Genomic DNA, 55,294 nt, shown 5'->3' on the forward strand with positions numbered 1-55,294 from the left:
CTGCCCGATCTACATCCAGCACGCGACCACGCCGGAGACGTACAGAGAGATCCTCGACCTGCGCGGCCGCGGCGCGACCGTGTGGGCGCAGACGGGGCCGCACTGGCTGCACTTCGGCAAGGAGGAGCACAACGCCTGGCGCATCAACGTGCCGCTGCGCTCGCGCGCGAACAACCCGAACATCTGGAGAGCGCTGCGCGAGGGCGTCGTCAACGTCGTCGGCTCCGACCACGTCGTGATCTGGGGCGACCCCTCCTACGAGAACTCCTACAGCGACAACATCTGGGAGCTGCGGACCGGCTTCACATCGCGCGTCGAGATGCTGCTGCCGGTGCTGCTGGAGGGCGTCCACCAGGGCGAGCTGACGCTCGACCGGCTCGTGCGCGTCGCGTGCGAGAACCCGGCGAAGATCTTCGGCCTGTGGGGGCAGAAGGGCGCGCTCGACGTCGGCTTCGACGCCGACGTCGTGCTGGTCGACCTCGACAAGACGGTCGCGGTGAGCAACGACATGGTCCAGACGCGCTCCGGCTGGACCGTGCTCGACGGCAGAACGATCCACGGCTGGAACGTCGCCACCTACCTGCGCGGCAAGCAGATGTCGCGCTGGCAGGACGGCGCGCCGAGACCCGAGTTCGTCGGCGACGCCGACGGCAGATACCTGCGCCGCGTCGCGGCCGGCGCCCCGCAATCCGGTGCGAAGCCGATCCTCGAGGAGGTCTGATCGCGATGGGCAACGTCTGGGACGACGTGCTCCCCGAAGAGGACCGGCTCGTGTTCGAGCGCGCCGGCTGGGGCAAGGAGGTCGGCTTCGGCACGCGCCCCGCGCTGCTCGTCGTCGACGTGATCTACAACTTCGTCGGCGACAGACCGCAGCCGATCCTGGAGTCGATCGAGCGCTGGCGCTACTCCTGCGGCGAGCGCGGCTGGGAGGGGATCGCTCACCTGCAGCGGATGATCGCGGCGGCGCGCGCAAAGCAGGTGCCGATCTTCTACACCGGCATGGACCGCCGTCCCGACGGCTTCGACCAGGGCGCCTGGAACTGGAAGAGCCACCGCGCAGGGGAGGAGACCGACGTGCGCGGTTCGCTCGGCAACGAGATCGTCGCGGAGATCGCGCCGGAGCCGCAGGACGTCGTGTTCGTGAAGGACAAGCCGAGCGCGTTCCACGGCACGCACCTGCTCGACTACCTGATCTACCTCGGCGTCGACACGGTCATCACGACCGGCACGACGACGAGCGGCTGCGTGCGCGCCAGCGCGGTTGACGCGGCGCAGTACAACTACCGCTCGATCGTCCCGCACGAGTGCGTCTGGGACCGCTCGACGATCAGCCACAAGGTCAACCTGCTCGACATCCAGATGAAGTACGGCGACGTGAAGGCGACCGACGACGTGATCGCCTGGATCGACTCGCTGCCGCAGCGGCCGTGCGGGGAGCGGACGCCGAGCGGGGCGTCGGTCGGGGCCGCCGGGGCGGCCGGTGCGGCGGCGGTGGCGAGATGAGCGCGCCCGCGTTGGAGATCCGCAAGATCGTCGTGCTCTCCGAGGACGTGCTGCGCGACGGCGGGCGCGGCGACGACGGCGGGCTGCTGCGCAAGGTCGCGTGCGCGGTCGTCTTCCGCAATCCGTACGCGGGCCGCGCGTTCTCCGAGGAACTGTCGCTGCTGGTCGAGCCGAGCGCGCAGCTCGGCACGCTGATCGGTACGCGCTGCTCCGAGGCGGCGGGCGCGACGGTCGAGAGCCACGGCAAGGCCGTGATGGTCGGCACGGCCGGGGAGCAGGAGCACGGCAACGCGGTCAAGACGACGACGTTCGGCAACCCCTTCCGCGAGGCGTTCGGCGGCGGCCAAGCGTGGCTGCCGTCGACGACGAAGCGGGCCGCGCCGGGGGCCTCGATCGACGTGCCGCTGTGCTTCACGAACGAGATCTTGGTGCGCTCGCACTACGACACGATCACCGTCACGATCCCTGACGCGCCCGGCCCCGACGAGATCGTGCTGGTCGGCGCGGTCGCGACGCGCGGACGGCTGAACGCGCGGCTGGGCGGGGTTGCGAAGGAGGATGCGGGCGCGGTCGATGGTGGCGCGGCGGGCGCTGGCGCGGGCGCGGATGCGGGCGCGGTCGATGGTGGCGCGGCGGGCGCTGGCGCGGGCGGTGCGGCGCGATGATGGTCGGGCCGGCGGCGCGCTCCTACGACGTGCTCCTGCAGGAGGTCGTGGTGCCGGCGCGTGAGGCGCGGGCGGTCGAGGTGCACGCCGGTCAGGTGCTGCAGCTGGTCGACCTGGAGGGCCAGCAGGTCGGCGACCTGATCGCCTACCGGCTCGCCGACCCGAGCGAGGTCTTCAGCGCCGGCCACACCGTCTCGGCGCTGACGAGACTGGTGCCGCAGGTCGGCGACGAGCTGTTCTCCAACCACCGCCTTCCGCTGTTGCGGATCCTCCAGGACGACGTCGGCTCGCACGACCTGATCGTCCCGTGCTGCGACCCCGAGCGCTACTCGCGCGACTACGGCGTGCACGGCCACGGCTCCTGCCTGGCGTCGCTGGAGGCGGCCGTCGCCGCCGCCGGGCACGACTGGCCCGTGCGCGGCGAGACGGCCTGGAACGTCTTCATGAACAACAGACACGAGGACGGCCGGATCGTCACGCACGAGCCACCGCATCGGGCCGGCTCCGCGATCGACCTGGAGGTGCTCGACGACCTGCTCGTCGTGCTGTCCGCCTGCCCGCAGGACCTCAGCCCCTGCAACGCCTATGCACCGACCTCGATGGCGCTGCGCGTGTGGGAGCCGGAGGGATGACGCCGACCGGCGCCGCACCCGCCGCCGCGGTCGCGCGCGTCGCGCGGGTGCTGGCTGGGGCCGGCCTCGTCGGAGCGTTCGGTCATGTCTCGGCGCGCGCGGTCGGCGGTGACGGCTTCCTGCTGACCTCGACCGATCCGCTCGCGTCGCACGCGGAGGCATCGGTGCACCTGCTCGACGTCGCCGGCGCGCCTGTGAGCGCGGGCGACAACGGCGGCGTTCCGCTCGAAGCGCCGCTGCACGCCGCGATCTACGCTGCCCGCGCGGACGTCGGCGCGATCTGCCGCACGCATTCACCGGCGGCGGTCGTGTGGGGGGTGCGCGCAACCGTGCCGCCGCTGCTGCACGGGCTCGGAGGCCTTGCGGGGAACGTCGTCAGCTGGACCGCCGATGACGATCTCGTCACGACGACCGCGGCCGCGCAGGAGGCCGCAGCCGCGCTCGGCACCGCCGACTGCCTGCTGATCCGCGCGAACGGAAGCGTCGTGACGGGCGCGACGCTGGAGCAGGCGACGGTGCGCGCATGGTTCCTCGAAGAACGGGCGCGGGTGGCGCTCGAGGCCGGCCCGGACGCCGTGGTGCCGACCGGCGTCGATGCGCGCTCGCGCCACCACGCGGCCGAGGAGGCGCGCGCGTGGCGATGGCTGGAGGAGACCTGGGCATGACCGACGTGATCGTGATCGGGGGCGGGCACAACGGGCTCGTCTGCGGCTGCTACCTCGCGCGCGCCGGACTCGGCGTGACCGTGCTGGAGCAGTCCGACACCGTCGGCGGCTGCATCGACACGCGCGACCTGCCGGACGGGCGCGGGCGGCTGGAGCTGGGCGCCTACGAGCACGGCGGGATCCGCGGCAGCGGCGTCGCGGCGGAGCTGGAGCTGGAGAGCCGCCACGGCCTGCGCTTCCACCTGCGCGACGAGGTCACGCTCGGCCCCGCCGACGACGGCACCCGGATCGCCTTCCACAACAGCCTCGAGCGGACGGTCGAGGGGCTCGGCCCGGTCGTCGGCCGCGCCGACGCCGACGCGTACCGCCGCTTCGCCGCCTGGGCGACCGCCGGGATGCGCCTGATCGGCTCGCTCGACGCGGGTCCGCCGCCGTCGACCGGCCAGCTCGCCGCGCTCGCGCAGGCGTCGCTCGGCGTCGACGCGGCGCCGTTCATCCAGACCCTGCTCGGCTCCGCCTCCAACGTGCTGCGCTCGACCTTCGCGGACGAGCGGCTGATGGCGCCGATGGCGCACTGGGCCGCGCACTCGCAGCAGTCGCCGCTGGACCCCGGCACCGGCGCCGGCGGCCTCGCGCTCGCGGCCTTCCACGGCGCCCCCGCCGCCCGCCCGGCCGGCGGCTCGCGCGCGACCGTCGAGGCGCTCGTGCGCTGCCTGCAGGCGGCCGGCGGCCGCGTCGTCGCGAACGCGCCGGCGTCGTCGGTCGAAGTCGCCGGCGGACGCGCGGTCGCGGTGGTGGCGGGCGGCGAGCGGTACCCGGCTTCGCGCGGCGTGGTGTCGGCGATCGATGCGCTGCGGTTGTTCGGGGACGGGTGGGCGAGCGGTGCGGCCGGCGCGAGCGGTGTGGCCGGCGCGAGCGGTGCGGCCGGCGCGAGCGGCGCGGTGGGCGGGCGCGGCGCGCGCGGTCTGGTCGCGCCCGAGCATGTGCCCGCGCGACTCGCGTCGCAGCTGAGACGCGTCCACTCCGGGCGGCGCAACGTCTCGGAGCTGAAGGTCGACGCGGTGATCGAGGCGCTGCCGGTGGTCGAGCCGGCCGGGTTCGAGCGGGCGTTCATGCTGTCGGCGAACACGATCAGCGACATCGAGCGGTCGTTCGCGCGCGTGCAGCTCGGCGAGCTGGCCGAGCGGCCGCCGGTGATGATCGCGTTCCCGTCCGCGCTGGAGTCCGGCTGGGCGCCGGACGGGAAGGCCGTCGCGTGGGTCTCGACGTTCGTGCCGTGGCGGAGGGCGGGCGGCGGCTGGGACGAGCCGGCGCTGGAGCACGCCGCCGACCGGGTCTGGGAGATCGCCGAGCGGGCGCTCGGTGAGAGCATGGCCGTCGTCGAGCGGCGCCTCACCGGCCCGGCCGCCTGGGTCGCTCGCCACACCAACGCCAACGCCAACCCCAACCACATCGAGATGTCGATCGACCAGCTGCTCGGGTTCCGCCCGACCCCGTCCCTCTCGGGCTACAAGACGCCGATCGAGGGCCTCTTCCTGACCGGCGCCGGCACCCATCCCGGCGGCGGCATCACCGGCGTCCCCGGTCGCAACGCCGCGCGCGTCGCCCTGAGCGCGCTCGGCGTCGAGCCGCGCGGCACCCGCCTCGCCCGCCGCGCCCGCGAACGCGGCGCCCTCGTGCGCGATGCCTGGAAGGCGACACGGGCGTTGCGGAGGGCGTCGTGAGCGGCGCGGCTCCTGCCGACCCGCTCGCGCTGCTGACCGCCTACCAGCAGTCGGCCGTCGTCGCCGCGGCCGTGACGAGCGGCGTCGCGGATGCGCTGGCGAGCGTGGAGTGGCGCGACGGCGGTGCGGCGGATGGAAGAGCCGGCGCGCCAGCGCGTCAGGTCGCATCGGCGAGCGTCGCGGGCGCCATCGGCGGCTCCGATGCCGCGGGCGCCGCCGGGCTGAGCGTCGAGCAGGTCGCGCGTGAGGCCGGGACTGATCCGCGGGCGACGCGAATCCTGTTGTCGGCGCTCGTCGCGCTCGGGCTGGCACGGCGCGCGGACGGGCTCGTCGCCGGTGCGCCGGTCGACGCGGGCACGCTGTTCGCGCTCACGGACGCCGGCGCGGTGCTCGCCAGCGACCATCCGCAGACGCTCGCCTGGATCGTGCGCAAGGAGTGGTTCTTCTACGGCGTCTGGAACGAGCTGCCCGCCGCGATCGAGGACGGCCGCGGCCGGATCTCGCCTTGGCGCGAGCGCGTCGAGACCGACCGCGCGACCGCATTCGGCTTCCTCCGGGCCCTCGACGACCTCGCCGCCCGCTTCGGCGGCGAGCTGGCGGAGGCGGCGGCGGGGTTGCTGCCGGCGACGCGCGGCGACAGGGCGGACGACGTCGGCGCGGCTGGGCCGGCGGCGGCTGGCTCGGCGGCGGCGGGCCCGGCGGCGGCGGGCACGGGCGATGCCGGCGAGCACGCTCCGCTCCGCCTGCTCGACGTCGGCGGCGGGGCCGGCTCGCACGCCGCGCTGCTCGCCGGCCTGCGCTCCGACGTGCGGCCCACCGTGCTCGACCTGCCGCAGGTCGCGCCGGTGCTGGCCGAGCGACATCCGGGGATTCCGTTCGTGGCGGGCGACCTCGCGGACGAGCGCTTCGGGCGCTCCGCGGACGAGCGGTGGGACGTGGTGCTGCTCGCCAACATCCTGCACGACCACACGCCGGCCCAGAACGCCCGCTTGGTGCGCGAGGCGGCTCGCCTGCTCGCGCCCGGCGGGACGCTGCTGCTCTACGAATGGATCCCCGACGCCGGCACGACCGCGCCCGACCTGCCGCTGTTCGCGGTGATGATGATGGTCGAGAACGACGGCGGCGACGCCTACTCCGAGGCCGAACATCGCACCTGGCTGGAGGCCGCCGGGCTCGGCGAGGTCGAACTGCGACGCGGCCACGGACCGATCGCGGTCGTGGCGGCGCGCAAGCCTGCCGGGCGGACCGAGGAGCGAAGGTCTACCGCGGTAGAGCAGCAGTGAACCTTCGGTCCTCCGCGGCGCGGGCGCGACCCGGGGCGCTCGTCAGGCCGCTGCCGGCGCCGGCAGCTTGAACGTCACGCCGGTCAGCTGCTCGGAGACGCTCCACAGTCTGCGTGCGACCGCGGTGTCGTGGGCCGTCGCCTTCGCCTGCACGACGCGCGGATGGCCGCGCTGCTCGCCGATGCCGCTGGGGCCGGCGAACGTGCCGCCCGGGACGTCGGCGACGGCGGCGAAGAGCGTCGGCTCGGCGCCCATCTCGGGGCTCTGGGCGAGCACGCGGTTGGCGACGCTCGTGACGGCGCGCTCGGCGGCGCCCGCCACCGCGCTCTGCAGGTTCGTCGCCGCGTAGCCGGGGTGGGAGGCGGTCGCGCGGATCTTCGAGTCGGCCGCGCGCAGACGGCGGTCCAGTTCGAACGTGAACAGCAGGTTCGCCAGCTTCGTCTGGCCGTAGGAGCGCCAGCGGCGGTACTTGCGCTCCGACTGGAGGTCGTCGAAGTCGATCGTCCCGAATCTGTGACCGGTGCTGGAGACCGTCACGACGCGGCCGGCGGTCGGCTCGACGAGGTCGAGCAGCAGCCCGGTGAGCGCGAAGTGGCCGAGGTGGTTGGTCGCGAACTGCAGCTCGTTCGGGCCGGCCGCGAGGCGCTTCGGCGGCGCCATCACGCCCGCGTTGTTGATCAGCAGGTCGACGCGATCGTGATCGGCGCGGAAGCGTTCGGCGAACGCGCGCACGGAGTCGAAGTCCGACAGGTCCAGCGCCGACTGCTCGACGGTGACGCCCGGCGCCGCGGCCTGGATCTCGCGCACCGCCGCGGCTCCCTTCTGCGCGTTGCGCACGGCGATCACCACGTCGGCGCCGTGGAGCGCGAGCTGCTTCGCGGTGACGAGGCCGATACCGCTGTTGGCCCCCGTCACGATCGCGAGCCGTCCGTGCTGGTCGGGGATCTGGTCGGTTGTCCAATCGCTGCTCATGTCGCCGGCTCCGTGTGCTCGATGTAATGACCTCTCACAATGTATGTGACGCTCGCTTACATTGCAAGTGGACGGTATGGTTCGATCCGCGATGGCGACAAAGACGAGAGCCCGTCCCTACCACCACGGCGACCTGCGCGAGGCGCTCGTCGAGGCGACCTTCGAGCTGGTGCAGGAGAAGGGCGTGCACGCGTTCTCGGTCGCCGAGGCCGCGCGCCGCACCGGCGTCAGCGCCGGCGCGCCCTATCGTCACTTCGCCGACCGCGGCGAGCTGCTGGCGGAGGCCGCGACGCGCGCCGCAGAGGAGCTGCGCGCCCGCTTCGCCGCTGCGCTCGACACGCCTGGCAACGTCGCCGGCAGACTCGCCGCCGCCGCGGTCGCGTATGTGCGCTTCGCGGCCGAGCGCAGAGCGATGTTCGAGGTGCTGTTCGGAGCAGGGCTCGAAAAGGCGCGCTACCCGCGCCTGGAGGAGGCGACGTACGGCCTGCTGGCTGACCTCGTCGAGGCTGCGCTGCCGCTCGCGCCCGGCAGAGATCCGCAGGCCGCGGCCTCGCTCGTGCTCGCGATGGGCGGTCTCGCGCAAGGCCATGCCACGCTGCTGCTCGACCACGCCTTCGGGACCGATGCGCAGAGCGTCTCGGCGGTCGAAGAAGCGGAGCTGCGCGTCGCGGCGGCGACCCGCGCGCTCGTGCGGGGGCGCAGCGTGCTGTTCAGCGAGCTGGGCTGAGCGCTACGTCCACTCCGCCACGAGCGGCACGTGGTCGGAGGGTCTGGAGCCCTTGCGGTAGTCGCGCTCGATCCCGACGCGCGTCAGCCGCTCGGCGATCTCCGGGCTCACCAGCGTGAGGTCGATCCGCAGGCCGAAGCCGCGGTGGAAGTGACCCTGGCGGTAGTCCCACCAGGTGTAGCCGACGTCGTCAGGGTGCAGCTGCCGGTAGGCGTCGACGAGGCCCTCCGCCTGCACGGCCAGCAGCGCCGTGCGCTCGGGTTCGCTCGTGTGCGTCGAGGTGACGAACGCGGCGGGGTCGTAGACGTCGATGTCGGCCGGCGCGACGTTCATGTCGCCGGCGACGACGAGCGGGCCGCCGGCGGTGCGCAGTCTGCGCACGCGCAGCGCCATCGCGGCGAAGAAGTCGAGCTTCTGGGCGTACCAGACGCTCGCCAGCTCGCGGCCGTTGGGGACGTAGGTGCTGACGACGCGCAGGTCGCCGACGGTCGCCTCGACCCAGCGCGCCTCGTCCTGCACCGCCTCGCCGGGCAGGCCGCTGCTGACGTCCGCGACGCCCAGCTCCTCCTTCGCGAGCACCGCGACGCCGGCCCAGCGCCCGCCGCTGTGATCGGCCGCGACGTAGCCGGCCTGCGCCAGTTCCGCGTGCGGAAAGGCGGTGGGATCGGTCTTCGTCTCCTGCAGGCACAGGACGTCGGGTCTGTGCTCGGCGAGGAACTCGAGCACGCGCGGCAGGCGCACTCTGAGCGAGTTGACGTTCCAGGTGACGAGGCGCACGCGCGGGAGGCTAGCGAGCCGCTCCCCGGTCGGTGGCGCTCGCGAGCGGATTGTCGAGCGCGTAGATCCGCATCGGGCGGCCGTAGTTGCACAGGCCCTCCTTCTCGAGCCGCATCCCGAGCTTGTCCATCACGCGCATCGAGCCGGCGTTGCCCGGTCGCACGAACGCGACGAGCCGCGCCAGTCGCAGCTGTGCGAAGGCGTGGTCGCGCACGGCGCGCGCGCCCTCGGTCGCGTAGCCGCGCCCCCAGCGGTCGCGCGCGAGCCGCCAGCCGATCTCGACGTCGCCCGCCCGCACCCCGGGCTGCCCCGCGCGCATCACGCCGACGAAGCCGACGACCGTGCCGTCCCCGCCCGGCGTGCCGTCGCCGCCCCCGCGCTCCACGATCGCCCGCAACCCGTAGCCATGCTGCGTCCAGTGCTCGACGAAGCGCGTCAGTTGCGCGCTGCTCTGCTCGCGCGTCAGCGTTTCGCCCATGCCGATGTAGCGCATCACCTCGGCGTCGGCGCAGAGCGCGGCGTAGGCGTCGCGGTCGCCGGCGTCGTCGTGGAACGGGCGCAGCAGCAGGCGCTCCGTCAGCAGGGGAGCTGTCGCAGCGTCGGCCATCAGTAAGCCGTGCTGCGGGCGCGCGGGCGCGGGACCGCCTTGTAGCGCGCGCCGCCGCCTCTGGTCCACAGCGTCTGGTCGACGAGCGCGGGCGTCAGGTCCGCACGCGCGGCGGCGATCAGCTCGGCGACGTGGATCGCGCCGGCGCGCATCTCGACCTCCTCGGGGCTGTCGTGCTCGATCAGCTCGCCCGCCTCGATCCGCGCGACCAGCGCCGGCTCGAAGCGGAGGATCCCGTCGAGTCGCAGCACGTGCGGGATCAGGTTGTCGGCGAACAGCGTCAGCCGCTCGAGGTCGCCGAACGCCGCCGCGCCGACGAGCGCGAGGTCGGACGCGGCGACCTGCGCACGCTTGAAGAGCGGGATCGTGCGGCCGCCGTAGGGCGACACGTCGCGAAAGCAATTCCACGTCGCCAGCTCCTCCACGAGCGCGACGGCGCTTGCGCCGCTCGCCTCGACCGGGCCGAGGAAGCGGCCGTCGTGATCGCTCGTGATCCGCGCGCCGAGGTCGTTCAGCGAGCGGGCGAACAGCGCCATCAGCTCGTGCTGCGGATCCTGCCCCAGGACGCCGGCGATCTCGGCCGTGCTCAGCTCGCTCAGCTCCGCGGCGCTCCAGGCGCCGTGCGCGCGGAAGCGGTCGCGCAGCCCGAGCGCGACCGTGAAATAGCCCGAGCGGCCCGCGCGCTTGCGGATCGTCGGGAACCAGCCGGAGCCGAAGTTGATCGCGTCGAGCGTGAGGAAGAACGCCGCGCGCAGCTCGGCCGGGCCGTCGACGACGTGCGCGTCGGCGTCGATCCCCGGCAGCTCGCCGCGCGATGCGAACGCCGCGGCGTACGCGTCGATCGCGTCACGGTCGACGACCACATGCGTCGCCTGCGCGGCGACCCAGGCGGCGCCGTCGCGGATGTCGTCGACCAGGGGCACGGCCCGCGGGATCCTAGCGGCGAGTCGGGCAACGGTCACCGCGCCGAACGCGGCGACCGTCACCTGATCCACGGCTGGCTCGCGCAGTTGCAAACGCACTCTCACACGATCGTCACGCGATCGCCACGAGATCGCCACGGCGGTGCACCGGGATCGCTACATCGCGCGGGCCGCGGCGCAGTTGGATCTGAAGGCGTCCCGTCCCTCACGTTCAAAGGACGATCCCTCGATGGCACGACGCACCCTCGCCACGACCGCCGTGGCCGTGCTGGCGCTCGCCGCGCCCGTCGCGGCCGCGGCCCACGGCGGCGACCACGGCAACCCCGCTCCGATCGGGCAGACCTGCTCCCCCCGCGCGCGTCTGCTCGGCTTCAGTGACGCGCTCGACAAGACCAGATTCGCCGGCACCGACGTCGGCGGGCTGTCCGCGCTGACGCTCGGCGGCAGCGACAGCCGCAGCCCGTGGTCGCGCGGCGGCACGCCGGCGCGCGCGCTGGTCGACAACCAGGGCACGACGCCCGCACGCTTCTACGACCTGCGGCTCGACGGCGCCGGGCGCAACGGCACGCCGCGCCCGCGTGTCGGCGCGGTGACGACGCTGCGCCGCCCCGACGGCACGCCGTACACCGGCGCCACCCTCGACGGCGAGGGGATGCAGCAGCTGCGCGACGGCTCGTTCGTCGTCTCGTCGGAGACGGAGCCCGCGATCCGCCGCTTCGCCCCCAACGGCCGCCAGCTCAGCGAGCTGCCGGTGCCCGCGCGCTTCCGCATCGCCCCGGCCGGCGAGGCGACCACCAACCTGGCGTTCGAGGGGCTCGGCCTCGCGCCCGACGGCCGCACGCTCTACGCCGGGATGGAGGGTCCGCTCTCCGCCGACGGCACCACCGCCGCGGGCGAGTCGCTGAACCGGATCGTGCGCTACGAGCGCGACGGCCGCAACGACTGGCAGGTCGCCGGTCAGCTCGGCTACAAGACCGATCCGGGCCTCGCGATCAGCGAGCTGCAGGTCGTCGACGGCGACCAGCTGCTCGTGCTCGAGCGCGGCTTCGTCAACGGCGTCGGCAACACCGTCCGCGTCTACCAGGCGTTCCCGGCCGGCGCCGACGACGTCAGCGCGGAGCCGACGCTCAGACGCGACGGGATCCGCCTCGTCTCCAAGCGGCTGCTGGTCGACCTCGGCGCCTGCCCGCCGGCGGGCGCGACGAACCCGGGCAGACAGGCCAACCCGCTGCTCGACAACGTCGAGGCGATGGCTCTCGGCGACGCTCTCGGCGACGGCGCGCGCGAGCTGTACCTGCTGTCCGACGACAACTTCTCGACGGGCCAGGTGACGCGTCTCTACCGCCTCGCCGTGAGGCTGCCGGGCGAGCCGCAGCTGGAGTCGCGCGCGACCTACGACGCGCTGAAGATGCAGCCCGGCCCCGCCTCCGGCAGAGTCGGCGTCAACCCCGCCAACGGCGTCACGCCGCCGTTCTCCGGGCAGCCCGTTCCCGGCATCTCGGGTGCGCTGCGCGCCGACGACGGCGGCTTCTGGGGCATGCCCGACAACGGCTTCGGCGCGAAGGAGAACTCGGCCGACTTCCTGCTGCGGATGTACCACGTCAAGCCGCAGTGGAAGACGGCGCGCGGCGGCCGCGGCGAGCTGCGGTTCGACCGCTTCATCTCGCTGCGCGACCCGGACAGAAAGATCCCGTTCAGCATCGTCAACGGCGCCACGCGCGAGCGGCTGCTGACCGGTGCGGACTTCGACGTCGAAGCGGTCCAGCGCGACCGCTGGGGCAACCTCTGGTTCGGCGACGAGTTCGGTCCGTACCTGCTGAAGACGGCGCCCGACGGCCGCGTGCTGCAGGCGCCGGTCCCGCTCGCCGGCGTGAAGTCGCCGCAGAGCCCGGACCTCGCCGTCGGCGAGACGCCGACGCTGCCGGGCTCGGGCGGCTTCGAGCCGCTCGCCGCCAGCACCGACGGCCGCACGCTGTACGCGATCACCGAGCGGGCGCTGACCGCCGAGCCCGACCAGACGCTGCGCACGATCCACGAGTTCGACGTGCGCAGCAACAGCTACACCGGCAGAACGTGGAGCTTTCACGTCAGCGCGCCGACCGACCGCTACGTCGGCGACGCGCAGCTGCTGCCGGGCAACCGCCTGCTGATGATCGAGCGCGACAACAGCGGCGGCCCCGCCGCCAGGGTCAAGCGGCTGATCGAGGTCGACCTCGACGACGCGCCCGCCGCCGACGGCACGCTGCCGACGCGGACGGTCGCCGACCTGCTGCGAATCCGCGACCCGTTCGGCGTCTCGCTGCCGGCGCCGGCCGGCGGGTTCGGCTTCGGCGACCCGTTCGCGTTCCCGTTCGTGTCGGTCGAGACGGTGCTGCCGCTCGGCGGCGACCGCCTGCTGCTGGCCAACGACAACAACTTCCCGGGCGACGCCGGCCGCGTCCCCGGCAAGCCGGACGACGTCGAGGCGATCGTCATCCGCGTGCCGGGGCTGGACGGCGGGGAGGTGAACGGGCGCTAGGACGAGCGCTGCGCTGGAGCGGCGGCGGCTCGCGCGAGCCGTCGCCGCTCCGCTGCTAGGCGGCGCCCGCCCCCGCCTCGTGCGCGAGCAGCCAGCGCTTCACGTCGAGTCCGTAGAGGAAGCCGCCGAGCGCGCCGCCGGTGCGCACGACGCGGTGGCAGGGGACGAACAGCGCGGCGGTGTTGCGGCCGCAGGCGCTGCCGGCGGCGCGGATCGCGCCGGGGTTGCCGGAGCTGGCGGCCAGCTGCGAGTACGTCTGCGGTTCCCCGGCGGGGATCTCGCGCAGCCGCTCCCAGGCACGCGCGGTGAACGCGCCGCCCTCCTGCTCGACCGTGACCGCGTCGATCGCACGCAGGTCGCCGGCGACGTAGTCGCGCACGGCCTGGGTGATCGCGCCGAGCTCGTCGCGCTCGGCGATCGCACCGGGCGCGAGCGCCTCGGGCGGCGCCGGCACGCGCTCGGCGCGCACGAGCTTCAGCAGCGCCTGCGCGTCCGGCGCCCAGCCGCTCGCGAGCACGGTCAGCTCGCCGCTCTCGTCTTCGCGCGCGATCACGGTGAACGGACCGGGCGGCGTGGGGATCGTGGTGGTGACGAGCGTGGCGGTGGCGGTGGCGGGAGTCATCTCGTTCCTCCTTCGGTCGGTGTCAGGGTCGCCCACAGGTGCAGCGCGGCGTAGGCGCGCCAGGGGCGCCAGCGCTCGGCGATCGCGGCGACCGCGCGGGCGTCGTGCGGTTGGTCGAGGCGGGCGAAGGCGTGGCGGATGCCGAGGTCGCTCGCCGGGAAGGCGTCGGGGTCGCCGAGCGCGCGCATCGCGACGTACTCGGCCGTCCACGGTCCGATCCCGGGCAGGGCGACGAGCTGTGCGCGCGTCTCCTCTCGATCGGCGCCGGGATCGAGCGCCATCTCGGCGTCGGCGAGCGCCGCGCACAGCCCCACGAGCGCTCGTCCGCGTGCGCGCGGCATCGGCAGCTGCTCGGGATCGATCGCCGCGATCGCGGCGGCTGTGGGGAAGGCGTGGGTGAGCTGGGTGTCGTCCAGACACGTCGGCAGCGTCTCGGCGAGCGGCTCGCCGTAGGCGGCGGCGAGGCGACCCGCGAGCGTGCGGGCGCCGCCGACCGAGACCTGCTGGCCGAGCACGGCGCGCACGGCCAGCTCCGCGCCGTCGACCGCGCCGGGTACGCGCAGGCCGGGGTTCGCGCGCACGAGCGCGCCGATCAGCGGGTCGTCGCCGAGCGCCGCGACGACTGCGAGGGGGTCGGCGTCGAGGTCGAGCAGCCGCCGGCAGCGCTGCACCGCGGCGGCGAGATCGCGCATGTCGCGCAGCCGCAGCGTGCACTCGACATGCTCCGCGTGCGGCGTCAGCGCGACGAGACCGGGGCCATGCGGCAGCGCCAGCACCCGGCGGTACGTGCTCCCCTCCACCACCTCGACCCCCGGCACGGCCCTCATCCCGAGGAACGCGAGCAGGCCGGCGCCGTCGAACGGGGGGCGGTGCCGCAGGCGCAGGGTCAGCGCGCCGGTCGCCGGGTCGCCGTTGCGGTGGGCGCTGCGGCGGCGCAGCTCGGTCGGCGTCGTGGCGAACACGTCGCGGACGGTCTCGTTGAACTGGCGGACCGAGGGGAAGCCGGCGGCGAACGCGACCTCGGTGAAGGGCAGCTCGGTCGTCTCGATCAGCAGCCGCGCGGTGTGGGCGCGCTGAGCGCGCGCGAGCGCAAGCGGCCCGGCGCCCAGCTCGGCGACGAGCTGGCGGTGCAGGTGCCGCTCGCTGAAGCCGAGCCGTCTCGCGAGGCCGGAGACGCCGTCGCGGTCGATGCTGCCGTCGGCGATCAGCCGCACCGCGCGCCCGACCACGTCGGCGCGCACGTTCCACTCCGGCGAGCCGGGCGAGGCATCGGGGCGGCAGCGCTTGCAGGCGCGGAAGCCGGCGCGCTGCGCGGCGGCGGCGGTCGGCAGGAAGCGCACGTTCGCGCGCTTGGGCGTGACGGCCGGGCAGCTCGGCCGGCAGTAGATGCCGGTCGAGGTGACGGCGGTCACGAACCAGCCGTCGAAGCGGCCGTCCTTTGCGCTGACGGCCCGGTAGCACTGTTCGAAGTCCTTGACCACGGAGTCCATGATGGCGATCCGCAGCACCCATCACTAGTGGTTTTCGGACGTGTACGTCGGAGCCGCGAGGACTGTCCCGCAACGCACGAGGGGGCGGCCGAATCGGCCGCCCCCTCACGCTCCATCAACGACCGTGCGGCGCGCGGTGCGCGAAGGCCCCGACGCCCACGCGCGCGCCGTGGTCTCAGCGCAGCGAGAGCTTCGCGCTGCTGCTGCCCGCGACGAGCGTGTACGCGCCCTTCGCCAGCTTCTTGTTCGCCTTCAGCGTCAGCGAGCCGTTGCGGGCGATCTTGCCCTTGGCGACCGTCTTGCCGCTGCGCACGAGGCGGGCGCTTCTGGCGCCTCTGGCGAACGTGACCTTGCACTTGACCGCTCTGCTGCCGGCCATTCTGCACGACACCTTCGCGTCACGGCCGTTTCTGCCGTTTCTGCCATTTCTGCCGTTGCTGCCAGCCGGACCGACCGGACCGCCGGGACCGACCGGGCCGCCGGGGCCGCTCGCGCCAGCCGGACCGCCGGCGCCGGTGTCGCCCTTCGGGCCGACGACGCCCGCGTCGCCGGTGTCGCCCTTGTCGCCCTTCGCACCGGCGGCACCGTCAGCGCCGGCCGGGCCCACGACGATTCTCGACGGCACGAAGCCGTTGAGGACGGCGAAGATGTCCGTCTGGTCGATCGTGCCCTGGATGTTCGCGGCCTGCGGGCCGGACGCCCACACCGGGACGGTCGCGCCCGTGTGCGCCTGCGAACCGCCGGCGATCGCGCCGGTGCCCGTGTCCTGCGTGCCGTACGCGACGCGCAGCGGCGCGCCGTCGACCGTTCTGACGGTCGCGTACGCCGCGCCGGTCGCCGGCTTGGAGCCCGCGTTGATGATCTGCGACGTGTGCGAGTGGTCCGCCGTCACGATGATCAGCGTGTCCGGGTGCGTGCGCTGGAACTCCTGCGCGACGCCGACCGCCTCGTCGAGCGCCAGCAGCTCGCCGATCTGGCCGCAGAGGTCGGAGGCGTGATCGCGCTTGTCGATCGAGGCGCCCTCGGCCTGCAGCACGAAGCCGTCCGGATCGTCCTTCAGCAGGTCGATCGCCTTCTGCGTCATCTCGGCGAGCGACGGCTCCTGCGTGGTGCCGGAGCGCTGACCGGGCGTGCAGGCGATGTCCGCGCCGCCGCCGTTGATGTTCGGGTTGAGCGTCCCGGCCGTTCTCTCGGCCGCCAGGTACGCGTCGGTGCGGGCGTAGAGCGGGTCGTACTCGGTCGTCATGTTCGTCGGGTGGAAGAGGCCGAGCAGCTTTCTGCCACCGCTCAGCGACGTGACGCCGGCAAGGCCGGCCTTGTCGGTGACGTACTCGTAGCCTCTCGCTCTCGCGTAGTCGACCACGGTGCCGGTGCTTCCGTTGGCCAGCAGCGGCTGCTCGTACTTGGCGCGCGCGCCGCCGAGGTAGAGGTCGAAGCCCTGGTCGACCTGCTGCTCGGCGATCGAACCGAGGCCGCCGGCTTCCTTGGTCTCCGTCGGGCACGTCGCGCGGGTGTCGTTGGGGCCCATGCAGGAGCGCTGCGACATGTGCGAGCTGGGAGCAGCCGGCGTCGCGTCGGTGATCTCCGCGGTGGAGACGTTGCCGACGGCCTTGCCCTCGGCCTTCGCCATCTCCATGTACGTTCTGTAGTTCTCTCTGCCGGGTACGCTCGCGGCGGTCGACGGCGACTGCGACAGGCGGTTGTCCTGTGTGCGCTTGCCGGTCGACCACGCGGTCGCGGTCGGCGCGGAGTCGCCCGCGTAGTTCGGCGCGTAGTTCGGGCCGTCGCCGGGGGAGAGGACGTAGTGGATCGAGCTGCCGCGGAACGGCAGTCTGTCCATGTTGAGGCGCCCGGCGGCGCCCTTGCCGTAGTAGCGGCCGATGGTGACCTCGGAGTCGCCCATGCCGTCGCCGATCAGCAGGATCACGTTCTTGGGACGCGACGAGTCGATCTTCGCGGCAAGCGCTGCCGACTGGTCGTCGCCGTTGTTGGCGCCGATCGCGACGCCACCGGCGACGAGCGCACCGGTCGCGCCCAGAAGGGCGATGGTGGACAGGGCACGCTTGTTCATGAGGCGGGGGGCTCCTTGATGGAAGAGGAACGACGCCTCTACCGTGTCGTGCCTACTACAAGATGTAGTTGCCGACCTGTGACGCACCCGTGAAGGTCTCGTGACCGGCCCCGCTCAGCTGAAGCTGCCGCCCTCCTGGACGACGACGCCGTCAGCAGTCAGACGTCCACCGCGGCGCAGGTCGCAGATCAGGTCCCAGTGCACGGCCGACTCGTTGAGCCCGCCCGTCTCCGCGTAGGAGCGCCCGAGCGCGAGGTGGACGGTGCCGCCGATCTTCTCGTCGAACAGGATCGCGCCGATCGGGCGCGTGATGCCGAAGTTCGTGCCGATCCCGATCTCGCCGAGCCGGCGCGCGCCGGGATCGGTCGCGAGCGTGCGGTCGAGGTACTCCTGGCCGCGCGCGGCGCTCGCCGCGACGACCTCGCCGTCGCGGAACGTCAGCGTCACGTCCTCGACCTCGACGCCGCCGGGGCTCGACGGCACGGTGAAGCGGATCGTGCCGTTCGCCGACGTCTCCAGCGGACCGGTGAAGACCTCGCCGCTGGGCATGTTGCGTCTGCCGTCGGAGTTCGCCCACCTGCGGCCGCCGACCTCGAGCGTCAGGTCGGTCCCGTCGGCTTCGATCCGCAGCGTCCGCGCCGGCGTCAGCCGCTCGATCAGCTGCGCCTGGAACGCGCCCAGCTCGCGCCAGGCCGCGGCGGGGTCGTCGCGGTCCAGGAACAGCGCGCCGCGCACGAACGCGGCGAACGCGTCGAAGCCCATCCCGGCCTGCTGCGCTCCGGCCTGCGTCGGCCACAGCGTGCCGCACCAGCGCTTCGTCAGCCGCAGCTCGCTCAACGGGGCGGCGGCGCGGGTCGCGCGCGCCAGCCGCTGCGGATCGATCCCGGCGAGCGCGCGCGTGTTCTGCGGCGCCTGGATCGAGAGGAAGACGTCGGCCTGCTCGGCCTCGGCCCGCGCCAGCGGCGAGTAGCCGTCGAGTTGCGCGTCGCGCGCGTGGACGTAGAAGTCCTCGTCGAGCCCGGGCAGCGCCGGGCGCAGCAGCGGCCACGCCTCGCGCGCCAGGATCGACCGCTGCAGCGCGCGCAGCAGCGGCGCGGCGAGCGTCGTGGAGCGCACCAGCACCTGCTGCTGGGGTTGGATCTCGAGGCAGTAGCCGGCCAGCAGCTCGGCGAACGCGTCGGTGTCGGCGTCTCGCCAGCTCATGGCTCGCCTCGCGCGCGAGAAGGAGCCTCTGGCGATTTCTCGCAGTTGAACGCGAGCCCTCCGGGCGAGCTTTTCACGGCTGTCTCATGTCCGGGAACCACTCGGCGAGGTGCTCGCGCAGCGCGTCGCGGATCCAGCGGCGCTCGTCCTGGGAGGCGAAGCGGTAGCGCTGCAGGAGCTCCTTCTGCTTCTCGATCGGGACCTCGGCGATCGTCCAACGGGCCGCGAGCCGCTCGAACAGGAACTCGACCGCGCGCTGCCAGGCGTCCTCGGCCGACAGCGGTGAGCCGCCGACGACCGCGGCGTACTGCTGGCGCGTCGCGGGCGACAGCGCGCCGCGCAGCGTCAGCACGTTGCCGTCGGCGTCGGTGTAGTCGGAGGTCGGCGCGTCGAGTCTGTCGAGCTTGTCGCGCTGGCGGCTGCGGCGTCCCATCGCGACGGAAGGCTACCCGTCCGCCGCGACCTCCAGTTGCCGCGCGACGTCGTCGCGCAGCGGCTGCGCGTGGCCGGACCACGCCGTCGCCGGTCTCAGCGCCGCGAGCTTGCGCATCGACGCGCGCGCCAGTTCGGTGTCGTGGTTGAAGGCGGCGTGCGGAACGCGCACCGCGCCGGCGAACCCGGTCTGCGGATCGAGCGTGTAGAAGGTGTCGCTGACGAGCGCGAGGCGGTCGGACTCGCGCCACAGGCCGATCAGCCCCGGCGCGTGACCGGGCAGGTGCACGACGCGAAAGCCGGCGACCTCGTCGCCCTCGGCGACGGTGCCGGCGATCTGCACCGGGCCGCCGTCCCAGCTCTTCAGCAGGTGCGGCATCCCGATGCGGCCGTGCAGATCGAGCTTCGACAGGTCCATGTAGTGCACGCCGCCATCGCCCTCGGCGTCGGCGCGGTCGGCCTCGTGGCAGTACACGCCGGTCTGCCGCGACAGCGCGGCAGCGGCGCCGCGGTGGTCGGGGTGCGCGTGCCCGAGCACGACGCGTCTGATCCCGCCCATCCGCGCGCCGGTCGCAGCCAGCGCGGGCGCCATCGTCGCGACGCCGGCGTCGAAGACGGTCACGCCGCCGTCGTCCTCCAGCAGGTAGACGTTCATCAGCTTGCGCGGCAGCCCGCCGCGCACGACCCAGACGCCGTCGGCGATCTGCTCCGGCGGGGCGGCGGCGAGCCGGCGCCCGACGCGCGTGCGGACGTTGACGAGCTTCGCCATCGCCTGCTCCGGGCGTGAGTCTCTCGGCGGCAGCACGCCGAGCTGGCGCGCCACGTCGGCGCCGTCGAGGTAGGCGTCGTTGCCGACGACCAGGCCGTCCCGCACCTGCACGAGGTCGACCGCCTCGAACGTGACGCGCGCGCCGTTGGGCTCGAACTGCTGGAAGCGCCCGGGGCCGGCGAACGTCGCGCTCATCCGCCAGCGCACGGCGCAGCGGTCGCCGTCGGCGGTCGTCGAGAGGATCTCCACGCGCATGTCGGGGAAGGCGGCGAACAGGTCGGTGAAGTACGCGCGGATGTCGTCGGGCGCCACGAGCGTCGCCTGGCCGTGCAGCACGTCGACCCCGCCGGCCTTCCAGCACGCGGTCATCGCCTCGGCGTCGCGCGCTCCGACGGCCGCGAAGTAGCGCCGCGCGACCTGCTCGGTCGTCTCGGACGTGGTCTTTGCCGCCGCTGCCATCGCGCTCTCCCTCTCCCGCAAGCTGGACTGGCTGAGCGGCCAGCCTACTGCTTCGGGTCGGGGCCGGGTCGCGCCTGCATCCGGAGCGTCGGTGTGCCCGCTCGGCGCGATCGCATTCGGACCGCGCTCGGTCGTCGCGCGCCTATATGGTGGGCTGAGCATGTCCGAATCGGTGCGTAAGCGGGAGCTGGGTCGCGGCGAACGCGTGCTGAGAGGCATCTGGCGGCTGCGGCTGCCGCTGCCCTGGCCCGGCATCCCACACTGCAACGCGTGGGCCATCGCCGCCGAGGACGGGATCGTGCTGGTCGACTGCGGCATGCACGAGGACGGCTCGATGGAGCAGCTCGAGCGCGCGCTGGAGATGGTCGGGCTGAGCATCGACGACGTCAGGCTGCTCGTCTGCACGCACGCGCACGTCGACCACTACGGACAGGCCGCGACGATCGTCGACCGCACCGGCTGCGAGCTGTGGATGCACCCCAACTACGAGCACGCGACGCGCTCGGTCGAGGATCCCGAGCAGGCGTTCCAGCGGCGGTTGGAGATCGGCCGCACGTCGGGCGTGCCGGAGCTGGTGCTGCGCCGCTACGCGGAGATCGCGAAGGAGCAGAGACCGGGGATCGCGCGCGCGATCGCGCCGGACCTCGCGTTGCTGCCGGGGATCGAGATCCCGACCGACCTCGGCTTCTGGAGCGTCGTCGAGACGCCCGGCCACGCGCCGTCGCACGTCTGCCTCTACCAGCCCGAGCGCCGCATCCTGATCTCCGGCGACCACCTGCTCGGCCGCATCTCGCTCTACTACGACTACGGCTGGACGCCGGACCCGGTCGGCGAGTTCCTGCGCTCGCTCGACGCGATCGAGGCGCTGGACCCGCTGCCGCGCCTCTGCCTCGCCGGCCACGCGCGGCCGTTCACCGACGTGCAGGCGCACATCGAGGCCAACCGCGAGCTGGTCGCGCAGCGCGTCGCGGCCGCCGCGGTCGCGATCGAGGGTCAGCCGCTGACGGCCTATGAGGTCGTCCCGTACGTGCACGGCAGAGACGCGATCCACGCCGCCGCCTGGCTGCTGGCCGAGACGCTCTGCTATCTGCGCCATCTGGAGGCGATCGGCGCCGCCCGCCGCGAGCCCGGCGACCCGGAGCGCTGGGTCGCGGTCTGATGGTCTGCTCGTGATCGACGCGCTGAAGGCGACGATGCGCGAGTTCTACCGCGCGGAGGCGCCGGCCTCGGGCGGCCGCGTGATCGAGCACGACGGGTTGACGGCGTTCATGACGCCGAGCGCGCCGACCCAGTCGATCGTCAACGGCGTCCTGTTCGACGACGTCGCGGCGCTCGGGGCGCGGTTGCCGGAGCTGGCGCGGGCGTACCGCGCCGCCGACGTGACGCACTGGATGGTCTGGACGATGCCGGGCGAGCAGCCGGCCGCCGAGCTGCTGCGCGCCGCCGGCCACCTCGCCGAGTACGAGCCGATGGCGATGTCGCTGACGCTGACGCAGCTGGTCGATCCGGCCGCGCCGGACGTCCACGTCACGCTCGACCGCGATCCCCATCCGCTCGAGATCACGACGCTGAACGAGCGCGCCAACGGCGAAGCGCCGGGTGCCTTCGGAACGGCCTTCGCGGGCCTTCGCGACCGCAGCTTCCACCGCTACGTCGCGCGCGTCGAGGGGCGCCCGGCGGCCTGCCTTGTGACGTTCGACCACGACGGCGACTGCATGGTCAACTGGGTCGCGACCGAGCCGCGGCTGCAGCGCTGCGGGATCGGGCAGTGGCTCGCGCACGCCGCGCTGCTGGACGCGCGCGAGCGCGGGATGCGGACCGCGACGCTGCAGTCCAGCTACGAGGCGGAGCGGCTCTACGAGCGGCTCGGCTTCGTCGCGCACGGCCGCCTCGGGATGTGGCTGTGGGACGGTCCGGCGACTGTGCCGGGTTCCCTGGCTTAGACTGGGAAGTCATGCGCATCGACGAGATCATCGCCGCGGGCGGGGACCCCGTCTTCTCCTTCGAGTTCTTCCCGCCGAAGACCGAGGACGGCGAGCTGAGACTGTTCCAGGCGCTGGAGGCGCTGCGGCCGCTGGAGCCCGCGTTCGTCTCCGTGACCTGGGGCGCGGGCGGCTCGACCCGCTCCAAGACGATCGACATCGTCTCCAGAATCCGCGAGAACCACGACCTCGAGGCGATGGCGCACTTCACCTGCGTCGGCGCCACGACCGACGACCTGCACGCCGCGCTGCGGCAGATGCGCGCCGCCGGGATCGTCAACGTGCTGGCGCTGCGCGGCGACCCGCCGAGAGGCGAGACGAGCTTCACCGCGACCGAGGGCGGCCTCGCGCACGCGACCGACCTGACGAAGCTCGTCGCGGAGGGCTATCCGGACGTCTGCCTCGTCGGCGCCGCCTATCCGGAGGTCCACACGGAGGCGCCGGATCGCGAGACCGACCTGCTGCACCTGAAGGAGAAGGTCGACGCGGGCGCGCGCGTGCTGATCACGCAGCTGTTCTTCGACAACGCCGTCTACTACCGCTTCGTCGAGGACGCGCGCGCGATCGGGATCGACGTGCCGATCGTGCCGGGCATCATGCCGATCATCTCGACCGCCGGCATCAAGCGGATGACCGCGCTCGGCGGCTCGACGATCCCGCCGGCGCTGATGGAGGCGCTGGAGGCGCGCGGCGACGACGAGGAGGCGGTCGCGGAGCTGGGCGTCTCCTACGCGACGCTGCAGTGCGCCGAGCTGCTCGCCAGCGGCGCGCCCGGGATCCACTTCTACACGATCAACCGCTCGCCGGCGACGCGCGCGATCCTCTCCGCGCTGCGGCTGCAGCGGCCGTGGGAGAAGGGCGCGGGCGCCGAGCCGGCGCTGCGCGTCGCCGCGGGATAGAGCCACCAGCACCGGCGGCGGCACCGGCACCGGCGGCGACACCGGCACCCGCGAGTTCCCGCGGCGGCCGCGCGGCGCAGCCCGCCGCCGTGGAACTCGCAATGCGAAGCACTCAGCCTCCCACCCCCGGCAGCGTCGGCACGCACGGCGGCGTTCTCGCCGTCGCGGGGTCGAGCGCGTTCAGCACCAGCCGCAATGCGCGGCGGTCGTAGGCGATCCCGAGATGCTCGGTGAAGTTGACGATGCAGCCACTCTGCAGCGTGATGTTGGTCGCGCCGCTGAGGAAGCTGTTGGTGTACGGCGTCACGACCTCGTCGTAGATCGAGGCGATCACCGTGTAGGAGACGCCGGCTATCGTGTCGCCGCCCGCGTCGAGTCTTCTGTTGAAGGCCGAGCCGAGGCGCTGATCCTCCAACGCCGGCCCGCCGGCCTCCAGCACCGAGCTGGCGCCGGGCAGGAATCTCGCCAGCGTCGAGAGCCCCAGCAGGGTCGTGCCGTGGTTGGACGGCGTCAGCCCGACGAGCGTGTGCACCTTCGTCGCGCCGCCGAGGTACTTGACGTACCAGCGCGGCAGCATCCCGCCCTGCGAGTGGCCGACGAGGTCGACCTCTCTGGCGCCGGTCGCGCTCAGCACGCCGTCGACGTACGCCGCCAGCTCGGCGGCCGAGCCGGGGATGTCGTCGAGGCCGAGGAACGGGCCGGGCCAGTAGGCGCCGTAGTTGAGCGCGAAGACGCAGTAGCCGTTGTTCTTCAGCAGCGGTGCGAGCGCGTTCCAGTTCAGCCGCTGGTTCTCGAGCGTGCCGTGGACGAGCACGACCGGGCGCGGATGCGCGGCCGTCGGTCTGCAGGAGAAGTCGTTGGCGCCCGGCGGGTTGCTGTTGGGCGCGAGCGTGCCGGCCGCGATCCCCGTCGGGAAGTTGTAGATCACCGGCAGATCGGCGCGCGCGGCCGGCGCGAGTGCGGACGCGCACGCGAGCAGCGCGACGGTCAGGACGGCGAGGACGGCGACGAGCGCGCGACGGCGGTCGGGCGCGCGAGTGGTGTGCAGCATTGCTCTCCCCTTCGGTCAGTGGTGGTCCGAGCGGACCCTTGCCCCGGGTCCAGCAAACCTGACCGATGAACAGAAATCAAGCGTTGTCGGGCGGAAGCGCTCTGAGCGCGTGCGCGACGAGCTTGCGGCCGTCGCGCTCGTAGCGCACGTCGACCGTGTGGTTGGTCTTGTACGTGCCTATGCCCCAGGCGCCCCAGAACCAGCGCCAGAAGCCGAGTCTGCCCTCCTGCACGAGTGGTCTGGAGAACAGCAGCACGCCGTCTCTGACCTCGTAATCGTTCCCCGGCTGCTGCAGCACGCCGTTGACGAACACATCGATCGGGGGCTGCACTCCGCCCGGAAGTTCCACATGCCAACGCTCCATCCCGCTGCCAGCGTACCCTCATCGCGGTGAACCGTGCAGAAGGAGACATCGCGTACCGCATCCGGCGCTCCGATCGCGCCCGTCGCGTGCGCGTCCGAGTCGACGACTCGAGCGGCGTCGAAGTCGTGCTGCCGCGGCGCAGCGCCGAGCGCGAGGCGGCCGCCGCGATCCGCCAGCTGCGCCCCTGGATCGAGCGCCGGATCGCCGAGCTGGAGCGCACGCGCGCGCAGATAGCGGCGCGCGGGGCGACGGTGCCGTACCTCGGCGAGACGCTGCAGTTGCTGCCCGAGCCGGGCCGCACGCGCGTGCACCGGCGAGGTGACACGTTGCTGGTGCCGGGGGCAGAGGACCCCCGCGCCGCGCTGGAGCGCTGGTACCGCCGCCGCGCGCAGGAGGAGGTGGCGCCGCGGCTGGACCGCGCGACCGCGCTCGCCGGCACCCACTACTCGCGGCTGACGATCCGCGGGCAGAGAACGCGCTGGGCGAGCTGCTCGACCAACGGCGCGATGTCGTTCAACTGGCGCCTGCTGCTGGCGCCCGCCCCGGTGCTCGACTACGTCGTCTGGCACGAGGTCTGCCACCTCGAGGTGATGGACCACTCGCCGCGCTTCTGGGCGCTGCTGGCGCGCCGCTGGCCCGACTACAGACTGCACTCGGCCTGGCTGCGCAGGCACGGCGGGACGTTGGTCCTGTGAGCGGCCCGCGCGTTGCGGTCGTGGGTCACGTCGAGTGGCTCGACTTCGCCGTCGTCGACCATCTCCCGCGGGCCGGCGAGATCGTCACGGCACGTGAGCACGTCGCGGTCGCGGCCGGCGGCGGCGCGGTGGCGGCGATTCAGCTGCTGCGGCTGGCCGGCGCGGCGGACTTCTTCACCGTCGTCGGCGACGACCTGCTCGGGGAGCGCAGCGCGGCGGAGCTGCGCGAGCGCGGGCTGACGCTGCACGCAGTCACGCGGCAGGTCCCGCAGCGACGCGCCTTCACGCACGTCGACGGCAACGCCGAGCGCACGATCACCGTGCTCGGCGATCGGCTCGTCCCGCACGCCGACGACCCGCTGCCGTGGGATCTGCTCGCGCAGGTCGACGGCGTCTACTTCACCGGCGCCGACGGCGCAGCCGCCCGCGCCGCCCGCCGCGCCCGCGCGCTCGTCGCGACGGGCCGCGCCCCCGAGGCGCTGATCGCCGGCGGCGTCGTCCCCGACGTGCTGGTCGCGAGCGAACGCGACGAGAAGGAGGTAGCGGGGGTCGAGGCGTTCGAGGCGGCGCTCGGGGCCAACTCCCCGGCCCCCGGCGGCGGCCCCTCAGGCCCCCGCTACACGATCTTCACCCGCGGGGGCGAGGGCGGCCACTGGCACGGGACCGACGGCAGCAGCGGCACGTGGGAGGCGGTCCGGCCGCCGTCCGCACCGGTCGACGCCTACGGCTGCGGCGACTCGTTCGCTGCCGCGCTCGCGTACGGCCTCGGCGCCGGCCTGGGCATCGAACGCACGATCGCGCTGGCGGCTCGCTGCGGCGCCTGGTGTGTCACCGGCCGTGGCCCCTACGGTCACCAGCTCACGCGCGCCGAGTTGGCCGACGACGAGCTGGGGCTCAGCGCTCGACCGCGGCGGTGATGACCCGCCGCACTGCCGCGATCGCGGACTCGCCGTCCTGTCGTTCGATCACGGTGCGGCTGGCGCGGCCGGTCCACGGCTCGGCGGAGCCGTCGCCGCGCACGTCGATGCCGGCCCGGACCCGCGGCAGCAGCCGTTCCGGGCCGCTCAGCTCCGCGCGCGCGGTCACCTGCTCGACGGGCGCATATCTGCGCGTGCGGATGTCGATCTCTCTGCGCGGAACACGTGCCGTGAGTTGCAGCACGCGCGCCTGCAGCGCGTCGAGCGCCGTCTCGAGCGTGTCGAAGCGATCGCGCTCGACGCGCGGTCCGTCGCGGACGGTCAGCTTGTAACGCGCCATCGCGGCGAGCCTATCTGCCCGCGATGACGGCGGCGACGTGCGACGTCACGGCCCGTCAATCGCCCCGCTCAGGAGGCGGTTCCAGCGTCGCGCTGCACTCGGCGCGCTGACGCGCTGCGCGCCGGCTCCGGGAGTTGGAGCCGGCGCGCCGGGAGAATGCGGCGCTCGTCAGGAGCGCTGCGCCATCGGGACGTAGTCGCGCTCGCGACCGCCCGTGTAGATCTGACGCGGACGCGCGATCTTCTGCTCCTTGTCGTCGATCATCTCCAGCCACTGGGCGATCCAGCCCGAGGTGCGGCCGATCGCGAACAGGACCGGGAACATCTCGACGGGCATGCCGAGCGCCTCGTAGATCAGGCCCGAGTAGAAGTCGACGTTCGGGTAGAGCTTGCGCGAGACGAAGTACTCGTCCTCCAGCGCGATCCGCTCCAGCTCCATCGCTATGTCGAGCAGCGGGTTGGTGCCCGTCACCTCGAACACGTCCTGCGCGGCTCTCTTGATGATCTTCGCGCGCGGGTCGTAGTTCTTGTAGACGCGGTGGCCGAAGCCCATCAGCCGCTCTTCGCCCTTCTTGACGCCCTCGACGAACGCCGGGATGTTGTCCGTCGTTCTGATCCGGCGCAGCATCCGCAGGACCGCCTCGTTGGCGCCGCCGTGCAGCGGGCCGTAGAGCGCGCCGATGCCGGCCGCGACCGAGGAGTACGGGTCGACCTGCGAGGAGCCGACCGAGCGCACCGCGCTCGTCGAGCAGTTCTGCTCGTGGTCGGCGTGCAGGATGAAGAGCACGTCGAGCGCCTTCTCGATGCGCGGGTCCGGCTGGTACTTCAGCTCGGCGATCTTGTAGACCATCGAAAGGAAGTTGCCCGCGTAGGAGAGGTCGTTGTCTGGATAGACGTACGGCATCCCGCGGTTGTGGCGGTACGCGAAGGCGGCCAGCGTCGGCATCTTCGCGATCAGGCGCACGATCTGCTGGTAGCGCAGGTCGACGTCCTTGATCTGCGTCGCCTCCGGGTAGAAGGTCGAGAGCGCTCCGACCGACGCCAGCAGCATCCCCATCGGATGCGCGTCGTAGCGGAAGCCCTGCATGAACTCCTTCACGTTCTCGTGCACGAACGTGTGGATCGTGACCTCGTGGGTCCACGTGTCCAACTGCGGCTGCGTCGGCAGCTCGCCGTGGATCAGCAGGTACGCGACCTCGAGGTAGCTCGATCTCTCCGCGAGCTGCTCGATCGGGTAGCCGCGATACTCGAGGATGCCCTTGTCGCCGTCGATGTAGGTGATCGACGAACGACACGACGCGGTGTTCATGAACGCCGGGTCGTAGGTCATCAGGCCGAAGTCGTCGTCGTTGACCTTGATTCTGCGAAGGTCGATGCTGCGGATCGTCTCGTCCTCGATCGGAACCTCGTACTGACGGCCAGTACGGTTGTCCGTGATCGTGAGCGTGTTGCTCGCCTGGGCTACGCCGCCGGCGTCGCCCTGCCCTGTGGTGTCCGTGCTCATGACTCTCCCTAGCGCGTTCGTATCGCATCCGTTTTACCGGATCGGACAGGCCGAGCCCCTGCCGGGTACCCGGCAGCCGCCCGCGCGGTCGCACGCGGGATATGTAGGAGCGCGTCTGGGAGCTTGCTAGGAGGAGGTGGCGATCGCGGCTGCGAGCGTCGCGATCATCAGCACCAGCACCAGCCCGATGACGGCGCGGCTGGTGCCCTCGCCCTCGGCGAAGGCGGGGCGTGCGACGCCAAGCGCGCCGATCAGCACGGCACAGGCGGCAAGCGCGAGACCGGCGATGTAGAAGGCGGTCTTGGAGCCGTGATCGGCCGCACCCTCGGCCGCAAAGACGAGAAACCCGTACATGCGAAGCGAGCCTAACTCATCCGGCGGGCGTCGTGCGAGGGTCTCGGTCTGTTCAGTGCTCGCGCATGCGCGAGCGCGCGACGAGCGTGCGGGTGCGGGGCGGGGGCGGGAGCAGCGGGTCACCGTGCGGACCGCGGTCGCGTGGGCGGCGTGGGAGCGGCGAGTGAGGGTGGCGCGGGTCGCGCTGCTGCGGGACCTTCGAGCCGCCGTCGCCTCTGGGCGCCTCGCCGGCCGCGTCGTCGGGCTCTTGGCGCACGGCCCACCACACGAGCCAGAGCAGCAGCCCGATCGGGATCTTCAGCACCACCATCAGCCAGACGAAGCCCCATCCCATGGTCGACCGATCCTACCTGCCCGCCACGCCGCCGTCACGCCGTCTCCCGGAGCGCTGACGTCCACCCACAACGTCAAGCTCAAATGCACGGAATACGCTGAAATCGGCTGTTTGGGCAGCCGGGATTGACGAGATCACCGCTAACTGTTTATTCTTGCTTCACGCAATGACCCGGATCACTAGAGGAGAGGGCGGGGGATGAACATCGCGTCACGTGGAGCGTCCATGGCGGTCGACTGGGAGCAGCGCGTCGACTTCGCGCGGCTGCGCTCGGATCGCCTCGCACGCGCCAAGGCGGCGTTGGAGGCCTCCGAGTTGGGCGCCGTGCTGCTGTTCGACCAGAACAACATCCGCTACGTCACGTCGACCCACATCGGCGAGTGGGCACGCGACAAGAGCGCGCGCTGCGTCCTGCTGCCGCGGGGCGGCGAGCCCGTGCTGTGGGACTTCGGCTCGGCCGCCAAGCACCACCAGCTGTACGCGCCGTGGCTGCCGGAGTCCAGCTGGCAGGCGGGCGTGACGTCGATGCGCGGCGCGATGCCGGAGTCCAGCGGGGTGCCGGACCTCTTGGCAGGGCACATCTACGACGTGCTCGACGACCACGGCCTGCTCGACCAGCCGGTCGGCATCGACCTCACGGACATGGAGACGCTCGCGTCGCTGGGCCGCCGCAGAATCCTCACCGGCGACGCCGCGCCCGTGATGCAGGCCGCGCGCAAGATCAAGACCGGCGACGAGATCGCGCTGCTGGACCAGGCCGCCGGCATCGTCGACGCCGCCTACCAGCAGATCTACGAGACGCTGCGCCCCGGCGTGCGCGAGCACGAGATCGTCGCCGCCACGCAGAAGCTGCTGTTCGAGCTGGGCTCGGAGCAGGTCGAGGCGATCAACGCCGTCTCCGGCGACCGCTGCAGCCCGCATCCGCACGTCTTCTCCGATCGCCTGCTGCGCCCCGGCGACCAGGCCTTCTTCGACATCATCCACTCGTTCATGGGCTACCGCACGTGCTACTACCGCACGTTCTCGGTCGGCACCGCCAACCAGCAGCAGCTCGACGCCTACAAGCAGTGCCGCGAGTGGCTCGACGACGCGATCGAGCTGGTCCGTCCCGGCGTCACGACGGACAAGATCGCGGAGGTCTGGCCGACCGCGCAGGAGCTCGGCTTCCCGAGCGAGGAGTCGTGCTTCGGCCTGCAGTTCGGCCACGGCCTCGGCGTGGGCCTCTACGAGGCGCCGATGATCTCGCGCCTGAACTCGTTCACCGACCCGATCGTGATCGAGGAGGGGATGGTGTTCGCGCTGGAGACCTACTGCGCGACCAGAGACGGCAAGGGCGCCGCGCGGATCGAGGAGGAGATCGTCGTGACGGCCGAGGGGCCGGAGATCATCACCCGCTTCCCGGGCGAGGAGCTGCTCGTCTGCGGCCGCCAGTACGTGCGCGGCGCGGACTTCGTCGCCGACCGCGTGGAGGTGTGAGCGTGGCCCGCACGACGCACGACGCGGACGGGGCGGCCGCCGACGCCGCGACCGAGCTGAGCGGCCCCGCTCAGCACGGTCTGGAGCTGTACCGCCGCATGCTCGTCGTGCGGCGCTTCGAGGAGACCGTGCAGTCGCTCTTCCAGAAGGGCGAGGTGCACGGCACGACGCACCTCTACGTCGGCGAGGAGGCCGGTGCCGTCGGCGTCGCCGACGTGCTCGGGCCGCAGGACCGCGTCGCCGGCACCTACCGCGGCCACGGCCACGCGCTCGCGCTCGGCGTCGACCCGCAGGCGCTGCTGGACGAGATGCTCGGCCGCGAGACCGGCGTCTGCGGCGGCCGCGCCGGCTCGATGAACGTGATCGACCTGGCCAACCGGCTGATCGGCTGCTTCGGCATCATCGGCGGCTCGATCTCCGCCGCGACCGGCGCCGCGCTGGCGCTGAGAACGCAGGGCGACGGCGTCGCGGTCGCGTTCTTCGGCGAGGGCACGACCAACCACGGCTACTTCCACGAGTGCCTCAACTTCGCGGCGGTGCTGAGACTGCCCGTGCTGTTCGTCTGCGAGAACAACCGCTACGGCGAGTTCACGCCGTTTGAGGACGTCACCGCGGGCGACATCGCGGCGCGCCCGCAGACGCTCGGGATCCCGACCGAGACGGTCGACGGGATGGACGTGTGGGCCGTGCGCGAGGCCGCCGAGGCGGCTGTCTCCCGTGCGCGCGCAGGCGAGGGCCCGCAGTTCATCCAGTCGATGACGTACCGCTTCGTCGGCCATTCGCGCTCGGATCCGGGCAGGTACCGCAAGGCGGGCGAGCTGGACGAGTGGAAGCAGCGCGACCCGCTGAAGGTCGCGCGCGAGCGGCTGGCGGACGCGTTCGGCGTGCCGGGTGACGCGGTCGACGGCGTCGACGGCGCGGTCGACGCGCAGTTCGAGGCGATCGTCGAGCGCGCGCTCGCGGCGCCGTACCCGGAGCCGGCGCGCGATGCCGCGCGCGAGTTCGCCCCGTGACCGCCAGGCTCGCCGACGACGCGTGCGAAGGAGCCGCAGGCGAGTTCGCGCACGGCGACCAAGCCCTCCGGGCGCAGGTCGTCGCGATGCCCCGGCTCGCCGACGACGCGTGCGAAGGAGCCGCAGGCGAGTTCGCGCACGGCGACCAAGCCCTCCGGGCGCAGGTCGTCGCGATGCCCCGGCTCTCCGACTCGATGGAGGAGGGCACGATCGTGACCTGGCTCGTCGCCGACGGCGCGCCCGTCGCGCGCGGCGAGGAGATCGTCGAGGTCGAGACCGACAAGGCGACGATGCCGTACGAGGCCGAGGGCGACGGCGTGCTGCACCACGCGGTCGCCGCCGGCGAGACGGTCGCGGTCGGCACGACGATCGCCCGGATCGCGCCGGAAGGCGTGGCGCTGGCCGTCGCGCCCGCGCCGGCTTCGCCCACCGCCGCCCCAACCTCTTCCCCCACCGATCGCTCCACAACCGCGGCCGGCCCGGTTCCCCCGTCGGTGCCGGCCGCGGCTCTCCCCTCGTCGCGCGTCAGCGCCTCTCCCTTGGCCCGCCGGATCGCGCGCGAACTGGGGATCGACTTGGCTGCGCTGGTCGGGAGCGGTCCGAACGGGCGTGTCGTGAAGCGGGACGTCTTGGGCGCGGAGGCGCACGAAGCGGCAGAGGCGGTGAGCACTCCGCCACTGGTCTCACAGAGCGTCCCCACCAAGGGCGCGGCCACCGTGGTCCCGCTCTCCCGTACGCAGCAATTGGTCGGTCGGCGGATGGGGGAGTCGAAGGCGAGCGCGCCTGACTTCACGCTCGACGTCGAGGTCGACATGGACGCCGCGGTCGCCATGCGCGCGCGGCTCAAGCAGCTGCTCGGCGACGCGCCAGCGCCGTCGCTCGGCGACTTCGTGATCAAGGCGTGCGCGCTCGCGCTGCGCGAGCAGCCGCGCGTCAACGGCGCGTTCGCCGGCGAGCGCGTCGAGCTGTACGAGCGCGTCAACGTCGGCGTCGCCGTCGCGGCACCCGACGCGCTGCTCGTGCCGACCGTCTTCGACGCCGACAGCCGCTCGCTCGGCCAAGTCGGCGCGGACGTGCGCCGGCTCGCGGCCGCTGCGCGCGCCGGCACGTTGACGCCCGGCGAGATGAGCGGGGCGACGTTCACCGTCTCGAACCTCGGCGGCTTCGGGGTCGACGCCTTCACGGCCGTGCTGAACCCGCCGCAGGCGGCGATCCTCGCCGTCGGCGCGGTCCGCCCGCGGCCGCACGCGCGCGACGGCGAGCTGGTGCTCGCGCAGACCCTGCTCGCCCGCCTCACCTGCGACCACCGCATCCTCAACGGCGCCGACGGCGCCGCGTTCCTCGCGCGCGTGCGCGCACTGCTGCAAGCGCCGGAGCTGCTGGCGCTGTGAGCACGCGATCCGAAACCCGCGCGCGCCCGCGTGCGCTCTCGCTGAACACTTCACTCGCAACGAAGGGGTCCTCCCGTGGCTGACCAGCTCGAATTCCGCCGCGCGATCCGCGACGCGCTCGACGAGGAGCTCGCGCGTGACGAGCGCGTCGTCTTCTTCGGCGAGGACGTCGCCAAGCCCGGCGGCGTCTTCGCCGCGACGCCGGGGCTGTACGACGCCCACGGCGAGGCGCGCGTGTTCGACACGCCGATCTCGGAGCTGGCGATCACCGGCGCCGCGTTCGGCGCCGCCGTCTGCGGCCTGCGGCCCGTGATCGAGATCATGTTCGCCGACTTCCTGCCGCTGGCGATGGACGGGATGGTCAACCAGGCGGCGAAGTACTGGTACCTCTCCAACGAGCAGGCGCCGGCGCCGATCGTCGTGCGCTCCGCCTACGGCGCCGGCGGCCGCTTCGGCGCGATCCACTCGCAGTCGCCGGCGCCGTGGTTCCAGGGCGTACCGGGCCTGAAGATCGTCGCGCCGAGCAATCCGGCCGACGCGAAGGCGCTGCTGAAGGCGGCGATCCGCGACGACAACCCGGTCCTGTTCCTGGAGCATAAGCGGCTCTATTCGATCAAGGGCGCGCCGGGCGCCGCCGACGAGGTCGCGACGATCGGCGCGGCGAAGGTCGTCCGCGCCGGCGGCGACCTGACCGTCGCGGCGGTCGCCACCAGCGTCCATCACGCGCTCGCCGCGGCCGAGACGCTCGCGGCCGAGGGGATCGAGCTGGAGGTCGTCGACCTGCGCACGCTGCGCCCGCTCGACGTGCCCGCGGTCGTCGGCTCGGTCGGCAGGACGAACCGCCTGCTGGTGGTCGAGGAGGGGCCGCTGACCGGCGGCTGGGCCGGCGAGCTGGTCGCGCGCGTGAGCGAGGAGGCGCTCGGCGAGCTGGACGACGTCTGGCGCCTGGCGACCGACGACACCCCCGTCCCGTACAGCCCGCCGCTGGAGGACGCCTTCCTGCCGGGCACCGACGCGATCGTGGCGAGCGTGCGCGCACGGCTCGGCGTGGCAGCGGCGAGCGAGTGACGCGGACGACCAGCGTCCGCTGGGGGATCCTCTCGACGGCTGCGATCGCCGACGAGCTGATCGGGCCGCTGCGGCGGTCCTCGCGCGCGGAGCTGGTCGCGGTCGCCAGCCGCGATCCGGTCCGCGCCGCCGCGTACGCGCGGACGCGGGGGATCCCGGCGAGCTACGGCTCCTACGAGCAGCTGCTGGCCGACAAGCGGATCGAGGCCGTCTACGTCCCGCTGCCCAACGGCCTGCACGCACGCTGGGCGGGCGCCGCGTTGGAGGCCGGCAAGCACGTCCTCTGCGAGAAGCCGCTCGCGGCGACCGCGCTGGAGGCCGAGCCGCTGTTCGCGCGTGCCGCCGCGCGCGGGTTGGTGCTCGCGGAGGCGATGATGTACCGCCACCACCCGCAGACCGCGTTGCTGCAGGAGCTGGTCGCCGAGCGGCTCGGCCCGCTGCGCTCGTTGCACGCGACGTTCCACTATCCCATCCCGGGCCTCGAACGCGGAGACGCGCGCGCCGATCCGGCGCTCGCCGGCGGTGCGCTGCGCGATCTCGGCTGCTACTGCGTCAGCCTGCTCAACCTGCTCGGCGGCGGGGAGCCGGTCGCGGTCGGCGGCCGCGCGCGCTCGGCCGCGAGCGGCGTCGACATGGGGTTCGCCGGCACGCTCGCCTACGCGGGCGGCGCGACCGCCAGCTTCGACGTCAGCATGGACAGCGCGATGTCGCTTTGGCTCGTCGCGACCGGCGCGCGCGGCACGCTGCGCGTGCCGAATCCCTACCAGCCGTCACGCGACCGCCTGTGGGCGCCGGCGCCGTGTCCGCGCGAGGCGTTTCTGACGCTCGACGGCGTCACGCAGACGATCGCGTTCGACGGAGGCGATCCGTTCGCCCACGAGCTGGACGACGTCTCGCGCGCGGTGCGCGGGGACGCGACCGCCTTCGTCGTGCCGCCGCACGAGACGCTCAGGACCCTGCGCACGATCGAGCGGCTGCTCGCCGCGGCCGGCTTTTCGCCGTCGCACGAACCGCTCGATGCGCAGCGCTGACGTGCGCCGGCCGGCCGCCGCGGCGCGCGCGGATCAGTGCGGACGGGTGCTGCGCGGGTCGGCGCCGCGACCGACGACGACCCAGATCGCGACGGCCGGCTCGTCACCGGCGTTGAAGAGGCGGTGCGGGGTGGAGGACTCGAACGAGATCGAGTCGCCCGACTGCAGCTCGTGCGTCTCGAAGCCGACGGTGACGCACAGCACGCCGTCGACGACGGTGCCGTACTCGTGACCGCTGTGGCGCATCAGCGCGTCCGCGGGCGTCGACTCGCTGCCGACGGCGTAGCTCGCGCGCAGAAACTCGACGTCGGCGTTCGGCTCGGACGTCAGCAGGTCCCAGCGGACGCCGGAGCTCAGCGACAGCGACTGCTGCGTGTCGCGACGCTGCACGAAGCCGGGTCCGCGCGGCGCGGCGGCGCCGTCGCGCTCGGCGGACGGGCGCTCGCGGCCGAACAGGTCGTCGAGCGAGATGCCGAGCGCCGAGGTGATCGAGTAGAGCGTGTTGACGGACGGCATCACGCGCTCACGCTCGATCTGGCTGATCATGCTGGCGGAGACGTCGAGCCTGCGGCTCAGCTCGCGCACGCCGATGCCCTGTCGTTCGCGCTCGGCCCGCAGACGTGAACCGAAGCCCGGCGCCATCGCCGCCGCGTGGCCGTTCTCGGCCGCTCTCTGGATCCCCTGGGACACGTCGCTCAGTGTACGCCGCGCGGTCCCGGAATGACAGCGCTTCGGAACACCTGTTTACTTTCACTGGACAGCTGATCGGAGGAGAACCATGAGCAAGATCGCATTCCTCGGACTCGGGCGGATGGGCTCGCCGATGGCGGCGCGCCTCGCCGCCGCGGACCACGAGCTGCGCACGTGGAACCGCACGCCGCGTCCGGAGCTCGTGCCGCCGCGGGCGCTGGAGAGCGCGACGCCCGCGGCGGCGGCCGACGGCGCCGAGGTCGTGATCACGATGCTGGCCGACGCGGACGCCCTCGGCGGCGTGCTCCGCGGCGAGCAGGGGATCTTCGCCGCCGCGCCGCGCGGCTGCGTGCTGATCGACATGTCGACGATCGGCCCGCTCGCCGCGCGCGCCGTCGCGCGCGAGGCGCAGGCGGCCGGGCTCGACTTCCTCGACGCGCCGGTCTCCGGCAGCGTTCCGGCGGCGACCGACGGCTCGCTCGTCGCGATGGTCGGCGGCTGCGCGGAGACGCTGCGGCGCGTGCAACCCGTCCTCGCCGCGATCACGCGCGCGCAACTGCACCTCGGTCCCAGCGGTGCGGGCGCCGCGATGAAGGTGGCCTTGAACCTGATGCTGGCGGTCGTCAACCAGTCGATCGCCGAGACGCTCGCGCTCGCCGCGGGCGCCGGCATCGCGCGGGAGGACGCATACGACGTGCTTGCCGGCGGCGCGCTGGCGGCACCGTACGTCGGCTACAAGCGCGCCGCGTTCGTCGATCCGGCGAACGCTCCGGTCGCCTTCTCGGTCGACCTGATGCGCAAGGACGTCGGACTCGGGCTCGAGCTGGCGCGCGAGGCGGGCGTCGACGTGGGGGTGGGCAGCGCCGCCGCGCTGCTGCTCGACCGCGCCCGCGCCGCCGGCCTCGGCGGGCGCGACGTGTCGAGCGTGCTGGAGCTGCTGGCGCCCGCTGGCGGCTGAGTCAGCCGCCAGCGTTGCGGCCGGTCACGAACCAGACCGCTTCCGCGGCCTCGTCGCCGATCGCCCAGAGGCGGTGCGGCACGTCCGAGCGGAAGGCGATCGAGTCGCCCGCGCCGAGCTCGTGGTGGTCGCGGCCGAGCGTCACGCCGAGCCGGCCGCGCAGCACGACGCCGCGCTCGCTGCCGCCGTGGCTGATCAGCTTGTCGGCTTCGCACGACTCGCTGCCGACGGGATAGACGACGTAGAGGAACTCGACGCCGGGCTCGTAGCTGGTCAGCAGCTCCCAGCGGACACCGGAGGCGAGCGTGATGACCGTCCGCTCGTCCTTCGGGAAGACCCTTCCGGTCGGGCTGCCGGCGCCGCCCGCCGCGAGTGTCAGCGCGACGATGGCGCCCGCGGGGGGCGCGTCGTCGTCGGTCGGCGCGAAGCTCCCGGCGGCCAGCGAGCGCAGCGCCGCCGGGGGCGAGAGCGCGGGCAGCGGCGGCGCCGCCGCGCCGCCGGTCCTGGCGCCGAACAGCTCGTCCATCGACAGCCCGAGTCGGCTGGTCATCGCGTAGAGCGTTCCGACGGACGGCATCACCTGGCCGCGTTCGATCTGCGAGACGGCGCTGGGCGAGAGGCCGAGCTGCTTCGCGAACTCGCGCAGCGAGAGCCGCTGATGCTCGCGTGCGGCGCGCAGACCCTCCCCGACCGCGCCGATCGGCGGAGTCGGCTCCGCCTGCGCGCTCGCGTCGTCGAGCGCGCGCGCTCTCTCCACCCTCCTCGGCATCGCCAGAGCGTACAGCAGCAGCACACAAATAAGCGAACCTACGCGTGGCCGTGCTGGCCAAAGGCCCGGTATTCATTGAAAAATGTCAGCTCGACGCCGTTGCATGTCCATCAATGCTTGACAATACGTTGACTCGCAATAAGCTTGCCGACACGTCCGTCGTCATCGGATCTTGGGAGAGAGGACACGTGTTGCGCACGAATTTCGAGGGCAAGCTCACGCTCGTCACCGGCGCTGCGACCGGAATCGGCCGTGCGACGGCGCTCGGCTTCGCGGCCGAGGGAGCGCGGCTGGCGCTGCTGGACCACGACGGCGACGCGCTCGCCGCGACCGCCGACGAGGCGCGCGGGCGCGGCGTCGAGGTGGCCGTCGCGACGGCCGACCTGTCGACGGCCGCGGGCGTCGCGGACGGCCTCGCGCGACTGCTGGGCGACGGCTCTTCCCCCGACGTGCTCGTCAACAATGTCGGTGCGGGCTCGGTGCGCACGTTCGACGACCTCACCGACGACGACTGGCACGCGACCTTCGAGCTGAACTTCTTCAGCTATCTGCGGACGATCCGCGCGGTGCTTCCTGGCATGCGCGCGCGCGGATCCGGCGTGATCGTCAACAACGCCTCCGACCTCGCACGTCAGCCCGAGGCCAACCCCGTCGACTACGCGGCGTCGAAGGCCGCGGTGCTCGCGCTGACGAAGTCGCTGGCCCGCGCCGAGGGTCCGGCGATCCGCGTCAACGCCGTCGCGCCAGGGCCGATCTGGACGCCGTTCTGGACCAAGCCGGGCGGCTTCGCGGACACGCTCGCGAAGGTGCACGGGCTGCCGCCGCAGGAGGCTGTCGAGCACGAGATGAAGCTTCGCCAGTTGCCGTTGCAGCGGCTCGGCACGGCCGAGGAGGTCGCGAACGTCGTGGTCTTCCTCGCTTCCGACCTGGCGGCGTTCGTGACGTCCAGCGTGTGGGGGGTCGACGGCGGCAGCGTGCGAGCGATCGTGTGACACCGCCGCACAGTCGTGAAGTATAGAACCACGAGTCTCTGGCTGGGCCCGCGTTTCACTTGACAATTGACCGCCAGCGTGTAGTCTTACTGAACATGATGCGAGGAGAGATCGTGTCGGCAAGCGCCCCGGTTGCGCCCACGACCACGGAGCCGCTCGTGCGAGCGATCGGCGTCACGAAGAGCTACGGCGGTGTCCAAGCGCTGGCCCACGCGGACCTGGAGCTGCTGCCCGGCGAGGTGCACGCCCTGCTCGGCGAGAACGGTGCCGGCAAGAGCACGCTCGTGAAGATCATCGCCGGCCGGGTACAGCCCGACGGCGGCGAGCTGCACGTCGCCGGCGGCACCGACGACGTCAGCGTGGTCTACCAGGAGCTGACGATCGTGCCCGCGCTGTCCGTGCTCGACAACGTCTTCCTCGGGCATCCGATCGTCAAGCCGCTGATGCGACGACGCGCGCTGCGACCGCTCGCGCGCAGACACCTGGAGACGCTCGGCCTCGGCCACGTCGACCTCGACCGCCCCGCGGACGAGCTGACGCTGGCCGAGCGCCAGCTCGTCGAGATCGCCCGCGCAACCGCGCGCGAGTGCCGCACGGTGATCCTCGACGAGCCGACCGCGACGCTCTCCGACGTCGAGATCGAGCGGGTCTTCGCCGCGGCGCGCCGGCTGCGCGACAACGGCTGCGCCGTCGTCTGGATCTCCCACCGGCTGAAGGAGGTCTTCGAGTTGGCGGACAAGGTCACGGTGATGCGCAACGGCCGTCACGTCTCGACCGACCCGACCAGCGCGCTGACGCCCGACGAGCTGGTCGCCCGCATGATCGGCTCCAGAGCGCTGGAGGAGCGCGGGCGCGTCGCGCGCGTGCGCGGCGAGGCGCAGGGCCCGGCGCGCGTGCGGTTGGAGCGGCTCGCGCTGCCGGACCGCTTCGCGCCGCTCGACCTCGAACTGGCGGCCGGCGAGATCGTCGGCATCACCGGCCAGATCGGCTCGGGCGCCGACTGGGTCACGAAGACCGTCGCCGGTCTCGGCCGCGAGCGCAGCGGCCGGATCGTGCTCGACGGCGAGGAGATCGGCAACGGCGGCGTGCGCGGCGCGCTCGGCGCCGGCATCTCCTACGTCTCCGGCGACCGCGCGCGCGACGGCGTCTTCCTCGACGCCAGCGTCGAGCGCAACATCTCCTCGATGGTGCTCGGCGAGGTCGCGCCAGGCGGCTTGCTGCAACGCGGCAAGGAACGCTCGCTCGGCGAGCGGCTCGGCAGGCTGATGGCGATCGACAAGCGCCGGCTCGGCTCCCGCGCCGGCGACCTCTCCGGCGGCAACCAGCAGAAGGTGTCGCTGGCGAAGTCGATTGCGCCCAGCCCGAAGCTGCTCGTGCTCAACGAGCCGACGCGCGGCGTCGACGTCGGTGCGCGCGCCGAGATCTACGACCACCTGCGCAAGCTCGCCGAGGACGGCGCGGCGGTGCTGCTGTTCTCGACCGATCTCGTCGAGATCATCGAGGCGTGCGACCGCGTCGTGACGATGTTCCGCGGTCGCGTCGTGCGGATCGCCGACGTCGACGGGCTCGACGAGCAGGCGATCCTGCGCGACATCCTGCATCCGCAGGACGAGGAGGTGGCGGCGTGAGCCCGCTGGAGCAGCGCCGTCCCGCGCTCGCCGACGGCGACGCCGCGGCCGTCAGCGGCAGCACGCCGCTGCAAAGCGCGAGCGGCTGGCTGCGCGAGCGCGACCCGCAGACGCTCGCGATCCGGTCGGCCGCGCTCGTGATCCTCGTCTATGCGTGCATCGCGGTCGACGGCTTCGGCACCGTCGACAACGTCAAGTCGCTGCTGCAGTCCGTCTCGCTGATCGGCATCGCGGCGGTCGGCACCGCCTTCGTCACGCTGTCGGGCAACTACTTCATGCTCAGCGTCGGCGCCAGCACGGCGGTCTCGACGATCGTCTTCGCCAAGGCGCTGTCGCTCGGTCTGCCGCTCGCGCTGCTGATCACGCTCGGCGTCGGCGGCGTCGCCGGCCTCGTGCAGGGCGCGGCCGTCGGCCTGATGAACACCAATCCGATCGTCACGACGATCGCGGCCGCCTCGCTGATCCTCGGCGTCGGGCAGATCGTCTCCGGCGGCCTGACCGTCAACGCCAGCGGCTCCGCCGACCTGCTGAACGACACGATCTTCGGCGACTTCCTGCCCGTGCGCGTGCTCGTCTTCTTCGTCGTCGCGCTCGCCGCGCACGCGTTGATGCAGATGACGCGCTTCGGCCGCGAGGTGCGGCTGACCGGCTCCAACCGCGACGCCGCCGAGTTGGCGGGGATCCGCGTGCGGCGGGTGATCGTGCTCGCGTTCGTGCTGGCGGCGGCCGCCGCCGCGCTCAGCGGCGCGCTGCTGGCCGCCGAGGCGTCGCAGGGCAACCTCAGACTCGGCGCCACCTTCGACTTCGACGTGATCGCCGCGGTGCTGGTCGGCGGCGTCGCCGTCACCGGCGGGCGCGGCTCGATCATCGACGCGGCCTTCGGCGCCGTCTTCATCGGGATGGTCTCCAACATCCTGATCGTCTCCGGCCAGCCCTACGAGCTGCAGCTGCTCGCCAAGGGCGGCATCGTCCTGCTGTCGATCGCGCTCGCCGCGCTGGCCTCTCGGAGGCGTCGATGAACCCCCGCCTGAACACGCTGCTGCGCAACAATCGCGCGGCGATCCTGCGGCTCGCGCTGCTGATCCTGATCGTCATCTACTTCAGCGCGAGAGCGAGCGGCTTCCTCGACACGGGGAACCTCTTCAGCCTGATGCAGGCGTTCGCGCTGCTCGGCCTGGTCGCGGTCGGCCTCGCGGTCACGATGATCGCCGGCGAGTTCGACCTCTCGGTCGGCTCGATGGTCGCCGTCTCCGGCATCATCGCGATCAAGACCGGCGGCGATGGCGCCGGCGTCGGCCTCGCGGTCGCCGTCCTCTTCGGCCTCGGCGTCGGCCTCGTCAACGGCCTGCTGACGGTCTGGCTGAGCGTCTCCTCGCTCGTCGTCACCGTCGGTACGCAGATCATGCTGACGGGGCTCGCCTACGGTCTCGCGGGCGGGCAGACGGTCTCCTACGACAACTTCGAGATCGCCTCCCAGGTCGACCAGGTGATCGCGACGGTCTTCTCGCCGCGCAGCCTCGTCGCGATCGGCGCCTGCGTCGTCGTCTGGCTGCTGCTGCGCTTCACGCGCCTGGGCCGCGACATCATCGCGACGGGCAGCTCGCGCGACGCGGCCAGCGCCGCCGGCGCTCGCACGCGCACGGCGGTCGTTGCCTCGTTCGCGATCTCCGGGACGTTCGCGGCGCTCGCGGGCGGGCTGCTTGCCTTCTCGCTCCTGAGCGCCGCACCGACGACCGGCGCCGACCTGCTGCTGCAGGCGGTGTCCGCGGCGATCCTCGGCGGCGTCGCGCTCAGCGGCGGCATCGGCACCGTGCCGGGCGTCGCCGTCGGCGCCCTCACGTTGACGGCGCTCAACAACGGCCTCAGCTTCGTCGGCGCATCTGACGCCGCGATCTCGATCTCCAACGGCCTGCTCCTGCTGGCCGTGGTGACGATCAGCGCGGGCGGGCCCACACGCCTGCTCGAGCTCGTACGACGGCGGCGCGCGGTACCGGGCTGAGGCCCAGGCCGCGCTGTCGATTCCCCCACCGTCAAACCCCACAAGGAGTGTCATGTTCCATCAGGAGGAGGGGCTGGCCCGCAAGGTCACCCGATCGCTGCTTGCGTTGACGGCCGTCGCAGCCGTCGCGCTCGCCGGAGCCGGTTGCGGCTCGTCTGACTCTGACTCGGGCTCGTCGTCCTCGTCGGGCGCCGGTGGCTCGGCCGTCAAGACGACGGCTGACGTCGCCGGCAAGAGAGTGATCCTGCTCACCGTCACGCCGCAGTGCGACTACTGCGCCCGCGCGACGAGAGCGTTCGAGGCCGGAGCCGCGAGAGCCGGCCTCAGCGTCGAGAAGAAGATCACCAACTACGATGCCGCCGAGCAGGCGGACCAGGTCAACCAGGCGATCGCCCAGAGACCCGACGCGATCGTCTACTGGCCCGCCGACGCGACCGCCAGCATCCCGTCGCTCAACCGCATGAAGGCGGCCAAGATCCCGGTGATAGTGACGAACTCGTCACCGGGCGAGGACAAGCAGGATCTCTGGAACGCCTTCACGGGCCCCAACGACACGACGCTCGGCGAGCTCGCGGCCGACGCGATGATCAGAGGGCTCGAGCAGAAGAACGGCAGAGCCGCCGGCAACATCTTCGTCGTCGGCGGTCAGCCCGGCTCGCCGCCCGCGATCCAGCGGCTCGCCGGCTTCGAGAGAATCCTGAAGGCGAGAGCGCCCGACGTGAAGATCGTCGGCAACCAGCCCGGCAACTGGGACCAGACGCAGGCGACGACCGCCGCCGACGGCCTCTTCACCGCCAACGCCAACAAGGACATCGTCGGCGTGTACGCACAGGCCGACAACATGGCGGCCGGCGTGATCGTCTCCGCCAGACGCAAGGGCCTCGACCCGGCGAGACTCGTGATCGTCGGCGGCAACTGCCAGCCCGAGGGTCTGCGCAACATCAGATCGGGCGAGCAGTACGCCTCCGTCCTGCAGTCGCCGATCGACGACGGCGACCTCGCCGCCAGAGCGGTCGTCAACATCCTCTCCGGCAGAGAGCAGCCGCACAACGAGTACCTGCCGGCCGAGGTCATCACGAAGGCGAACCTGGCGACCTGCGCGGAGGGAGTCGGCTGATGATCGTTCGCTCGCGCAGCACGGTGCCGGAGGATGTCGCGATCACCAGCCAGGACGGCTGGGAGGGCATGCACCTCTGGTGGCTGATCGACAAGGAGCAGACCGGCACCACCGGCATCGTGCTGAACTCGGTCGACTTCCCGCCGCAGAAGGCGCACGAAGTCCACAGACACGACAACGCGGCGGAGTACTTCTACGTCGTGAAGGGATCGGGCCTGTCGGTCTCCGACGGCGAGCCGGTGCGGCTCAACGCCGGCGACGTGGCGATCTACCCCCCGCACGAGTGGCACGGCTTCTACAACGACACTGACGAGGTGTGCGAGGTCGTGACCTTCTGGACCGGCGTCGATCGCTACGCCGACCTCGGCTACGAGGGTCTGCCCGGCTGGCAGAGAACCCTGGAGGGCGTCGTATGAGCCAGACGGAGACGGCGGCGGTAGCGGACCGTCGCCTCCCCGGCCAGCTGCCGGCCGTGGTCGTCGTCACGGGCACCGGCGGCGACGGCCTCGGCAGCGTGACGGCGAGGCTGCTGACGGACGCCGGGACGCAGGTGATCGGCGTCGACCTCGCGCCGGTCGCGGAGTATCCCGGCTACACGCACGTCGCGGGCGATGTGACCGCGCAGGAGACGTGGGACCGCGTCGACGCGCTGCTCGGCGCCGCGGCGCCCGGGCGGCTCGGGCTGATGACGTCGGCGGCGTACCTCGAGGTCGGCACCGTGCTCGACCTCGATCCCGACGTCTGGCGCAAGACCTACGAGATCAACGTGCTCGGGACGGTGCTCGCGATGCGCACGTTGCTGCCGCGCATGATCGCCGCGAGGGACGGCTCGATCGTTGCGATCGCGTCGATCGACGCCGAGTTCGCCGAGCAGCAGCTCGTCTCCTACTGCGCGTCGAAGGCGGCGGTGCTGCAGCTCGCGCGCACCGCGGCGCTCGACCATGCGCGCGACGGCGTCAACATCAACTGCGTCTGCCCGGGCCCGATGCGCGCCGGCCTGTTCCAGCGGCACATGCAGTCGGCCGACGATCCGCAGAAGTTCCTCCAGACGCGCGCCGCGCGCCAGCCGTTCGGCGACATCCCGTATCCGCGCGAGTGCGCGAACGTCGCGTTGTTCCTGCTGTCGGACGCGGCCAAGGGGATGACCGGAGCGCAGGTGATGGCCGACGGCGGCCTCACGACCGGCTTCGACTTCCGCACCGGCGACGAGGGCTCCTCCGCCTGAGCCTGGATCCAGGCTGAGCCAGCCGCTTCTCGCCCACGTCCCGGGCTGGGGGCGGTCACGACGCAAAGAGGGGCGGGCACCGCATGGCGCCCGCCCCTCTTCGCGTGCCATGGCGCGGCGCGGAAGGTGCCGCGCCGGCGCTGCTAGGAGAGGACCATCCCGCCGTCGACCTGGATCGCCTGTCCGGTGATGTAGTCGGAGTCGCCGGAGGCGAGGAACGACGCGATCCCGACGATGTCGTCGGGCGTCGAGAGGCGGCCGAGCAGGATGCCCTCGCCGAACTCCTCCAGCGCTTGGCCTCTGCGCTCGGTCAGTCTGTGCTCGCGGAACTCGGAGTCGAGCTGTTCCCACAGCTCCGTCTGCACGACGCCGGGCCCGAAGGCGTTGACGGTGATCCCGTGCTCGGCGAGCCCACGCGCGCCGGCCTGCGTCAGCGCGACGACACCAAACTTCGAGGCGCAGTACGCGGCGAACAGCGGGAATCCCTGCTTGCCGGCCATCGACGCGGTGTTGACGATCTTGCCGCCGCCGCCCTGCGCGATGAACTGCTTCGCCGACTCCTGCGTGCCGATCAGGACGCCGAGGCCGTTGACGCGCTGGATCTTCATGTACTCGTCCTCGGTCACCTCGAGGAAGGGCTTCGTCTGTGAGATGCCGGCGTTGTTGAACATCACGTCGAGGCGGCCGAAGCGCTCCACCGTCTGCGCGATCGCACCGGCGATCGCGGCGCGATCGGCGACGTCGGCGCCGATGCCGAGCCCGCGGCCGTCGAGCGTGCCGGCGACCTGCTCGGCCGTCGAGGAATCGAGGTCGACCACGGCCACGTTCGCGCCGTCGGCGGCGAGTCGCTGCGCGATCGCCGCGCCGATGCCGCGACCGGCGCCCGTGATCAGGCAGGTCTTGCCGTCGAGTCGTCCGCTCATCTTCTCCTCCGGGGCTTGGGAAAACATGTGTACAGCACCACTGTATGCGCTGTTCAGCGTATGTTACCGCTCGTGAGGCGTGATCCGGAGCGAGGATCGCCGGGAAGGCCGCGGCGCCGGCGAGCGGACCCGGCCAGGATCGCCGCGGCCCCGGCCGGCGCGCCCCCTACGCCCGCAGTTCGACCGGGGCGTCGACGAAGTGGGTGATGCGCTGCAGCTCGGCGACGCGGTCGGTGACCTCGTCGCGGGTGAGGCGGGTGACGCGCTCGGTGCCGAACTCCTCGACGTTGTAGGAGGCGATCGCGGTGCCGTACGCCATCGCGCGGCAGAGCGTCTCGTGCGAGAGGTCCTCGCCGCCGTGCGCGGCGAGGTAGCCGACGAAGCCGCCGGCGAACGAGTCGCCCGCGCCGGTCGGGTCGATGACCGTCTCCAGCGGGTAGGCGGGGAGGCCGAAGAAGCCCTCCTCGGTCAGCAGCGCCGCGCCGTACTCGCCCTGCTTGGCGACGACGACTCTCGGACCCATCGCGCGGATCTCGCGCGCGGCCTGGACGAGGTTCGGCTTGCCGGTCAGCTGACGGATCTCGGCGTCGTTGAGCAGCACGCAGTCGACCGTCTCGATCGTCTTGATCAGCGAGTCGCGGGCGATCTCTATCCACAGGTTCATCGAGTCGAGCGCGACGAATCTGGCGTTGGACTGCTCGCGCACCGCGCGCTGCACGTCGGGCTGGATGTTGGCGAGGAACAGCACCTCGCTGTCCTTCGACGCCTGCGACAGCTTCGGGTCGAACTCGCCGAAGACGCCCAGTCTCGTGTCGTCGGTGTGCGCGGTGTTGATGTCGAAGTCGTAGTGCGCGCGCCAGAAGAACGTCTCGCCGCCGGGGACGTGCTCGACGTCGTCGGTGTTGATCCCGCGCGTGCGCAGCACGGCGTACTCGGCGTCGCCGAAGTCGTCGCCGACCGGACCCACGACGCGCACGTCGGTGAAGAAGGACGAGGCGAGCGAGAAATGCACCGCGGCGCCGCCGAGCATCTTCTCGCGGGTGCCGAAGGGCGTGGTGACGGCATCGAACGCGATCGAGCCAACGACGGTGAGTGCCATAGGAGAGGGAAGGTCTTTCGGTCGGGTGAAGTTCCCCACAGGGTACTGGCGGCCACCGCGAGCGGCCTCTACTAGCCTCCGCCGCGATGCGCGCGATCCAGCAGCAGGAGTTCGGCGGGCCCGAGACGCTGCAGCTCGTCGAGCTGCCGACGCCCGTCCCCGCCGACGGCGAAGTGCTGATCGAGGTCAGCCGCGCGGGGCTCAACTTCGCCGACACGCACCAGCGCACCAACTCCTACGTCGCGAAGGCCGAATTGCCGCTCGTGCCGGGCACCGAGGTCGCCGGCGTGCGCGCCGATACCGGCGAGCGCGTGATCGCGATCTGCCACACCGGCGGCTACGCCGAGTACACGACCGCGCCCGCCGCGCTGACCTTCCCGATCCCCGACGGCGTCGAGGACGAAACGGCGCTCGCGCTGCTGATCCAGGGTCTCACCGCCTGGCACCTGTACCGCACCAGTGCCCGTGTGCAGCCCGGCGAGACGGTCGTCGTGCACTCCGCCGCCGGCGGCGTCGGCTCGCTCGCGACGCAGCTCGGCAAGCCGCTCGGCGCCGGCCGCGTGATCGCCTCCGCCTCGACCGCCGAGAAGCGCGCGCTCGCGCTGGAGCTGGGCGCCGACGCCGCGATCGACGGCGGCGCGGAAGGGCTCACCGAGCGGCTGCTGGAGGCCAACGGCGGCAGACCGGTCGACGTCGTCTTCGAGATGGCCGGCGGCGCCGTCTTCGACGCCTCCTTCGACGCGCTCGCCCCGCTCGGCCGGATCGTCGCCTACGGGATCGCCTCGCGCGAGCAGAACGAGATCCGCACCGGAAAGCTGCTGCGCACCTCGCGCACGGTCGCCGGCTTCTGGTTCCGGCACTGCCTCGAGCACCCGCAGCTGCTCGAGGACCCGCTCGCCGAGCTGTTCGCCCGCACCGCCCGCGGCGAGCTGCGCGTCGTCGTCGGCGCGACCTACCCGCTGGCGCGGGCCGCGCAGGCGCAGGTGGACCTCGCCGAGCGCCGCACGACTGGCAAACTGCTGCTGGATCCGCGCGCGTGACGCGCGTGAATGAGGGCGGATTTCGCCCGCGAGTTCCCCTGCGCGCCGCGCGCCGCCGGCACGCTGCCGTGGAACTCGCAATGCGGCGTAGCCGCACGAGGACTAACCTGAGTGGCTAGTGACTACTTTCGCTGAACTCGGACTTTCCGCTCCGGTGCTCGAAGCACTGCGCGACGTGGGGTACGAGAGCCCCAGCCCCATCCAGGAGCAGGCCATCCCGGCGCTCCTCACCGGCTCTGACATGATCGGCCAGGCGCAGACCGGTTCCGGCAAGACCGCGGCATTCGGCCTGCCGCTGATGGAGTACGTCGATCCCGACGACCGCGACGTCCAGGCGCTCGTGCTGACGCCGACGCGCGAGCTCTGCATCCAGGTGACCCAGGCGCTGCGCTCCTACGGCGCGCGCAAGGGCATCGACGTCGTCGCCGTCTTCGGCGGCGCCCCGATCCGCTCCCAGCAGGCGCAGCTGCGCGCCGGCGGACAGATCGTCGTCGGCACCGTCGGCCGCGTGAAGGACCTGATCTCGCGCCACTCGCTGATGTTGCACGCGACCCGCTTCGTCGTGCTCGACGAGGCCGACGAGATGCTCGACCTCGGCTTCCTCGAGGACGTCGAGAAGATCCTCGCGCTGACGCCCGGCAGCCGCCAGACCGCGCTCTTCAGCGCGACGATGCCGCCGGAGATCAGAAAGCTCTCCGAGAAGTACCTCTACAACCCGGTCCACGTGAAGGTCAGAGCGGCGACGCTGACCGTCGACACGGTCGAGCAGTTCTCGCTCGAGGTTCCGCAGCGCGAGAAGAACGACATGCTCGGCCGCGTGCTGGAGTCGGAGAAGCCCGATCAGGCGATCGTCTTCGTGCGCACGAAGATCCGCGCCGACCAGCTCTACCGCACGCTGCGCGACCGCGGCATGAACGTGAAGGCGCTGCACGGCGACATGAGCCAGGGCTCGCGCGACGGCGTGATGCTGTCGTTCAAGAGCGGCCGCCTGCCGATCCTCGTCGCGACCGACGTCGCCGCGCGCGGGCTCGACATCTCCTCCGTCACGCACGTCGTCAACTTCGACGTGCCGACCTCGCCCGACGTCTACGTGCACCGCATCGGCCGCACCGGCCGCGTCGGCCGCTCCGGCCGCGCGATCACGTTCTACGACTCGAAGCAGAAGAGGGAGATCGAGGCGATCGAGCGGCACACGAGAACGCCGATGGCGCCGTGGACCGAGGGCGCGCGCGTCGGGACGCTGAAGGTCGAGGTCAAGCCCAAGCGCCACGAGACCAAGCCGCACGATGTCGCCCCGGTCGCGCCGACCAACGGCGACACGCCGGCCGTCGTCGCCGCCGCGCCGATCAACGACGGCGCGCGCACGCGCCTCGTCGTCGCCGGCGGTCTCGCGCAGGGGATCGAGCCGAAGGACCTGATCCACGCGATCAAGACGGCCGCGGGCATCGACGGCGAAGCGGTCCGCAACATCCGCGTGCTGGAGCAGTTCACGTTCCTCGACGTGCCGTCCGCCTCCGCGGAGCACGTCGTCGAGCAGGTCACCGGCACCGAGGTCGACGGCCACAAGCTGCGCCTCGAAGCGATCCGCGCGTAGGCCGCCACCCGGCTGCCCCCTCACCCCGCCCAACTGCCCCGCGTACTGCGGTCCTCCGTCATCCCGATGCCCAGACGCAGCGCCGGAATCCTGCTTCACCGCCGCGTCGGCGGCGGTGAGCTGGAGGTCCTGCTCGTCCACCCGGGCGGGCCGTTCTGGGCGAAGAAGGACGTCGGCGCCTGGTCGATCCCGAAGGGCGAGCACGGCGACGACGAGGACGCGCTCGCCGCCGCGCTGCGCGAGTTCGAGGAGGAGCTCGGCACGCCGCCCTCGCCCGACGCCGAGCCGCAGTCGCTCGGCGAGGTCAGACAGAAGGGCGGCAAGCTCGTCACGGCGTGGGCGCTCGCCGGCGACCTCGATCCCGAGCTGATCGTCAGCAACACGTTCGAGATGGAGTGGCCGCCGCGCTCCGGTCGCACGCAGGCCTTCCCCGAGGTCGACCGCGCCGGCTGGTTCACGCTCGCGCAGGCGCGCGAGAAGCTGCTGCCCGCCCAGCTGCCGCTGCTGGAGCGCCTCGCCGAACTGCCGGCCGCGCAAGGCGGGTAGTAGGGTCGCAGCAGGACCCACCGCAGCGCATCGCAGTACCCGACCACCACGCACCAATCCCCCGGAGGAGCCGCCGATGTCCCAGGCCACGATGCACACCAGCCACGGCGCGATCGTCATCGAGCTGTTCGACGAGGACGCGCCCAAGACGGTCGAGAACTTCCGCAGACTGTCGACCGACGGCTACTACGACGGTCTCACGTTCCACCGCGTGATCAGAGACTTCATGGTCCAGGGCGGCTGCCCGGAGGGCACCGGCACCGGTGGCCCGGGCTACGAGTTCGAGGACGAGATCAACGACCACAAGATCGAGCGCGGCGCGCTGGCGATGGCCAACCGCGGCCCGAACACGAACGGCTCGCAGTTCTTCCTCGTGACGGTCGACGCCGCTCCGTGGCTCGACGGCAAGCACACGGTCTTCGGCAAGATCGTCGAGGGCATGGACGCGCTCGATGCGATCGAGGGCCTCGAGACCGACGCGCGCGACCGCCCGGTCGAGCCGGCCGGCATCGAGCGCATCGAGCTGAGCTAGAAACAGGTCTGCGGTCGGATCGCGGTCGGCGCCGCCGCCCAGCAGCCGCCCGGCAGCCGCCCGGCAGCCGCGCGGCTGCGGGCTCGGCGGCGCTAACCCGTGCAATTTGCGCAGCACGCCGCGGGAATCGCGTTCCCGGCGGCGAAACTGACGGCGTGCGCGTCTGGTCGCGAGGCTTGCTGGTCTGCGCCGTGCTCGGCGCGGCTGCCCTGACGCCTGCGCTGGTGGCGGCGCAGGCGAAGCGTCCCGCGCCCGCGTCGACTGCCGTCGGCGTCTCCCAGCGCGAGTTCCGTCTGACGCCGTACCGCACGCGCGTGCCCGTCGGCGAGGTCCGCTTCAACGTGACCAACTACGGCGAGGACGTCCACGACCTCGTCGTCCGCGACGCGCGCGGCCGCGTGCTGCGCAGCACGGCCGATGTCAAGCCGGGCGGCCGCGCGGTCCTCCGCGTGCGACTCGGCCGCGGCAGCTACCGGCTCAGCTGCGACGTGGCGAACCACGCGCAGCTCGGCATGCGCAGCGGCTTCACGGTGGTGCGGCGCTGATGGCCCGTCGTCGCAGCGCACCCGGCCGCGGCGACGCGACCGGCGCGCCCACGACCGCCCGCGCCCGCGCTGCCGCCGCCCGCGCCGGCAGCGGCTGGACCGAGGCGCACGTCCACCGGCTGTTCTGGCGCGCCGGCTTCGGCGCGACCTCGCAGGAGGCGCGCACGTGGGCGCGACGCGGCCGCCGCGCGACGCTCGACTACATCGTCGACGGGCCGCCCGGCGGCACGAAGCTGATCGGGCCGGCGCCGCACGTCAGGGGGCGCAGACTCGACCCCGTCAACGAGTGGGGCGACGACCAGCTCTGGTGGCTGGACCGGATGATCCGCAGCAACCGCCCGCTGGTCGAGAAGATGACGCTCTTCTGGCACGACCACTTCGCGACGACCGAGCAGGACACGCCGCTGATGCTGGCGCAGAACCGCCTCTTCCGCAGCCACGCGCTCGGCGCCTTCCGCCCGTTCCTGCGCGAGGTCACGCGCGACCCGGCGATGCAGCTGTTCCTGTCGCTCGCCGACTCGACGAAGGACCACCCGAACGAGAACTACGCGCGCGAGCTGATGGAGCTGTTCACGCTCGGCAGGGGCTACAGCGAGCGCGACGTGCGCGAGGCGGCGCGGGCGCTGACGGGCTTCCGCTCGAAGTGGAGCCGGCGCAGCGGCTTCGGCGGGATCCGCTACGACCCCGAGGAGCACGATCCGGGCGTCAAGCGGATCCTCGGCAGACGCGGCCGCTTCGAGCCCGACGACGTGCTCGACCTCGTCTGCGACCACCCGCGCCACGCGCCGTTCCTCGTGACGAAGCTGTGGCAGTACTTCGTCGCGACGCCGCCGTCGCCGGAGACGGTGCGCGCGCTCGCCGCGACCTACCGCCGCAACGGGTTGCAGGTCAAGCCGGTCGTGCGCGAGATCCTCGAGCACCCTGCGCTCTACCGCGACCTCGGCGCGCCGGACCTCGTCAAGTGGCCGGTCGTCTACGTCGCGGGCGCGCTGCGCCAGACGCGCAGCGGCATCACCGACGGGTACCCGACCTGGCTGCTGTCGACGATGGGCCAGCAGCTGTTCCGCCCGCCGTCGGTCGCCGGCTGGGACTGGGGCTCGAAGTGGATGTCGTCGAACTCGATGCGCCAGCGCTTCGTGCTCGGCAACTACGTCGTCAACTTCGGCCGCCCGAGAGTCCGCAAGGGGCGCTACAAGTCGACGCTGACGCCGCAGCGCGCGGTCGCGCTCGCGATCGCCGCGGTCGGCTCGCCGCCCGTCTCCGCGCACACCGAGCAGGTCCTCACGAGACTGGCGACGCACTGGTTCGACGACATCCCGCGCTCCTGGCGCGACGAGGCCGACTCACGCGCCGAGGCGCTGCAGCGGACCCTGCGCCACCTCCTGATCGCGGGCCCGGAGGCCCAGCTCTGCTGATGACACGACCCGTGCACAAGGGCTGCGACGACTTCCGCCAGACGAGCGCCGCCGCGCGCGAGCGCTGGCTCGGCGACGGCCATCCGCTGACGCGCCGTCAGGTCGTCGGCGCCGGCCTCGGCGGCGCGCTGGCGATCTGGGCGCAGCGCGCGATGGGCCTGCCGGACGTGCTGCAGGCGGCCGAGGCGCAGGCCGCGGGCGCGCCCGGCGCGCCGGTGCTGGTGTCGGTCTTCCTGCCCGGCGGCGCCGACCTGCTCGACACGCTGATCCCGGTCGGCAACTACGGCCGCTACGCCGACCTGCGGCCCGGCACGAAGGTCGCCGAGCCGCCGCTGCTGGGCGCGACCGGCCTCGCGCTGCACCCGGCGCTGGCCGAGGGCGCGGGCGGCGGCGTGAAGGGCCTCTTCGACGCCGGCAAGGTCGGCTTTCTGCCCGGGATCGACTACGCCAACCCGGACCTGTCGCACTTCCACTCGCGCCACTTCTGGGAGACCGGCCTGATCACCGAGCGCGCCGCGCCCGGCTGGCTCGGCCGCTGGCTGGACCGGCACGGCTCGGCCGACAACCCGCTGCAGGGCCTGACGCTCGGCTCGACGCTGTCGCCCGTGATGGCGACCGCGTCGGCGCCGGTCGCGGCGCTGGAGTCGCCCGGCGACGTCGGGCTGGAGATCTGGGGGCTGGAGCAGAAGCCGCACGTGAAGATGCTGAACGCATGGGAGCAGCTCGCGCACGGCGCGCGCGGCCGCGCCGACGGCCCGGCGTCGGTGCGCAACGCCTCGCTGCTGGCCAAGCGCGTCGGCGATCGGCTCGCGCCGTACGCGGAGCGCAACGGCCGCGATCCGCTCGCGCCCCCGGTCGAGTATCCCGAGGACAACAACCTCGCCACGCGCCTGTCGCGGCTGGCCGCGCTGCTCGCGCAGCCGCTGGGCGTGCGGATAGCCGCGGCGCAGGCCGACGGCGAGTTCGACACGCACGACAATCAGCCGGAGGATCTGGCGAGATCGCTGAGAGACCTGTCGCTGGCGCTGTCGGCTTTCCAGGCCGACCTCGAGACGCGCGGCCTCGCCGACCGCGTGCTGACGCTCGTGTGGTCGGAGTTCGGCCGTCGCCCGCAGGGCAACGAGTCGTCCGGCACCGACCACGGCGCCGGCGGCCTCGCGTGGGTCCAGGGCACGCGCGCCGCGTCCGGGATCCTGACCGACTATCCGAGCCTGACCGCGCTGGACCGCGACGACAACCTGCGCGTGACGATCGACTTCCGCAAGGTCTACGCGTCGCTGATCGAGGGCTGGCTGCGCACCGACGCCGCCGAGGTGATCCCGCAGGCGGGGCGCTACGGGCGGCTGACGCTGGTGAAGTAGGTGCGAGCGGCGGCCACCGCCGCCGCCCTCGTCCCGCTCGCCTGCGGCCCGCGTTTCCGCGCCGCGCCGGCCCTGCCCACGAGCGCGCCTACAGCGGCAGCCCCTGCTCCAGCAGCTCCAGCGCCCGCGAGTACGTGTCGAAGTAGTCCTCCACGGAGCCGCGCGCCATCGATTCGATCGTCGCCAGCGAGATCCCCACGAGCGCGCCGGCGAAGGTCCGCAGGGCGAGGTCGTCGACCGGTCGCCCCGTGCGCTCGGCGACCATCTCGGCCAGCAGCTCGACGGTGCCCGTCAGCGACGTCAGCATCCGCGCGCGCAGCTCCGGCACCGTGCTGGCCAGCAGGTGGCGCTCGCGCTCGCGCTCCAGCTCCTCGCGCGGCAGCGTGCGGCGCAGCTCGACCAGCGCGCCGCGCAGCGCGGCGAGCGGCGTCAGCTCGGGCGGCTGCGCGCGGAACGCCGTGATCATCAGCGGGTCGAGCGAGTCGTACATGACGACGTCCTCCTTCGCCGGGAAGTAGCGGAAGAAGGTGCTCTGCGAGACCTCCGCGGCGGCGGCGATCTCGTCGACCGTCGTCGCCGCGTAGCCCCGCTCTCTGAACAGCCGCAGCGCCTCCTGCTGGATCGTCGCGCGCGTTCTCAGCTTCTTGCGCTCGCGCAGGCCCATGGGTCTGTCAGCGATCTCAGACGGCGATGCCATGCTCCGATTGTGCCTCCTCGACCGGCGCCGCGCCGGCACGCGCGCTCGGCATCAGCGCCAGCGCCAGCACGATCCCGGCCGCCGCGACTGCCGCCGCGACCCACAGCAGCGCGTCCATCCCGTCCACGAACGCCGCGGCGCTGTCGCCAGGACCGGCGTAGCGGGCCGCCAGCACGGTGCCCAGCAGCGCGACGCCGATCGTGCCGCCGACCTGGCGGCAGGTCTGCACGAGCGCCGAGCCGACGCCGGCGCTGTCGGCCGTCAGCTGGCTCATCGCGGCGTCCATCGCGGTCGGCAGCGCGAAGCCGGTCCCGACCCCGACGAGCGCGATCCAGGCCGCCGTGACGCCGTAGCCGCTCTCGACGGAGCTGGTCGCGCCGAGCGCGAGGCCGGCGGTCATCAGCACGAAGCCGGCCGCGATCACGCGTTTGGCGCCCAGTTGCGTCAGCAGCCGGCCGGAGACGCGCGAGCCGACGACGAGGCCGCCGATCACCGGCAGCAGCCGCAGCCCGGTGCCGAGCGCGTCGGCGCCGAAGACGATCGCGAAGAACTGCGGCGCGACGAACAGCAGGCCGAACAGCGCGAACGAGACGATCGTCGCCAGCACGGTCGCCCACAGGTAGGTCGGCGAGCGCAGCAGCGCCAGCTCGATCAGCGGCTCACCGTCGGGCCGCCGCTCCAGCCGCAGCTGCGTCGCCGCGAACACGGCCAGCAGCGCGGCGCCGGCGGCGAGCGTGCCGAGCACGAGCGCGTCGCCCCAGCCGCGGTCGCCGGCCTCGATCGCGCCGTAGGTCAGCAGCCCCAGCGCGGCGCTGGAGAGCACGATCCCGGTCACGTCGATGCGCGGCGCGCGTGCGCTGCGCGACTCCGGCACCAGCAGCGCGATCGCGACCAGCGCGGCGAGCACGACCGGCACGTTGACGAGGAAGATCGAGCCCCACGCGAAGTTGTCCAGCAGCACGCCGCCGAGGATCGGCCCGAGCGGCAGCGCGATCGCGGTCGCGGCGACCCAGGTCGAGATCGCCTTCGGCCGGTCGCGGTCGGAGAACAGCACCGGCAGGACCGCCATCGACAGCGGCATCAGCGCCGCGCCGCCGAGCCCGAGCAGCGCGCGGGCGGCTATCAGCTGCCCGGCGTTGGACGCCAGCGCGCACGCCAACGACGCGATCCCGAACAGCGCGAGCGCGCCGAGCAGCAGCTTCTTGCGCCCGAAGCGGTCGCCGAGCAGTCCAGCGGGGAGCAGCGCGGCGGCGAAGACGAGGTTGAAGGCGTTGGCGATCCACTGCAGCTGGCTGGTGGAGGCGTGCAGCTCGTGCGACAGCGTCGGCAGCGCGACGTTGACGATTGTCGAGTCGAGCCCGACGGTCAGGACGCCGAGCGCGAGCGCGGCGAGCGCCCACCAGCGGCGAGGGTCGGCATGATCCATGAGAGTTCCTCGTTTTTGAAAGTCACAATGAAATGACAGTAACACTCAGAATCTGGACGCACAACTGGCCAGCTGGCCAAACGCGTGCGCCGCTCCGGTAGGGTGAGAGGCGAGGTCGAGTCAACGCACCGAGAGGGAGTGGATCGATGGCGAGTGTCGAGCAGGCGCCGGCAGCCGCGCAGGGCGGCACCGGCATCCCCGTTGAGAACCCGGCGACGGGCGAGACGATCGCCACGCTCCCGACGCTGTCGGCCAGCGCCGTGAAGGCGCTCGTCGCG

The 55,294-nt window shown here is 72.5% G+C and carries 57 protein-coding genes (2 of these 57 only partly in view); 35 read left to right on the forward strand and 22 right to left on the reverse strand.

Annotated elements, in window-relative coordinates:
• The 7 genes in view from Q7L65_RS15655 to Q7L65_RS15685 are tightly spaced (at most 5 nt apart) and all read left to right on the forward strand, a layout consistent with a single transcriptional unit that may run on beyond the window.
• On the forward strand, positions 1-721 hold the 3' portion of the coding sequence (locus Q7L65_RS15655) for a dihydroorotase family protein (protein WP_304722419.1). 791 nt of this gene lie to the left of the window's left edge; only the last 721 of its 1,512 coding nucleotides appear in the window; the start codon falls outside the window, past its left edge; it ends in the stop codon at positions 719-721.
• Positions 722-726: 5 nt separating this feature from the next.
• Complete coding sequence (locus Q7L65_RS15660; protein WP_304722420.1) at positions 727-1,503, forward strand: isochorismatase family protein; 777 nt, start codon at positions 727-729, stop codon at positions 1,501-1,503.
• Positions 1,500-2,168 (forward strand): amino acid synthesis family protein, encoded by a 669-nt coding sequence (locus Q7L65_RS15665; RefSeq protein WP_304722421.1) that lies wholly within the window; start codon positions 1,500-1,502, stop codon positions 2,166-2,168. The genes Q7L65_RS15660 and Q7L65_RS15665 overlap by 4 nt, the downstream gene beginning before the upstream one ends.
• A complete protein-coding gene (locus tag Q7L65_RS15670; RefSeq protein ID WP_304722422.1) occupies positions 2,165-2,800 on the forward strand; it encodes an urea carboxylase-associated family protein in 636 nt (211 codons plus the stop codon). The genes Q7L65_RS15665 and Q7L65_RS15670 overlap by 4 nt, the downstream gene beginning before the upstream one ends.
• A complete protein-coding gene (locus Q7L65_RS15675) occupies positions 2,797-3,465 on the forward strand; it encodes a class II aldolase/adducin family protein (protein WP_304722423.1) in 669 nt (222 codons plus the stop codon). The genes Q7L65_RS15670 and Q7L65_RS15675 overlap by 4 nt, the downstream gene beginning before the upstream one ends.
• Positions 3,462-5,189, forward strand: a complete 1,728-nt coding sequence (locus tag Q7L65_RS15680; protein ID WP_304722424.1) for an NAD(P)/FAD-dependent oxidoreductase — start codon at positions 3,462-3,464, stop codon at positions 5,187-5,189. The genes Q7L65_RS15675 and Q7L65_RS15680 overlap by 4 nt, the downstream gene beginning before the upstream one ends.
• Entirely contained in the window at positions 5,186-6,472 is a 1,287-nt protein-coding gene (locus tag Q7L65_RS15685) for a methyltransferase (protein ID WP_304722425.1), read from the forward strand. Before Q7L65_RS15680 ends, Q7L65_RS15685 begins: the two co-directional genes overlap by 4 nt.
• 42 nt (positions 6,473-6,514) lie before the next feature.
• Here the strand turns inward: Q7L65_RS15685 and Q7L65_RS15690 are convergent, their stop codons facing one another.
• Entirely contained in the window at positions 6,515-7,444 is a 930-nt protein-coding gene (locus Q7L65_RS15690; RefSeq protein ID WP_304722426.1) for an oxidoreductase, read from the reverse strand.
• Positions 7,445-7,535: 91 nt separating this feature from the next.
• On the opposite strand from Q7L65_RS15690, the gene Q7L65_RS15695 reads away from it, so the two are divergent.
• Positions 7,536-8,171, forward strand: a complete 636-nt coding sequence (locus tag Q7L65_RS15695) for a TetR/AcrR family transcriptional regulator (RefSeq protein WP_304722427.1) — start codon at positions 7,536-7,538, stop codon at positions 8,169-8,171.
• A gap of 3 nt (positions 8,172-8,174) precedes the next feature.
• Here the strand turns inward: Q7L65_RS15695 and Q7L65_RS15700 are convergent, their stop codons facing one another.
• From Q7L65_RS15700 to Q7L65_RS15710, 3 genes are read right to left on the reverse strand one after another with little or no spacing between them, the layout of a single operon-like run.
• Positions 8,175-8,948, reverse strand: a complete 774-nt coding sequence (locus Q7L65_RS15700; RefSeq protein ID WP_304722428.1) for an exodeoxyribonuclease III — start codon at positions 8,946-8,948, stop codon at positions 8,175-8,177.
• Between the two features lie 10 nt (positions 8,949-8,958).
• Entirely contained in the window at positions 8,959-9,555 is a 597-nt protein-coding gene (locus tag Q7L65_RS15705) for a GNAT family N-acetyltransferase (RefSeq protein WP_304722429.1), read from the reverse strand.
• Positions 9,555-10,478 (reverse strand): queuosine salvage family protein, encoded by a 924-nt coding sequence (locus Q7L65_RS15710; protein ID WP_304722430.1) that lies wholly within the window; start codon positions 10,476-10,478, stop codon positions 9,555-9,557. The genes Q7L65_RS15705 and Q7L65_RS15710 overlap by 1 nt, the downstream gene beginning before the upstream one ends.
• 229 nt (positions 10,479-10,707) lie before the next feature.
• Between Q7L65_RS15710 and Q7L65_RS15715 the strand changes: the two genes are divergently transcribed.
• Positions 10,708-12,996: an esterase-like activity of phytase family protein gene (locus tag Q7L65_RS15715; protein ID WP_304722431.1), complete on the forward strand. Its 2,289-nt coding sequence runs from the start codon at positions 10,708-10,710 to the stop codon at positions 12,994-12,996.
• 55 nt (positions 12,997-13,051) lie between these two features.
• On the opposite strand, the gene Q7L65_RS15720 is transcribed toward Q7L65_RS15715, so the two are convergent.
• From Q7L65_RS15720 to Q7L65_RS15745, 6 genes are all read right to left on the reverse strand, one after another.
• Complete coding sequence (locus Q7L65_RS15720; protein ID WP_304722432.1) at positions 13,052-13,618, reverse strand: methylated-DNA--[protein]-cysteine S-methyltransferase; 567 nt, start codon at positions 13,616-13,618, stop codon at positions 13,052-13,054.
• A complete protein-coding gene (locus Q7L65_RS15725) occupies positions 13,615-15,099 on the reverse strand; it encodes a DNA-3-methyladenine glycosylase 2 family protein (RefSeq protein ID WP_370552579.1) in 1,485 nt (494 codons plus the stop codon). The genes Q7L65_RS15720 and Q7L65_RS15725 overlap by 4 nt, the downstream gene beginning before the upstream one ends.
• A gap of 184 nt (positions 15,100-15,283) precedes the next feature.
• Complete coding sequence (locus Q7L65_RS15730) at positions 15,284-17,179, reverse strand: alkaline phosphatase (protein WP_304722434.1); 1,896 nt, start codon at positions 17,177-17,179, stop codon at positions 15,284-15,286.
• A gap of 114 nt (positions 17,180-17,293) precedes the next feature.
• Positions 17,294-18,382 (reverse strand): aminopeptidase, encoded by a 1,089-nt coding sequence (locus tag Q7L65_RS15735; protein WP_304722435.1) that lies wholly within the window; start codon positions 18,380-18,382, stop codon positions 17,294-17,296.
• A gap of 73 nt (positions 18,383-18,455) precedes the next feature.
• A complete protein-coding gene (locus tag Q7L65_RS15740) occupies positions 18,456-18,815 on the reverse strand; it encodes a hypothetical protein (RefSeq protein WP_304722436.1) in 360 nt (119 codons plus the stop codon).
• Between the two features lie 12 nt (positions 18,816-18,827).
• Positions 18,828-20,042: a nuclear transport factor 2 family protein gene (locus Q7L65_RS15745; RefSeq protein ID WP_304722437.1), complete on the reverse strand. Its 1,215-nt coding sequence runs from the start codon at positions 20,040-20,042 to the stop codon at positions 18,828-18,830.
• Positions 20,043-20,202: 160 nt separating this feature from the next.
• Here Q7L65_RS15745 and Q7L65_RS15750 point away from each other — a divergent pair, with 160 nt between their 5' ends.
• The 3 genes from Q7L65_RS15750 to metF are packed head-to-tail and all read left to right on the forward strand — an operon-like array spanning position 20,203 to position 22,923.
• Positions 20,203-21,201: an MBL fold metallo-hydrolase gene (locus Q7L65_RS15750; protein ID WP_304722438.1), complete on the forward strand. Its 999-nt coding sequence runs from the start codon at positions 20,203-20,205 to the stop codon at positions 21,199-21,201.
• Positions 21,202-21,211: 10 nt separating this feature from the next.
• Complete coding sequence (locus Q7L65_RS15755) at positions 21,212-21,985, forward strand: GNAT family N-acetyltransferase (protein ID WP_304722439.1); 774 nt, start codon at positions 21,212-21,214, stop codon at positions 21,983-21,985.
• Positions 21,986-21,996: 11 nt separating this feature from the next.
• Positions 21,997-22,923, forward strand: a complete 927-nt coding sequence (metF, locus tag Q7L65_RS15760) for a methylenetetrahydrofolate reductase [NAD(P)H] (RefSeq protein WP_304722440.1) — start codon at positions 21,997-21,999, stop codon at positions 22,921-22,923.
• A 112-nt stretch (positions 22,924-23,035) separates the two neighbouring features.
• Here metF and Q7L65_RS15765 read toward each other — a convergent pair whose 3' ends face one another.
• Both Q7L65_RS15765 and Q7L65_RS15770 read right to left on the reverse strand, forming a co-directional pair.
• Positions 23,036-23,974 (reverse strand): triacylglycerol lipase, encoded by a 939-nt coding sequence (locus Q7L65_RS15765; protein ID WP_304722441.1) that lies wholly within the window; start codon positions 23,972-23,974, stop codon positions 23,036-23,038.
• A gap of 76 nt (positions 23,975-24,050) precedes the next feature.
• Positions 24,051-24,305 (reverse strand): hypothetical protein, encoded by a 255-nt coding sequence (locus tag Q7L65_RS15770; protein ID WP_304722442.1) that lies wholly within the window; start codon positions 24,303-24,305, stop codon positions 24,051-24,053.
• 59 nt (positions 24,306-24,364) lie between these two features.
• Between Q7L65_RS15770 and Q7L65_RS15775 the strand changes: the two genes are divergently transcribed.
• Entirely contained in the window at positions 24,365-25,033 is a 669-nt protein-coding gene (locus Q7L65_RS15775) for a M48 family metallopeptidase (protein WP_304722443.1), read from the forward strand.
• A complete protein-coding gene (locus Q7L65_RS15780) occupies positions 25,030-25,950 on the forward strand; it encodes a PfkB family carbohydrate kinase (protein ID WP_304722444.1) in 921 nt (306 codons plus the stop codon). Before Q7L65_RS15775 ends, Q7L65_RS15780 begins: the two co-directional genes overlap by 4 nt.
• Here Q7L65_RS15780 and Q7L65_RS15785 read toward each other — a convergent pair.
• The 4 genes from Q7L65_RS15785 to Q7L65_RS15800 all read right to left on the reverse strand — a co-directional run bounded on the left by Q7L65_RS15785 (position 25,928) and on the right by Q7L65_RS15800 (position 28,481).
• On the reverse strand, positions 25,928-26,290 hold the full coding sequence (locus Q7L65_RS15785; RefSeq protein WP_304722445.1) for a hypothetical protein: 363 nt from the start codon (positions 26,288-26,290) through the stop codon (positions 25,928-25,930). The genes Q7L65_RS15780 and Q7L65_RS15785 overlap by 23 nt on opposite strands.
• A gap of 168 nt (positions 26,291-26,458) precedes the next feature.
• The gene (locus Q7L65_RS15790) at positions 26,459-27,793 is read right to left on the reverse strand and encodes a citrate synthase (protein ID WP_304722446.1); all 1,335 of its coding nucleotides are present in this window, start codon (positions 27,791-27,793) and stop codon (positions 26,459-26,461) included.
• A gap of 126 nt (positions 27,794-27,919) precedes the next feature.
• Entirely contained in the window at positions 27,920-28,147 is a 228-nt protein-coding gene (locus Q7L65_RS15795) for a hypothetical protein (RefSeq protein ID WP_304722447.1), read from the reverse strand.
• Between the two features lie 52 nt (positions 28,148-28,199).
• The gene (locus tag Q7L65_RS15800; protein ID WP_304722448.1) at positions 28,200-28,481 is read right to left on the reverse strand and encodes a hypothetical protein; all 282 of its coding nucleotides are present in this window, start codon (positions 28,479-28,481) and stop codon (positions 28,200-28,202) included.
• Between the two features lie 225 nt (positions 28,482-28,706).
• On the opposite strand from Q7L65_RS15800, the gene Q7L65_RS15805 reads away from it, so the two are divergent.
• The 5 genes from Q7L65_RS15805 (at position 28,707) to Q7L65_RS15825 (ending at position 34,460) form a co-directional block, all read left to right on the forward strand.
• Positions 28,707-29,957, forward strand: a complete 1,251-nt coding sequence (locus tag Q7L65_RS15805) for a Xaa-Pro peptidase family protein (protein WP_304722449.1) — start codon at positions 28,707-28,709, stop codon at positions 29,955-29,957.
• A gap of 2 nt (positions 29,958-29,959) precedes the next feature.
• Positions 29,960-30,970 carry a thiamine pyrophosphate-dependent dehydrogenase E1 component subunit alpha gene (locus Q7L65_RS15810; protein WP_304722450.1) on the forward strand — a complete coding sequence of 337 codons (1,011 nt, stop codon included), beginning with the start codon at positions 29,960-29,962 and terminating at the stop codon, positions 30,968-30,970.
• Positions 30,967-32,361 (forward strand): dihydrolipoamide acetyltransferase family protein, encoded by a 1,395-nt coding sequence (locus Q7L65_RS15815; RefSeq protein WP_304722451.1) that lies wholly within the window; start codon positions 30,967-30,969, stop codon positions 32,359-32,361. The genes Q7L65_RS15810 and Q7L65_RS15815 overlap by 4 nt, the downstream gene beginning before the upstream one ends.
• Before the next feature lie 75 nt (positions 32,362-32,436).
• Positions 32,437-33,429, forward strand: coding sequence for an alpha-ketoacid dehydrogenase subunit beta (locus tag Q7L65_RS15820; protein ID WP_304722452.1), 993 nt, complete (start codon positions 32,437-32,439; stop codon positions 33,427-33,429).
• Complete coding sequence (locus Q7L65_RS15825; protein WP_304722453.1) at positions 33,426-34,460, forward strand: Gfo/Idh/MocA family protein; 1,035 nt, start codon at positions 33,426-33,428, stop codon at positions 34,458-34,460. Before Q7L65_RS15820 ends, Q7L65_RS15825 begins: the two co-directional genes overlap by 4 nt.
• A gap of 33 nt (positions 34,461-34,493) precedes the next feature.
• Here Q7L65_RS15825 and Q7L65_RS15830 read toward each other — a convergent pair whose 3' ends face one another.
• Positions 34,494-35,150, reverse strand: a complete 657-nt coding sequence (locus Q7L65_RS15830) for a helix-turn-helix domain-containing protein (protein WP_304722454.1) — start codon at positions 35,148-35,150, stop codon at positions 34,494-34,496.
• Positions 35,151-35,238: 88 nt separating this feature from the next.
• Here Q7L65_RS15830 and Q7L65_RS15835 point away from each other — a divergent pair, with 88 nt between their 5' ends.
• Positions 35,239-36,108: an NAD(P)-dependent oxidoreductase gene (locus tag Q7L65_RS15835; RefSeq protein WP_304722455.1), complete on the forward strand. Its 870-nt coding sequence runs from the start codon at positions 35,239-35,241 to the stop codon at positions 36,106-36,108.
• A 1-nt stretch (position 36,109) separates the two neighbouring features.
• Here Q7L65_RS15835 and Q7L65_RS15840 read toward each other — a convergent pair whose 3' ends face one another.
• Entirely contained in the window at positions 36,110-36,877 is a 768-nt protein-coding gene (locus Q7L65_RS15840) for a helix-turn-helix domain-containing protein (RefSeq protein WP_304722456.1), read from the reverse strand.
• Positions 36,878-37,068: 191 nt separating this feature from the next.
• On the opposite strand from Q7L65_RS15840, the gene Q7L65_RS15845 reads away from it, so the two are divergent.
• From Q7L65_RS15845 to Q7L65_RS15875, 7 genes are all read left to right on the forward strand, one after another.
• The gene (locus tag Q7L65_RS15845; protein ID WP_304722457.1) at positions 37,069-37,869 is read left to right on the forward strand and encodes an SDR family NAD(P)-dependent oxidoreductase; all 801 of its coding nucleotides are present in this window, start codon (positions 37,069-37,071) and stop codon (positions 37,867-37,869) included.
• A 113-nt stretch (positions 37,870-37,982) separates the two neighbouring features.
• Positions 37,983-39,497, forward strand: a complete 1,515-nt coding sequence (locus tag Q7L65_RS15850) for a sugar ABC transporter ATP-binding protein (RefSeq protein WP_304722458.1) — start codon at positions 37,983-37,985, stop codon at positions 39,495-39,497.
• Positions 39,494-40,516 carry an ABC transporter permease gene (locus Q7L65_RS15855; RefSeq protein ID WP_304722459.1) on the forward strand — a complete coding sequence of 341 codons (1,023 nt, stop codon included), beginning with the start codon at positions 39,494-39,496 and terminating at the stop codon, positions 40,514-40,516. Before Q7L65_RS15850 ends, Q7L65_RS15855 begins: the two co-directional genes overlap by 4 nt.
• A complete protein-coding gene (locus Q7L65_RS15860; protein ID WP_304722460.1) occupies positions 40,513-41,496 on the forward strand; it encodes an ABC transporter permease in 984 nt (327 codons plus the stop codon). The genes Q7L65_RS15855 and Q7L65_RS15860 overlap by 4 nt, the downstream gene beginning before the upstream one ends.
• 52 nt (positions 41,497-41,548) lie before the next feature.
• Complete coding sequence (locus tag Q7L65_RS15865; RefSeq protein ID WP_304722461.1) at positions 41,549-42,613, forward strand: sugar ABC transporter substrate-binding protein; 1,065 nt, start codon at positions 41,549-41,551, stop codon at positions 42,611-42,613.
• Positions 42,613-43,029, forward strand: a complete 417-nt coding sequence (locus tag Q7L65_RS15870) for a cupin domain-containing protein (RefSeq protein ID WP_304722462.1) — start codon at positions 42,613-42,615, stop codon at positions 43,027-43,029. The genes Q7L65_RS15865 and Q7L65_RS15870 overlap by 1 nt, the downstream gene beginning before the upstream one ends.
• Entirely contained in the window at positions 43,026-43,838 is an 813-nt protein-coding gene (locus tag Q7L65_RS15875; protein ID WP_304722463.1) for an SDR family NAD(P)-dependent oxidoreductase, read from the forward strand. The genes Q7L65_RS15870 and Q7L65_RS15875 overlap by 4 nt, the downstream gene beginning before the upstream one ends.
• 143 nt (positions 43,839-43,981) lie before the next feature.
• On the opposite strand, the gene Q7L65_RS15880 is transcribed toward Q7L65_RS15875, so the two are convergent.
• Entirely contained in the window at positions 43,982-44,761 is a 780-nt protein-coding gene (locus Q7L65_RS15880) for a glucose 1-dehydrogenase (RefSeq protein ID WP_304722464.1), read from the reverse strand.
• Between the two features lie 166 nt (positions 44,762-44,927).
• Complete coding sequence (locus Q7L65_RS15885) at positions 44,928-45,860, reverse strand: PfkB family carbohydrate kinase (protein WP_304722465.1); 933 nt, start codon at positions 45,858-45,860, stop codon at positions 44,928-44,930.
• An 86-nt stretch (positions 45,861-45,946) separates the two neighbouring features.
• Here Q7L65_RS15885 and Q7L65_RS15890 point away from each other — a divergent pair, with 86 nt between their 5' ends.
• The 7 genes from Q7L65_RS15890 (at position 45,947) to Q7L65_RS15920 (ending at position 52,893) form a co-directional block, all read left to right on the forward strand.
• Positions 45,947-46,900 carry an NADPH:quinone oxidoreductase family protein gene (locus Q7L65_RS15890; RefSeq protein ID WP_304722466.1) on the forward strand — a complete coding sequence of 318 codons (954 nt, stop codon included), beginning with the start codon at positions 45,947-45,949 and terminating at the stop codon, positions 46,898-46,900.
• A gap of 154 nt (positions 46,901-47,054) precedes the next feature.
• Positions 47,055-48,494, forward strand: a complete 1,440-nt coding sequence (locus tag Q7L65_RS15895) for a DEAD/DEAH box helicase (protein WP_304722467.1) — start codon at positions 47,055-47,057, stop codon at positions 48,492-48,494.
• A gap of 66 nt (positions 48,495-48,560) precedes the next feature.
• Positions 48,561-49,040 carry an NUDIX domain-containing protein gene (locus Q7L65_RS15900; RefSeq protein ID WP_304722468.1) on the forward strand — a complete coding sequence of 160 codons (480 nt, stop codon included), beginning with the start codon at positions 48,561-48,563 and terminating at the stop codon, positions 49,038-49,040.
• 76 nt (positions 49,041-49,116) lie between these two features.
• A complete protein-coding gene (locus tag Q7L65_RS15905) occupies positions 49,117-49,572 on the forward strand; it encodes a peptidylprolyl isomerase (RefSeq protein ID WP_304722469.1) in 456 nt (151 codons plus the stop codon).
• A gap of 176 nt (positions 49,573-49,748) precedes the next feature.
• Positions 49,749-50,117: a cupredoxin domain-containing protein gene (locus tag Q7L65_RS15910; RefSeq protein ID WP_304722470.1), complete on the forward strand. Its 369-nt coding sequence runs from the start codon at positions 49,749-49,751 to the stop codon at positions 50,115-50,117.
• The gene (locus tag Q7L65_RS15915) at positions 50,117-51,532 is read left to right on the forward strand and encodes a DUF1800 family protein (protein WP_304722471.1); all 1,416 of its coding nucleotides are present in this window, start codon (positions 50,117-50,119) and stop codon (positions 51,530-51,532) included. Before Q7L65_RS15910 ends, Q7L65_RS15915 begins: the two co-directional genes overlap by 1 nt.
• The gene (locus tag Q7L65_RS15920) at positions 51,532-52,893 is read left to right on the forward strand and encodes a DUF1501 domain-containing protein (protein ID WP_304722472.1); all 1,362 of its coding nucleotides are present in this window, start codon (positions 51,532-51,534) and stop codon (positions 52,891-52,893) included. The genes Q7L65_RS15915 and Q7L65_RS15920 overlap by 1 nt, the downstream gene beginning before the upstream one ends.
• Before the next feature lie 88 nt (positions 52,894-52,981).
• Here Q7L65_RS15920 and Q7L65_RS15925 read toward each other — a convergent pair whose 3' ends face one another.
• Positions 52,982-53,590, reverse strand: coding sequence for a TetR family transcriptional regulator (locus Q7L65_RS15925; protein ID WP_304722473.1), 609 nt, complete (start codon positions 53,588-53,590; stop codon positions 52,982-52,984).
• Complete coding sequence (locus tag Q7L65_RS15930; protein WP_304722474.1) at positions 53,574-55,016, reverse strand: MFS transporter; 1,443 nt, start codon at positions 55,014-55,016, stop codon at positions 53,574-53,576. Before Q7L65_RS15930 ends, Q7L65_RS15925 begins: the two co-directional genes overlap by 17 nt.
• 146 nt (positions 55,017-55,162) lie before the next feature.
• Between Q7L65_RS15930 and Q7L65_RS15935 the strand changes: the two genes are divergently transcribed.
• Positions 55,163-55,294, forward strand: partial view of a succinic semialdehyde dehydrogenase gene (locus Q7L65_RS15935; protein ID WP_304722475.1) — the 5' portion only. Its footprint extends 1,401 nt past the window's final position; 132 of the gene's 1,533 nt are visible here — the first part of the coding sequence; the start codon lies at positions 55,163-55,165; its stop codon lies beyond the right edge, outside the window.

The sequence above is a fragment of the Conexibacter sp. CPCC 206217 genome (assembly GCF_030646165.1).
Lineage (GTDB): Bacteria > Actinomycetota > Thermoleophilia > Solirubrobacterales > Solirubrobacteraceae > Conexibacter.

Bases quoted from the DNA above. Each gene is read 5' to 3' on its own strand.
- Q7L65_RS15660 (WP_304722420.1), top strand. From the start codon at position 727: ATGGGCAACGTCTGGGACGACGTGCTCCCCGAAGAGGACCGGCTCGTG.
- Q7L65_RS15665 (WP_304722421.1), top strand. From the start codon at position 1,500: ATGAGCGCGCCCGCGTTGGAGATCCGCAAGATCGTCGTGCTCTCCGAG.
- Q7L65_RS15670 (WP_304722422.1), top strand. From the start codon at position 2,165: ATGATGGTCGGGCCGGCGGCGCGCTCCTACGACGTGCTCCTGCAGGAG.
- Q7L65_RS15675 (WP_304722423.1), top strand. From the start codon at position 2,797: ATGACGCCGACCGGCGCCGCACCCGCCGCCGCGGTCGCGCGCGTCGCG.
- Q7L65_RS15680 (WP_304722424.1), top strand. From the start codon at position 3,462: ATGACCGACGTGATCGTGATCGGGGGCGGGCACAACGGGCTCGTCTGC.
- Q7L65_RS15690 (WP_304722426.1), bottom strand. From the start codon at position 7,444: ATGAGCAGCGATTGGACAACCGACCAGATCCCCGACCAGCACGGACGG.
- Q7L65_RS15695 (WP_304722427.1), top strand. From the start codon at position 7,536: ATGGCGACAAAGACGAGAGCCCGTCCCTACCACCACGGCGACCTGCGC.
- Q7L65_RS15705 (WP_304722429.1), bottom strand. From the start codon at position 9,555: ATGGCCGACGCTGCGACAGCTCCCCTGCTGACGGAGCGCCTGCTGCTG.
- Q7L65_RS15715 (WP_304722431.1), top strand. From the start codon at position 10,708: ATGGCACGACGCACCCTCGCCACGACCGCCGTGGCCGTGCTGGCGCTC.
- Q7L65_RS15720 (WP_304722432.1), bottom strand. From the start codon at position 13,618: ATGACTCCCGCCACCGCCACCGCCACGCTCGTCACCACCACGATCCCC.
- Q7L65_RS15730 (WP_304722434.1), bottom strand. From the start codon at position 17,179: ATGAACAAGCGTGCCCTGTCCACCATCGCCCTTCTGGGCGCGACCGGT.
- Q7L65_RS15735 (WP_304722435.1), bottom strand. From the start codon at position 18,382: ATGAGCTGGCGAGACGCCGACACCGACGCGTTCGCCGAGCTGCTGGCC.
- Q7L65_RS15740 (WP_304722436.1), bottom strand. From the start codon at position 18,815: ATGGGACGCCGCAGCCGCCAGCGCGACAAGCTCGACAGACTCGACGCG.
- Q7L65_RS15745 (WP_304722437.1), bottom strand. From the start codon at position 20,042: ATGGCAGCGGCGGCAAAGACCACGTCCGAGACGACCGAGCAGGTCGCG.
- Q7L65_RS15750 (WP_304722438.1), top strand. From the start codon at position 20,203: ATGTCCGAATCGGTGCGTAAGCGGGAGCTGGGTCGCGGCGAACGCGTG.
- metF (WP_304722440.1), top strand. From the start codon at position 21,997: ATGCGCATCGACGAGATCATCGCCGCGGGCGGGGACCCCGTCTTCTCC.
- Q7L65_RS15765 (WP_304722441.1), bottom strand. From the start codon at position 23,974: ATGCTGCACACCACTCGCGCGCCCGACCGCCGTCGCGCGCTCGTCGCC.
- Q7L65_RS15785 (WP_304722445.1), bottom strand. From the start codon at position 26,290: ATGGCGCGTTACAAGCTGACCGTCCGCGACGGACCGCGCGTCGAGCGC.
- Q7L65_RS15790 (WP_304722446.1), bottom strand. From the start codon at position 27,793: ATGAGCACGGACACCACAGGGCAGGGCGACGCCGGCGGCGTAGCCCAG.
- Q7L65_RS15795 (WP_304722447.1), bottom strand. From the start codon at position 28,147: ATGTACGGGTTTCTCGTCTTTGCGGCCGAGGGTGCGGCCGATCACGGC.
- Q7L65_RS15800 (WP_304722448.1), bottom strand. From the start codon at position 28,481: ATGGGATGGGGCTTCGTCTGGCTGATGGTGGTGCTGAAGATCCCGATC.
- Q7L65_RS15805 (WP_304722449.1), top strand. From the start codon at position 28,707: ATGGCGGTCGACTGGGAGCAGCGCGTCGACTTCGCGCGGCTGCGCTCG.
- Q7L65_RS15835 (WP_304722455.1), top strand. From the start codon at position 35,239: ATGAGCAAGATCGCATTCCTCGGACTCGGGCGGATGGGCTCGCCGATG.
- Q7L65_RS15840 (WP_304722456.1), bottom strand. From the start codon at position 36,877: ATGCCGAGGAGGGTGGAGAGAGCGCGCGCGCTCGACGACGCGAGCGCG.
- Q7L65_RS15860 (WP_304722460.1), top strand. From the start codon at position 40,513: ATGAACCCCCGCCTGAACACGCTGCTGCGCAACAATCGCGCGGCGATC.
- Q7L65_RS15865 (WP_304722461.1), top strand. From the start codon at position 41,549: ATGTTCCATCAGGAGGAGGGGCTGGCCCGCAAGGTCACCCGATCGCTG.
- Q7L65_RS15870 (WP_304722462.1), top strand. From the start codon at position 42,613: ATGATCGTTCGCTCGCGCAGCACGGTGCCGGAGGATGTCGCGATCACC.
- Q7L65_RS15875 (WP_304722463.1), top strand. From the start codon at position 43,026: ATGAGCCAGACGGAGACGGCGGCGGTAGCGGACCGTCGCCTCCCCGGC.
- Q7L65_RS15880 (WP_304722464.1), bottom strand. From the start codon at position 44,761: ATGAGCGGACGACTCGACGGCAAGACCTGCCTGATCACGGGCGCCGGT.
- Q7L65_RS15885 (WP_304722465.1), bottom strand. From the start codon at position 45,860: ATGGCACTCACCGTCGTTGGCTCGATCGCGTTCGATGCCGTCACCACG.
- Q7L65_RS15890 (WP_304722466.1), top strand. From the start codon at position 45,947: ATGCGCGCGATCCAGCAGCAGGAGTTCGGCGGGCCCGAGACGCTGCAG.
- Q7L65_RS15900 (WP_304722468.1), top strand. From the start codon at position 48,561: ATGCCCAGACGCAGCGCCGGAATCCTGCTTCACCGCCGCGTCGGCGGC.
- Q7L65_RS15905 (WP_304722469.1), top strand. From the start codon at position 49,117: ATGTCCCAGGCCACGATGCACACCAGCCACGGCGCGATCGTCATCGAG.
- Q7L65_RS15915 (WP_304722471.1), top strand. From the start codon at position 50,117: ATGGCCCGTCGTCGCAGCGCACCCGGCCGCGGCGACGCGACCGGCGCG.
- Q7L65_RS15920 (WP_304722472.1), top strand. From the start codon at position 51,532: ATGACACGACCCGTGCACAAGGGCTGCGACGACTTCCGCCAGACGAGC.
- Q7L65_RS15925 (WP_304722473.1), bottom strand. From the start codon at position 53,590: ATGGCATCGCCGTCTGAGATCGCTGACAGACCCATGGGCCTGCGCGAG.
- Q7L65_RS15930 (WP_304722474.1), bottom strand. From the start codon at position 55,016: ATGGATCATGCCGACCCTCGCCGCTGGTGGGCGCTCGCCGCGCTCGCG.